Raw genomic sequence first — 57,671 nt, forward strand, 5'->3', positions numbered from 1 at the left:
ACCACTATTCGAACATAATTTACTGAAGGGTTGTACAAACCGCTAAAGTCCCATTCCAACTCTTCCCATTCGTCTAATGTAGTTGTTGATGCATCTAATTCAATTCCTGCAGTATTGTTTTGATCTTCCAACCGAACACGAATTGGAATACCACTTTTTGGTGACAATACTTTCATTCTAAACTTTTGTGACGTTGTAAAGTCTATAGGTGAGTCTAAATTCAAAAACGTACCAGCAAAAAATTGAGCTCCGGCTGTTTTTATGGATCTCATTGCTAACGATGTTGGATTAATTCCATTTGTCATTGGGTTGGCTTCTATTGATGAATCTGCTCCTTCAAACCCGACAAAATCATAAACCAAACTGGTAGACTGGAAACCAACTGGTAAAGCCACTTCAGTTGCCATTGAATCATCAACAGGTGGTGTTGGATCAACTACTTCTTTATAATAATAAATGTTGTCAACATAAATGTTTGATATGGTAGGTACATTAGCACTATTATTAGATATAAAGAAAATCAATCCCAACTCTGCCCTGCTGGCCAAGCCTGTGAACTCCCCTAATGGAATATCGTAACTTCCCCAACCATTAGAGACCAAATCAGAAGCTGGAATCACTACCGAGCCTGAAGTTTCATTTGCGGTTTGTACACCATTTATTAATTGAACTCGCAACTGGTCTCCTGGATCCAGAGCCTCGTTTACGTTAATATCAACATGCATATGGGTCATTTCTGTGGCATTAACTGGTGCAACATTTAAGAATGTTCCAATTCCTACAAAATTCAAATCGGTATAGTTAATTACCTCATCTCCATTAATATCTATTGGAGGCGCACCACCTTGAGTAGTTTGTCCATCACCGTTGAAAAATCCGTTGTAATAGTCTACTGGAACATTGTTATAGGCATCACTAAATATTGAAATTACATTTGCTGGATCTTCATCTGGAACAGGCGCAGAATCAAAATCTCCTAATGAAACAATCGTTAATGAACCTGTCGCATCTACACCATCAAGTGAAGCCGAAATAACTGCAGTTCCTGATCCAACTATTGAAACAAGCCCCATGTCGTCAACTGTTGCTACTCCAGGATTAGAAGAAACAAAATTGAAATAAGCTGGAGCTGATTCTACAGTTTGATCTTGTCCATTTCCTAAATTAAATGTTTGTGTCAAACCTGTTAGGGGTCTATTTGCCCCAATAAATGTTTCTGATACTATATCTTGACCGTCTAAAATTGCAGGTCTTGGTTGAGCTATATTGCCAAGTTTTTCAAATCGAATCTCATCAAACCAAATAGTATAACCTAGTCCACCCGTACCTTGTGTTCCAGCAGCATAACGCAGCATACCTCTTTCTTCAACCAATTTAGATGGATCTGGAATTGGAACAATATATTTATTCCAACCAGTACCAATACTAACATTAGTAATAGTTGCTTGATATTTATTTTCTATAAAGTCCTCACCAAATCCTATTCCATCTAGAATAACACCTTGTGAACCACGAGCCCAAAATGTTAAAGCATCGTATCCTGTTAAATCTCGTCCTGAACCATCAATTCTCAATATAGCACCTGCATAATTTCCTTCTGGATCATCTGCATTTGGCACACTCAAACGAATTGATGCATTACCTTTATAAGTTTCAACACCATCAAATGCCGCTGCATCTGGTTTTGAACCTAAATATGGGAAATAAAAATTACTTCCTAAACCTACAGGTGCATCAGTAAAAATATCTCCTTCTGTAGAGAATCCAGCTAAAACAGCATCATCGGATAAATCTCGTTCACAACCTGCTAAAACCAATAATACATAGGTTAAAAGCAGTGTGTTTTGAAAATAATTGTATTTTATATTTTTCATAATCTTATATTATTTGCCTACGTTAATGTGAATATAGGTTCTGATTTCCCATTCATTACCTTCAGGAAAACCAACTGGGCTTAAAACAGGTAAAGTTGAAAAGCCTTCAACAGCTGCAGGAGCATATCTATTTGAATATTGATCAAGAGTACGATACGTGCCTCTAATACCTATTTGGGTATTTGGTAAAATAAACCAATCCGGTTTACCTAAAGTTGTCGATAAGTCTAACATAACCTGAACAGGAAACGTTAAGTTGAAATCACGATGATAGTCATAAGGCCCCCAATCATTGAACTTTGATGAGTACACTAATTTCAATTTTTTATAGATTACCCTAATATCACCACCATAACGTTCAATCAATCGTGGGTCGCTACCATTCGCTTGAGCGTTTCCGAAATATAAATTAGCAATGATTCCAAAATCTGAATGAATTTTGGATACGATTCTAGTATTAGACTCCCATAAATCCTCTGCAGGTGCGGCACCTGGAAAAGCGAATGTCGTTCTTCCATCAGGTAAAATACCTATCGCTGCATCTTGAGACGTAGGTAGATGACGGTAAACAAAACCTGTACTAAAGGCAAATTTGGCATCTTCTTGCCTGTCATTGTCCCATTGGTACATCCAAGTTCCAGGGGTTGGATCATAAGTCAACAATAGCTCACCACCAACAGTTTCTCTATTAGCTCTTACGGCAAATGGATCATCTTGAATATTTCTTAATCGTCCCGGTGCTCCAACATCACCTGGCATTGGATCAACTAAAGGTTTTTGCCAAAGAAAATTAGGGGCTACTTGTAAATCACCGAAAGCATAAGTAAATCCAGTTAAGAAGTTGGTTTGGTTGCCACTACCTGTGTCTTTAAGTCTCCAACCTGTAAATGTTTGGGTTGCATCTGCACCTCCATTAGCAACCAATCCCATAACAGCCCCTTGGGCATACCAATTAAATCGTCCTTTAGAAAAAGTAATTTTTGCTTTTCCTCCCCAATTATCACTTCCTTTTATCTCGTCTTCATAAACGGTATAATTTCCTGGTTCACCTTCTGCTATTTGAAACTTTCTACCATTTAATGGTTGTCCACCCCAAATACCACCTAATTCGATACCTACATCTCCAAATTCTCTCTTTATATAAAGCGTAGCAGTTCTTGTTTGTGGTAACGGAACTGCAATAGAAGACACAGCAGCATTAGCGTCATCAATATCGCTTCTGTATATTGCTGCTAAATCAAATTTACCTACAGTCCGCTCATATTTTAATAAGATTGCTGGGTTAGCACCCCACCATAATTGAGGGCCAAAAGCCGCCTTAAAACCTGAAAACGAACGCTTCCCATCAACTTCAAATCCTGAAATCTCTCCATTGTATATATCTAAATTGGGACCATAATTTGCCTCTGGATATAATCCAAAGAAATCCCCTTCATATTGCCAATGATAATGACCTGTTCTGTAGAAACCTCTTAAATCAAAATCTTTGGCATTCCATTCATATTCAGCGCTGTATATTTTGACTCTTTCGATATCTGAAAGTTGAAGTTCTCCTTCGGCTGTGTTAACAGCACGAGTTCTTGCTCTATTTTCATAAAAGATTTCATCGATGGGATTTTCAGCTACGTTTCCAACAATATTGACATTCACATTAGCCCTCATATTGGCAGTTGGATTGGCTTCCACCCCAACATAAAAAGACTGCATATGATCAAAACCTAATTCATCAGGGAAAACCAAGTCATCTTCATTTGGCTCATCGGGTGTGGTAATGAGACTTCCTCCAGTACTGAAAGTTGTGAATTCCGCTCTTAGTTGACTAATTCCTAATTTTTGTGAACTTTGTGATTCTAATGCTGCCTTATCACCTCTTGCTTTTAAAACAGCATCCATTATTTGAATGTTCTTAAAATAATCGTTCAAGAATTCTGATGTCATTCCTTCGTCATAAGGATTTAATCTATGCGCTTCCTTGAGTGTGTAATAGGCCGCTCGTGGATAAAGGTCGTAGAGACCTCTTTCATTAGTAGGTCCTTTAGCACAAACTCCAAACCACTCTTCATTCATATTATTTTCACCTGGTGCCAAATCGTGAGGGTACCCACCATTAGCCCAAGACGCGTTGCTATCATGAACATCGGCATTTACTCTGTCATCAAACCCATATTTCCACCATCCATCACTAAACTGAAAGGTAAAACCACCTATTGAAATACCCGACTTTCCCAGTCCTGCAGCATTTTCGTAAATCTCTTTCCAATTACCAAGCATATAATATGCTTGCATTTTTTGATCTTCTTTCTTTTCAATTTCATTGAAGGCATCGGCACCAAACTCCGTAAACAACAGAGGCATGTCTAATTTTTCTTTGACAACATCAAACATGTCTGTAAAAGAAACACCTCGATAGGTGTTCGTTCCATAAATATCTACATCTTTACACTCTTCGGCAACAATATCAATAAACAAAACATCTCCATTACAAATGGCAACGGGGTGTGATTCATCTACAGCTTTCATGCGTTTTGCCGCTTCATTCATCAATCGGTACATAGGTCTTCCCCTGGTTTCACCTATATACTCCTTTTCCTTTTCGTCATCAGGAAAATCTTCAGTTTCTGCACCCTGCCAAAAAAGACCATAGTTGTTTTCGTTTCCTAAAAGGTACATTAACAATCCTGGTGTGTTTTTGTATTCATTGACCAAGTCATCAACTTCAGTTAACAAATGTTCTTGTGTTTTCGGGTCGTCATATATAGTGACAGGAGTCCAAACACCATCAAGGGTTAAGCCATAACGACCAAAGGAATGGTTGAGCATGGTATAAATACCATATTTTTCATATATGTAAGAAATCCACCTTGCAGGTACTCCTGTATATTGTCTTATTACATTGACTCCCATATTTTTCAACAAGGACATTTCGGTGTCAAGGCCCTCTTTAATAATATCATCTGGATTTTCCCAAAATCTAGCATCTACCGTATTTTTTCCAATTGGAATATAATCCCAGTTCATGCCATTGACTATAAAGTCTTTACCGTTTACCATTAAACGCATACCGGAAGCATCTTTTTTTACGTTGACCATGTTTTGTTGCGAAAAGCTAAAACAGGTGAAAAAGAAAAGAATTATTCCTGCTAAATTGTTTTTCATAGTTTCAAATTTTAGTTAGGCTAGTGGTTTGGATCGAAGATGAACTGTTTTTTTCATTATTCATATGACCACAATGGTAAATGTAATGCTTGAAACTGTGAATTTGACAATTTTAACCCCAACAAAAAATATACATCGTAAAAAAAAGCTAGATATTTTGCGAAATCATCATTGTTTATGCCTAACCACCGCAAATAGCGCAGGAAAAACCTTATGTGATTTTTACGGTCTTATGGTTTTCTTTCACCAATGTTGTGGTAATGTATAGTATAAATAACGGCCTGTTGTGTGTTTTATAATTGTAAAATATAGTCTGTTAAGCTTGTTTCATGCTCTAATTCCATTTTTTTACGCAAACGATATCGTTTCACCTCGACACTTCTGGTAGATATATTTAGTAATGGAGCAATTTCTTTTGATGATAGATTCAGCCTTAAATAAGCACACAAACGCAAATCATTATGTGTTAATGCTGGGTGTTTAGATTTTACTTTTTTTAAGAAATCTTTATCGGCATTGTTAAAGGCTTCTTCGAATAATTCCCAATCGTTTGTATTGTTAAGGTTTTTATCAATTATTTTGATAATTGGATTTAGATTGTTGTTTTGATTTTTCTTATTTAGCTCTTCTTTGATATTATTTAAAAACTCGTTCTTTTTTATTAAACTCATAGTAGATATTGCTAATTCTCGATTTTTATTTTCAATATCCTGATTGAGCTTTTCATTTTTAAACGTCATGAGCTGTTGTTTGTTTTCGAGTTCCTTTAGCTCAATATCTTTTTGAGTTCGAATTAAGAGTTTTTTTCGTTGATTTCTGTAATAAGTTCTATAGATAAGATGAACTATTAATAGCAAAATTAAACCGCCAATAATGTAAATTGAAATAAACAAATCAGACAAATACCAGGGTTTAGCTATCGTGAATTTATAACTCGCTTCATTTTTAGTTTCTATTTGACCTATTTTACCCTTAACTCTAAACGTAAAATCTCCAGAAGGTAAATTTTCATAAAATTGTGAAGTGTTGGTTGTCCAATCACTCCAATCCGTATTGTATCCTTCTAATAAATATTGAAATCGCTTTTCTGAATATCTATAATATTCTGGGATACTAAACTTGAAAAAAATATTATTAGTCTTATTGTGAAATTCAGCTTGTTCATCCAGAATGATTTTTTTTAGTTCGGAGTCTAATTTTCCTGCCTGGACTTCATTTATGGATATCTGATAAGAATCATTGTTATCAATCTTTGAGAAATCAGCTATCATGTAGCCATTTGATGTTCCTATTAAGTATTCTTGGTTCAACAAATGGGTTATGTTCTCATACCCATTCATACTATTTGTTTGCTGTTTTGCTAGGGAAATTCTAAATAATTCCGGCTTATTACCGAATGTTTCAAAATCAAAATATGACAAATTATATTTTGAAAAATTCCATAGTTTTCCGGTATTATCTGGTATCAATTTACCTGAAACATAACTACCATCATTATAAAAGTCTGACAAAACGCTATCTTGAACAAACTCACTTTTATTAGCATTAAACCTAAACACTCCTTTTTGATTGGCATAATAAACCATGCCCTTATATTTTGTTAAACTTGAATTGAGCCCTTTCTCCAAATGCGACTCCTTTTCAACATTGATTGCTTTTGACCATGAGTTGTCCAATTTAATTTTGAATACACCTTTATATTCATGACTAACAAAAACGGTATTATCATTAATAAGCTCAAAATATCGTGATGAGATATCAAAACCAATAATTTTATTTCTCAAAACCCATTGAGATTCGTTTTTTTCTAAAACATTGAGCCCATCATAATTTCCCTGCAAAATCACATTTGCCTCATCATTTAATGGCTTAAAATCCCATGTTCCTTGAGTGCCTGGAATCATATAAGCCTCATTAATATTCCTAATTACAAAAGCTCCTGAATCGTGCCCACAAAACAATTCGTCATTGATTTCTGTTAAACTCCAAACCTGACCATTAGTGTTTGATATTAACTCATAATCATCATCACTGTCAAGTTTTTTGTAAAATAACCCTTGATTTGTTCCAATATATATATGGTTCTTAAAAACTATTGAAGCATAAACAGCACCCAATTTTCCTGAATAATCATAGTAAATTCTATAAGGTGAATTACTTTTAATGAAATTAAGACCATTATCTAGTCCTAACCATAAATTTTCATCCACATCCTCTTCTATCGTGAGCACAGTATTGTTTTGTAATCCTTTTGATTGATTGATGTGATACTTAAATTCACCTTTATAATTCAATGCAACCAACCCATTTGATATTGTCCCGAGTAAAATTGTTTGATCTTCTAGCATTTTAGCAGAATAAATTGTCATGTTCTTCAATTCATCATCATAGGCTATATTCCATTTTGCTATTCCGGCATTGCTATAATTATAGAATCCTTTTCGAGAAGTTAGAATTAAGTAATTATTTTCAAATCTGAACATATTGACAACTCTTGAATTAACAATTTCAGTATTGTCAATTACTAAATTGGCAACTCCATTTTCAATTTTAAAAATACCCTTATCAAAGACTTGAAAAAACACTTCGTTTTCAATGACGTACATTTTGACAATTGTAGATTCTGGTTCAATAATATTAAAGGTATCATTAATGGAGTCGTAAATATAAATTCTGTCGAGTGATTGAAAAATAACCCAATGTTTTATGCTAGCTATTTTCCAAAATTCTTCGTCTTCAATAATCTCATCAATCTTACTAGATAATGAGAAATAATTGAGCGTTCCAAAATTATCTTTTATCCAATAGCCAAACTCCATGTAGCAACCTGTGTAAATCCTTTCCCCAACCACATTAACCGATCTCATAAGTGTTTTGTTTGGAGTTGTATAAACGTTCCAATCAGAGCCATTATATTCTAGCAATCCCCTATTATTTGCTATATAGACATATTTATTGTCTGCCTGGGATATATCCCAATTTTGGTTATCTGCATCATAATTTTTGGGTCCGTAACTTTCAATTGGAGGTAATTCCTGACTAAAAATATGACCATACAATAAAAAACCAATTACAGATAATAACAAAGTATTTAATTTCATATAACCATCTTTTTGCTTAAGTAGTGTACAATATACGAAGAATGTATGGTTACAGACAAAACAAAAAAACACCTATACAATGAGATTTATAGTAGTAAGACACACTATTTCACCCTTGGAATTCGATTTAGAATGATTACGAGTAAAAGTTGAGATTCATTTTCTATTAAAAAAGCCAATACATTTCTGTAAAGGCTTTAAATATAAAGTGTCTTATATTAAAATAGAGCAAACTAGAAAAGTACTAACAATCTAATATTCTTCCCAATAATTGATTGTAATACTTTAGTGCCAAGGCATCGTAATTGCTATTTGATTGTTTTAGTTTATTAATTTCAACAAACAAATATGGCAGTTTATTCAACTCGTTAACCTGTTCAATTAAACAATTATTGGTTTTTGTAGATAAGATAATGGCTCCATCACTACTACCATCATTAATCATTTTAAAACAATGCTTTTCTGTTTTAGGGCAATCAAATGATTGTAAAATAAAAACTCTATAACCATTGTTGAATGAAATTTTTTGAAATTCTGAAAGTAGTTCACCAAAAAAAGTGTCAGTTATATCAGGTAGAATTATAGCAATGCTTTTTGTTTGCTGTTTACGTAAAGCAAGTGCATTAAAATTTTGGATATAGTTGTTTTCTTTAGCAATATCCTTAATTAATTTGCGAGTTGAAAGACTTATATCCGATCTATTATTTAAAGCTTTCGAGACCGTTGAAATTGAGTATCCCGAAAGCTTAGAAATCTTTTTTAATGTAACATCGGATTGATACATGATCTATTTTTTTAATGAAGCAATAATCTCTAAAGAGTCTCTAGTTAAAGATTCAATTTTGTCATAAGAATATTTACCTTCTTGATCTTTAAATATTAATTTTGATCCCATACCTACACATGTCACACCAGCATTAAACCAAGCTTCTAAATTCTCTTTGGTTGGTGAAACACCGCCAGTAGGCATGATACTAGTCCATGGTTGGGGTCCCTTGATTGCCTTAACAAAACCTGGCCCTAAAATACCGCCAGGGAATAGTTTTACAATTTCACATCCTAACTCTTCGGCTCTTGTGATTTCAGTTAATGATCCACAACCTGGTGACCATAATACTTTTCTTCTGTTACACACCATGGCAATATCTTCCCTAAAAACTGGTGTGACTATAAAATTTGCTCCTAATGCCATAAATCTTGAAGCAGCCGCGGCATCCGTTACCGATCCTACTCCCATTATCATGCCTGGTAAACTCTCAAGAGCATATTTATTTAATTCTCCAAAAACTTCATGAGCAAAATCACCTCGAGCAGTAAACTCCATGAGGCGAGCTCCGCCATCATAACAAGCTTTAAGTACTTTTTTTGCTACTTCTAAATTATCATTATAAAATAAGGGAACTAGTCCCGTATTTTTCATAACATCTGCTACTTCTAATCTTGAATACTTTGCCATAATCTAATTTATCTTGCTACTCTTCCCGAAGCATCTCCTCCCATTAATTTTTCAACTTCGGATACTGTTACTAAATTAGCATCACCTTTTATGGTATGCTTTAAACATGACGCTGCAACTGCAAAATCTAATGCATTTTGATCATCATCTGGATACTTTAATAATCCATAGATTAATCCGCCCATAAAAGAATCGCCACCACCAACTCTATCTACAATATCAGTAATTTGATATTGACGTGTTTCATACATTTTATTTCCATCATATAATACACCTGCCCACGTGTTATGAGATGCAGAAATTGAACCTCGTAAGGTTGTGATTACTTTTTTAGCTCTTGGGAATTTTTTCATCATTTGTTTACATACTGATAAAAAGGCTTCGGCTTTTACATCATGACCATGTTTATGAACATCAAGTCCTTCTGGATGAATACCAAAATGTTTTTCGGCATCTTCTTCATTTCCTAAAACAATATCGCAGTACGATGTTAATTCTGTCATTACTTTTTCTCTGTGAGCATCATCACAATATGTCCAAAGTTTTGCTCTATAATTTAAATCTGTAGAAATTGTAACTCCTTTTGTGCTGGCAACTTTTACGGCTTCTAAACAAACATCTGCCGCACCTTGAGAGATAGCAGGCGTAATTCCAGTCCAATGAAACCATTCTACTCCTTCAAAAACCTTATCCCAATCTATCATCCCTGATTTAATTTCAGCTATGGCTGAATGCGCTCTATCATAAACAACTTTACTACCTCGAGAAACGGCTCCTGTCTCTAAAAAGTAAATACCTAAACGGTCACCACCCCAAACAATTTTATCTACACCTACACCACGTTTACGCATTTCCATCATGGCACACTCTCCAATGTCGTTCTTTGGTAAGCGTGTTACAAAATCAACAGCCACGCCATAATTAGCCAATGAAACAGCAACGTTAGATTCTCCACCGCCATAAACAACATCAAAATTATTCGCTTGCGAAAACCTTAAAAAACCTTGTGGAGCTAATCTTAACATGATTTCTCCAAATGTTACTACTTTACTCATCTGTTTTAATTTTTATATTCCTAAAGCTTGTCCACCTCCAATTTGGATTGTTTCGGCAGTTATAAAAGATGCGTCGTCACTTGCCAAGAATGATATTACAGAGGCTACATCTTCTGGTTGTCCCAATCGTCCTAATAAAATATTATTTTTCCAAGATGCAAAAACTTCTGGTTTTGTAGACTTAATTTGGGCATGAAACGGTGTGTCGATCGTACCAGGAGATACTGCATTTACTCTAATCCCATATTCAGCAAGGTCCTTTGCCAATGCTCTCGTTATTGAATGAACACCAGCTTTAGAAGTTCCGTATATCCCAGCACCTGGTCCACCTGCAGTCCAAGCAGCATTAGATGTGAAATTAATTATCGATGCGTTTTCTCCTTTTTTAAGATAAGGTATAGCTGTACGTGAAGCAAAAAATACAGAGTCTAGATTTAAAGCCATAACAGATCTATAGAACTCTGTAGTCATTTCTTCAAAACGAGATCTACCTCCTAATCCGCCTGCATTATTTACAAGTACATCAATTCTCCCATATTTATCTCCAATTGCTTTAATGTTTGAAGTTACTTCTTCTTCATTAGTAACATCAAACCCATAATATTCTGCTGTAACACCGTTATTAGTTAATTCTTTGAGACGCTCAGCACCAGACTTATCATCTATACCATTAAGTATTACTGTGTAACCATCTTTCCCTAATCGTTTTGCCACTTCAAAACCAATGCCTCCCGTGGCTCCTGTTATTACTGCTACTTTTCCTTTGATATTGCTCATTATTAAATATTTATGTTTTTTAAATAGTTTTTGGTTTAATTGGTTCAACTTTTTTAATTAAAAGCCAAACACTTGCTAATACAATCATTGTTAGTACGGCACCTACTATAAAAGCAGGTGTGTAATTACCTCCTAATGTTAGTGTAGATACCAATGCTGTAAGACCCACACCAGCAAATTTCGCTGACATTCCGGCCAGACCTGATAATGTTCCTACTGTTTTTTTACCAAATAAATCACTTGGTAATGTTTGAATATTTCCTATAGCTGTTTGAAACCCAAACAAAATAATTGCCATAATTATAACAGCGTTTACAGGACTTCCAGGGTCGGTGAGTAAATAAAAACAGGGCAGCATGATCACACAACCCAATGTAATTACAAATTTTCTTGTTTTATTGGTATCCCAGCCAGCCTTCATTCGGTTTTGGGCAAGTAATCCACCAAACCATGCACCAATCATAGCGCCTACATAGGGTACCCAACCATAAATTCCTATGGCTTTTACATCCATGCCGTAAACTTCATTTAGGTAAATTGGAATCCAGAAAACAAATAACCACCATATTGGGTCTATTGCAGCAGAGGCTAAAATTACGCCCCAACTCTCTTTGTGAGTTAATACCTTTCCTGTTGTAGGGTTGTATTCTTCTTTTACAACTACTTCATTATCATCAGAATCCTTTTTTTGTGCAATACTTAAGATATGTAATCTTTCTTTTTCTGTAAGCCATGGATGTTTCCCAGGTGGTGCTTTTACTATAAGCATCCACGGAATTAACCATAGTAATCCAACTAATCCCACAAAAACGAATATCATCTGCCAGCTAAAATAAACCGAAAGATATGCGATTAATGGAATAGAAATAATCCCTCCTATTGCTGCACCAGAATTAAACAACCCTTGTGCAAAGGCTCTTTCTTTTGGCGGAAACCATTCTGCATTTCCTTTTGCTGCTCCAGGCCAATTGCCCGCTTCTGCTACTCCCAAAATTGACCTAAAAATGGCAAAGCTAAAAAACCCTTTAGCCAAAGCATGCAATGCTGTTGCCAAAGACCAAAACCCTATGGACAAAATAAAGCCTAATCTTGTACCGACTTTATCGAATATTTTTCCAAAAATCGCTTGACCAAATGCGTAAGAAAATAAAAATATTGAGGATATCCATCCAAAGATTTCTTTACGTTCATCCATGTTTTTATCTGGATATAATTCTTCGGATATTTGAGGCCAAAGCACATTTAACGACTGCCTATCAATATAATTAATTACAGTTGCTAAAGCAATCAGCCCGATAACCCACCATCTTAATCCTTTAATTTTCATAAGTCTAATTAAATATTTATAAATAAACTCTAATGTAACTTGTTATTACAGTAAAGTATTTAATAATAACTTTGGTAAAATCTAATTATGAAACCTTGATGGGTATATCAAGAAATAGAATTTACTTTCCCTCCTTTATTATATAAGTTTACAAACCGTGCAATTCATAAACTTTTTTATTTAAGCCACATTATAACAATACTCATATAGTACCTTGAAATGGTCTTTCATTTTTTGTTTGGCCTCTTGAGGATTTTGATTTTTTATAGCTTCAAAAATCTCTTCATGCTCTTTGATTCCAATTTTTGGTTGATTTTTATCACAAACGTGATACTTTTCAAAATTGGTGATAATCTCCGGCGTAATCATCAACATGAAAGTATTCATCGTTGCATTTTTACTTGCCCTAGCAATTGCCAAATGAAACAATAAGTCTTCTTGAACAGCATCTTCCCCGTTTAGAACCTTTTCAGTGTATGATTCCAAAGCTTCCATCATATATTTTAAATCCTCATCTGTTCGTCTTAATGCAGCAAGTCTGGCCGTTTTGAGCTCTAATAAAATTCGCGTTTCAACCAGTGATTTAAAATCAGGATCTTCTAACCTTAAGATGTCATCGATCATTCCGTTCATTGCTACAACCCCAATATTGGCCACAAATGTGCCACTTTGAGGAATAGATTTTAGCAATCCATAAAACTCTAATTTTTGAATAGCTTCACGTACATTACCTCGAGATACTCCAAACTTATCAGATAACATTCTTTCAGAAGGCAATTTATCACCTGGCTCCAAATTTTTGTGATTTATGAGCTCCTTTATTTCAGAAATGATTTGTTTCTGAACAAAATAACTTTCATGTTTTGTAAGTGTATCTAACTTCATATTCAAAATTTATATATTCTGGTTAACCAGATAATTATGGTTAAATTTAAAAAAATCTAAATACAAACCCTCAACGTCCTTCATGTAATTTTGAGATATCGCCGAATTTAACTGACCTTCTTCTAGGTCAGTAAAATTCAACAATGGTAAACAGACTAATTAAATATAATACTAATGTGAAACTTCTAGATCATAATATTTTACTTTAGCAAATGCACCTTCATCACGCGTTTGGAAATAATTTCCTGCTTTAAAATAATTTTCAAATACACCCCATCTACTAATATTTACATCTTCATAAACAGCATATTCATTATTATTTAAACAAACTACCATTTTCCCATCAGAAACAGTAACTTCTATTGTAAACCTGCCAAAGCCAACTTCTTCTTTAAACGTATAACCATCATCATCTGTCCATGCATCTTCATGTAAGACTTCAACATTATTAACGCTTAAACTTTTTAACACTTTTGTTTTTACGCGTACTTTACCATCTTTCCAGTAAATTTTCAACATAGGTGGTGCATTGTTATCATCTTGACCAATTAAATCACGTTGCTCATTTGTTAACCTACCATGAATTTGCATTACAATGATCTTATGGTATTTACCATCTGCATCTTTAGAAACTTCTTCAATTTCTAATTTTCCTTTCATTCTGCCACCTTGAGCAAAAGTCCAATTAACATTGTTATTTCGTGGTTCCATTTGCTCTCTTAATTCACTTCTAGAATATTTAGTGTTTTGAGTTGTTGCCTTACTTGGATAAGCATAAAAAACCAAAGCTCCTTTTGTTGAATCGTTATACATATATGGCTTTAAATCCTCATTTGTAGCATAATTCAATATTTCAGGTGGTTCTACTTCCAAAGGGTTTGTTCCATCACCCGCAGGTGTAGTAACCTTCCAATGAGATAAATCTATTTCTGGCAGTTTATATTTTTTACGTTTTTTCTTCTTTTTTTCTTTTTTGACATTCAATTCTGAACTATTGCTGATATTTTGACAAATAGCATCAATAGACATGCATCCCATTATTAAAAAAGATAATATAATGTTTTTTCGAATGTTCATATTAATGTTTAATCATTTGCTGTAATAATCACAGAATCAGCTCGTATCTCTTCATCACCACTACTATATCCATAACTATTTGTGCTACCATCACCTCCTATACCTCTAATGAATAGCGCCACACTATCATTAGCTCCAGCATTGAATGTATATATGTATGTTAGATAATCATCATCACTAGGGTTATTTTGAACCTCAACTAATAGATTATTAGCTGGATCTAAAACCTGATCAATTGATGTGTAACCATAACCAGAATTAGGGAATTCAGTAGCAGTTGCATAATATGTTGGTGTATAGCCATCTTCATAACCTGTTCCTGCCAAAATCCTTACTTCAAGCATACTTGGCACTGGCGGCGTATTATTCTCTAAAGGCTTAAAAGATGTTACTAATTCAATCGTATAATCAGCATTTGGAACAACTTCAAATTCCTGATATATATGGTCAGGTTCGTTATTGTCAAACTTTACAACATTATCAGACCCTCCATTTCCAGAGCTAGATTCGCCTTGTTCACCAATATCATCATTATCCCATCCTGAACAAGTGCAGTCACTTGAATTACCATTATTTTTAGGTAATTTATCAAAATCAGCATTAACTAAAGTAGGGTCAGGAACTGCTGGTTCTTCTGGTTCAACAACGGTTATTTCTTCCGAGTAAGTACTTACAACACCTAGAGCATCTGAAGCTGTTAAAGTTACTGTCCATGTACCCTCTCCTGGGTAGGTGTTTTCAGCATCAACATCTGTTGAAGTATTTCCATCTCCAAAATCCCAGGAATACTCAATTGCGCTGGTGGATAAATTAGCAAATGAATAGTTTTTCCAAGCATCATCTAAGCCTTCACCTTGCGCATACGTAAAAAGTGCTTGTGGCGGTGTTTCATCTGGAATTGAACCTGCTTCAGGCAATTCATACTTTTCAAAATCACTACATGATTGTGCTATTACAAATAACACAGAAACTGTAATGTAACTGAATATGGTTTTTATTTGTTTTTTCATTTTAAATGTTTTTTAGTATCCTGGATTTTGAGACATTAGTCCATTACTTAAATTAATCTCTCTTTGTGGAATTGGTAATAATAAATCTGTTGCTGTAAACCTATAGTCATTTGCATCTGAAAAATCAGAAAGCACATCTTGAGCAACTCCAAATCGAATTAAATCGAATAAACGGTGGTTCTCAAATGCAAGTTCTACACGTCTTTCATCTAACAAATCTTGTTTGGTTATTTCAGTAACTTGATCTGTAATTCCAGCTCTTGTTCTAACCTCCATAAATGAGTCTATAGCACTTGATACACTTGTACTTTGGCCTCCAGCCATTATGGCTTCTACGTGCATTAGCAAAACGTCTGCATATCGTAAAACTATCCAATCGTTACCAGCAGCAGTTGGGTCATTAGATGTTGGCTCTATTTCTAAATCCTCATCACCATTTGGCAAGTATTTAACCACTTGATATTGTGTTAACTGTGCCGCGTCTTGTCTGTAAGAATAAGGTTGTCTATTGCCGCCCTTTTCATCCAAAATAGCTCTTGCCTCATCAGTAACATAATTCATTCCTGCAGTTCTTCCCACAGAATTCAACCATTCAGCGGAAAAATATTGACTATCATTAGTATTGTCTGGAATAAACCCAATGGCAAAAATGACTTCATTATTCCCTTCATTGTAGAAAACATCTTTAAAGTTTGGCTCTAATGAAAACCCACTATTCATGACTTCTTCGCAAAGTATTTGTGCTTCCGTGTAATTAGTCCCCATAGTTAAATAGACTTTAGCTAATAAGGCTTGTGCTGCTGCTTTTGAAGCTCGATTTTTTGAATTATTATCTAAATTTTCAATAGCTGTTTGAAGGTCAGAAATAATCACAGCATAAACTGCAGATTCAGGGTCTCTAGTAAACTGTTCCTCTGTATCTGTAATTCCTATAACTCTTGTAATTAACGGAATATCTCCAAATAATCTTACCAAATTAAAGTGTGCATAAGCACGTACAAATTTTGCTTCCCCCTCAATTCTTGGCGCATTGGCTTCTGATGCAACTCCTAAATTTTCAAGAACCGTGTTTGCTCTAAAAATAATGTTATAAAAACTTCTGTAGTAATCTGCTACAATACCGTTTGTAGCTGCTACTGTAAAGTTATCAAACTGTGCTGCTTCTCCTTCACCACTTTTTGTTCTGGTATTATCACTCCTCATTTCAGTTAAATAATACTCTATTTGTATAGAATGGTTTAATCCTGAAGTTGTTATTGCCAGAGCATTTACTCCTTGAATACCATCATACATATTGACTACAGCTGTCTCTAATTGCTGTTCATCCTCATAATAAGCAGTAGCGCTGACCGCAGATGTAGGTTCTGGCTCCAGAAATTCTTTACTACAAGAAGAGATAATTACTAATAAAATTAGTATCCCAATGTTTTTTATATTTTTCATAATTAAATCTTTTTATTATTAAAAATCAATGCTTAAACCTAACGAAATTGTACTAGCAATTGGTGCTCCTCCCCTTTGATATCCATAGGTTGTAGGACTTGTATCATCTATTGATTCTGGATTCCAGCCTGTGTATCCATCGGCGGTGAAGTACATCAAATTTTGTCCTGCTACGTAAACCCTTGCTTTAGATATTACTTTTGTTTTTGCTAGCATATCGCTTGGTAATGTATAACCCAAATTAATATTACGCATAGCAACATATGATGCGTCTTGAATTATGTCATCAGTAAATATTTTTTCTTTAATAAATTCCTGATTAGGTGTACTTGAAATAAAATCTTGAGAACTATTAAAATGGTTAAATAAATATTGATCTCCCATATTCCTTACTTCGGCTCCGTGGCTTCCTTGAAACATAAAACTGAAATCAAAACTTCCAATATTAAATTGGTTAGAAACACTCCATACAAAATCTGGGTATGGATTTCCGAGTATGGTTTTATCATCATCATCAATGACACCATCTCCATTTAAATCTTTTACGTATACATCCTGCGCCTCTCCTCCAACTGGGTGGTAAGGGTTGGCTATATATTCTAACGGGATATCTCTATCTACAACCCATCCATAGTAAGAAGAAATAGGGTTCCCAACTAAATTAATCCATTCAGCTGCTCTCTTGTCGTCTACATTTTGTATTTGACCATCAGAATCAGCAAAATTAACAAGTTCATTTTTGTTTTTAGATGCAATAATGGTTGTTGTCCATCTAAAGTTTTCTTTAGAAATGTTTCGTGTGTTTATTTGTAATTCAAATCCTGAATTTTCAACTTCACCTAAATTAACTAAAGCATTTGTAAAACCAGTTGTTGAAGAAACTGGGTTGTATAACAGTAATTGATCACTTGTTCTTTTATAGTATTCAAATGAACCTGATATAGCATTGTTAAAAAATCCGAAATCAACACCTGGATTAATTTCAACAGATCGTTCCCACTGAAGATCTGGATTGGCAATATTTATTGGATTAAATCCAGTTTCCTGGCTATTTCCAAATACTGCAGTCGATGAACTTAACAATGCCAATGATGGATATCTGTCTATTAATGGGTCGTTAGTATCTAAATAGGTGTTTCCTGTTACACCATAACTGACTCTTAATTTTAAATTACTTAAGAAATTGCTATCCTCTAAAAACGATTCTTTAGACACTACCCAACCAACTGAAGCTGCTGGGAAGTTACCATATTTGCTTTCTGGCCCAAAAACAGATGAACCATCTCGTCTAAAACTTAAAGACACTAAATATTTATCATCATAGGCATAATTTAACCTAGCAAAATATGATGCTAATGATTGTTCGTACTCTATAGATTGAGCCAATGCAATAGTAGTGGCTGCTGTTATTGTTTGAACCAAATCATTTTCATAACCTGTACCTCTTGAAGAATGGCCTTCTGATTCCCATTTTTCAGCTGAAAACCCTAAAATTGCATTAATATCATGCTTATTTATTTCCTTATCATAGGTAAAGTAGTTATCTGTTACCATATGTATGGTATTAAGTGTTGATACATCAAGCTGTGCTGCTGCTGAACCATTTCTACTTGACAATACACCTTGCCATCTTCTTTGTTCAGTGTTTTGGAAATCACCAGATAATGCTGCTCTAAAACTTAAATCATCTGTAATATTATATTTCCCGTAAAAACTACCATAGATTTTAAATTTTTTATCAGTTCTGTTACGTTCCAATACTTTAGCTCCAGGATTAGTGTTTGAAGTATTACTAATATCTACTAATGTGCTACCGTCACCATAAAGATCATAGTTGTCAAAATGGCGTTGCACTGCATAATCACCAATCTGTACATCTGGATATACATTTCGGTCTACATACTGAATTGTATTGGCATCATGATATAAAGGTAACCATGGTGGTTGACGTAAAATATCATGTGTTGACCCATCAAATCGTCTTCTGTTTGTATAAGAAGGTGATAAGTTAACTCCAAAAGATACTTTATCACTTACCTCTGTATCTATTCGTACTTTTAAATTGTATTTTTTATAATCATCGGTTAGAAGAACTCCTTCATCGTGCAAGTACCCGAAATTTGTCGCAAACTTGGTTTTATTAGTACCTCCACGAGCACTAAATGCATGATTTTGAATTATTCCTCCATTAAAAATAATATTCTGCCAATCATTATCAACTCCTATTAGTTGCTTATATCTTGTTCTATCTGAAAGCGTTCCTGTTGCTGCTAACTCTGCTTCAGCAGTTTCTGCTACCGAAAAATAGTAGGCATCACTTTGACGTGCTTCTTTAAAACCAGTGAAAGTGTTATACGTAAATTTTGTTCGGCCTTCCTTTCCTGTTTTGGTAGTGATTTGAATAACACCATTACCTCCACGAGAACCAAATATAGCTGCGGATGCAGCATCTTTTAGTACTTCAAATGACTCCACATCATTCATATCCAGTGAGCCTAAATAATCATTGTCAACAACAATTCCATCAACAACAATCAACGGATCAGAACTACCAGCTAATGAACCTGTACCACGAATACGAATTGTTGGTGCAGAACCTGCTTGGCCTTCAGTTGCTGCGACTGTAACGCCTGAAGCTTGACCAACAAGTGCATCATCAACTCTTGATACCGCCATTTGTTCAAGATCTTTGTTTACAATTTTTGATACAGCACCTGTTAAATGACTCTTTTTTTGTGTTCCATACCCAATAAGAACAACCTCTTCAAGCTGGCTTGCATCTTCCTCCATTGTAACATTCAATGTGGTTTGATTCTCTATAGGTATTAGTTTCGTTACATAACCTACATAAGAGAATTGAAGTACATCTCCATTTTTTACATTAATCTGGTAATTACCATCAAAATCAGTAGATGTTCCGATGGTAGTACCTAGAATTATTACGTTTACTGCAGGAATAGGCATGCTGTCAGTTGCTCCGACAATAGTTCCTTTAACCGTAAAATTTTCTTGGGCAAAAATTGACATGCTAAAAAGAAGCATCCCAATTATGACTAGATTGGTTTTTAAGTTCATAAAATTAAAAGTTAGTTTTATTAGTTAATGACTAAATAGAACTATAAAAACAAAATTTTTGTGCAGTTACTAAATTGTTTAGTATTTTTACAAAGTCATGTTTACATAGTTCTACATGATTTCTATTTACTTCCCTCCAAAGAAGTAATCAACTCTAAAAGGATAGGCGTGCACCTGTCCTTTTTTTTTGACCAAATTGTCAATATTCAAATTGGTTGACCAGATTGGTTGACCAAATATATATAAAATTTTGTTAAATACAACTTTATCGTAATTTTTTGTGTGTTAAAATTTGAATTTGACAAAATATTAGGTGAATTATTATGAATTAATACATAAAATCTTTTCGTAATTGAATTAAATCTTTTTTACTTATTACTCTTTATCTCCGAAATAAGATACACCATTACCACTTAAAAAATCTTCTCTTACAGGGCTAAAAGTGTCAATTAACATACCTTCTTCTAAACAAACTGCACTATGTAATAAATTAGGTTCAATATAAACGCCATCTCCTGCTTCTATAATTTTCTTTTCTCCATCAATTTCAAATTCAAATTTACCTGAAACACAATAGGTCGCTTGTGTATGAAAGTGTTGATGCGAAGAGCCTAAAGCACCTTTTTCAAATTTCACCTGCACCATCATAATTTGATTATCATAACCTAAAAATTTTCGTGATACGCCTCCTCCAAGGTCTTCCCATTCTATGTCTTTTGTAATAATGTACTTTTCACTGAATCGCTTCATAATAATATTTATCTAATTTGATTTTTGACTTCTTGACTTATACTTATTCTTGTGGCACACCTGGCCCAACACTTGCTTCTCTAAACCACACCTCTGTATAACAACCGTTTTCATATTGTTTTGCTATATCACCTCCATAAACTTCGGCACCAGTACACCAAACCATATTTTTTTCAGGATCTTTCCCATTAGTTTGGTTATAGGCACCTTGCTTAAAGTAGTTTAACTCACCACTGTAAGCTATTGCTCTTTCAGTTCCGTCTTGTCCTATAGGCACAAACAGGTTCTTGACTTGATCAGGAAAATCTGATTTATTTACATATTCAGATTTAATAAGATTTTTTGTAAACGTTTTTGTTTCATGTCCTTCACTTTTGAAGGTTAAGTACATAATACCTTTATAAACATTTACCTCATAACTAAACTCTTCTCCTAATTCAATGCCTTCTTTTGGTTCAACTGGATAACTATTTTTTGATGTTCCAACTACAGACATGTCATTACCCCAAACTGCGGTAGAATAATCCCAACGACCAGAATTATCATCTCCTTCTGTATTTATTTCATAATTCCAGAAAACAGATCCTTTTGTATGACCTGGGAACTTTTTATAAAATATTTTCAAGGGTTCGTTCTCGTGACCTTCACCACTGTGAATTTGTCCGACAACAGTAGAAAATGAAGCCGCAACTCTGGCATCACCAGAAGTTGAAACTTGCATAACTTTACAAGTCCCTGTTAGATTGCCGCCTTCTTCCGGTGTCCATTCTCTTTTTTCCTGCAATTCGGTTCTGGTATTACTGGAGTTTTTAGATGTTACACCAGAATTTGGTGTTTTGTAAACGACCCAGCGTCTTGTACCGTCAATAACCGTGTAAAAGAAATCTTTATGTTCAAAATTAACTAAATCATCAACGTTAGTGCCGTCACCCAATAGTATTTTAAACTTATCCATAAATGGAATGACTTCACTTGGGTATACTACTTTTTCACTCAATCCATCATTAGCTTCAAAATATCCAGCATTAGAAATAGCGTCATCACTTATGGTGATATCAGCAGATTTAAACCAAACTTCAGCATAGTTTCCATCGGCATATTGTTTTTGTAAATCTCCACCATGAGTTTCAGCTCCCGAACACCATACTTTATTAACCTTCGGGTCTTTGCCATTAGTCTGATTATAGCAACCTAACTTAAAAAAAAGTCCTTCACCTTCATAAGCGTTTTCGCGTTCTATACCATCTTGACCAATTGGCACAAACAAATTATTAACTTGTTGTGGAATGTCTTCACGTTTGGAATACTCTGATGCTATAACGTTTTTAGTAAAGGTTTTTGTTTCATGATTTTCACTTGTAAATTTTAAGTGCATCATACCATCTTTTATTTCTACTTCATAACTAAAGGCTTCACCAAGAGCAATGCCGTCTTCAGGTTCTGGTGGATACGTATTTACATCGGTTCCGACCATTGAAAAATCATATCCCCAAATAGGATATGAATAGTCCCATCTTTGGGAGTTATCGTCTCCTGCTGTATTTATTTCATAATTCCAAAACACAGAACCTTTTGTATGTCCAGGGAATTTTTTATAAAATATTTTTAATGGTTCGTTCTCATGACCATCAGCACTGTGAATTTGACCCACCACAACAGAAAATGTTGAAGCCACACGAGCATCGCCTGTTGTTGACACATTCATGACCTTTAAAGTAGCATTCATTTTAGCTTCGGTCTTAGCTGGCCATTTTTTTAATTGTGCTAATTCAGTTCTCGTATTATTAGATGTACCATGTGTATTTCCTGCATTAGGCGATTTGAAAACCACCCAATCACCTTGATCATCACTTGCAGCGTAAAGGAAATCCTTATCCTCGAAATTAGTTGCTTGACCAACATTAGAACCGTTACCCAATATTAAATTCCAATGTTGAAAAAATGGAATAATATCATTCGGATTTCCATTCATGGCTATAGCTTCATTTTCATTATCGTAGTTCTTTTTGTTTTCAGCACAGCCATTTAACAGTAAAACAGCACTAAAAATCATTATATAATAGAGAATATTGAATTTTGTTTTCATAAGGTTGCTTTATGTTTTTAATGTGTAACAGTTAAATTGTAATATTTTATCATTGAAAATGCGTTAGCATCTGTTGATGCCAAATAATTTCCAGCTTTGAAATAATTCTCAAAAGGCCATTTTTCTAAACTAATATCGTCAATTAATAACGGTGTTTCTTGGTTCAAGCGAATTTCTAGCTGGCCCTGCGTGGCTAAGATATTTAAATCAAAAGCATCAAATCCTACATAACCCATATTATACTTAATGTCATGCCATGTTTCTGACGAGGTATCCAACAAGTCATCACCTAAAGTATCTTCATCAACTAATGATTTTTTATGTGCCCATAAATAACCATCTTTCCAATACATCTTTAATAACGGTGGCCCATTATTAGATGAAAATCCATGGATGTCCATATCTTCTTCCGAAATAATACCATGAATTTGCATTACAATAACTCTATGATAATCATTAGACGATTCACTGTCTTGCGATATAGATTCAACTTTAAGTCTCCCCGTTAATTCACCTCCTTGATCAAGCGTCCAATTTTCTCGAGCATTATTAACGTTAATAAGCTCTCTTAATTCTGTTCTGGAATAAGAACTATTAGTTGTAGATACATCCGGATAGGTATAAAATACAATAGAAGAATCTTCAATATCGTCATACATAAAAGGGATTACCGGATCCAATGTTTGATAGCCAAAATTCACTAAATCTTCAGGTTGATATTCATCTGGACTACCATTATTGTTTTCATCTACAGGTAAAGTCACCTTCCAATTTGTAAAATCTATTGAAGCATAAATAGGCGTTTCTTCGTTCGAGTTTCCATTTGAATTTCCAGTATTTGGTGCTTGAATAGTATCATTAGAACTTGAGCAAGAACAAAAAATGATTGCTAATACACTTAAAACAAACACTCTAGAACAGCTATTAAATATCATTTTTACAAGAAAATTTAAATTGGTTGACCAGATTGGTTGACCAAATATATGTATATTTGTTTCATAATCAAATAATTTCGCTATTATTTCTAATTAATGAACCATGAACACCAACCATGAAGCTATTCAAAACAAGCTAAAACGAGTAAGTACAGCTACTATTGCGACGGCACTATTTAAAAGGGGTTTAAGAAATCAGTTTATCCAAAATGTGAGTCCTATTCATGAAGTAAAAGTCACTATGGTAGGCAGAGCTTTTACATTAAGATATATACCTGCTCGAGAAGATTTAAACCCGATTAGTGTTTTTCAAGACCCGAAGCATCCTCAACGTGTAGCTTTTGAAACCTGTCCCGAAGAATTTGTTCTCGTCATTGACAGTCGAAAAAATGCTCGAGCCGCATCTGCAGGCTCAATACTAATCAAAAGATTAATGATTAGAGGCGCAAACGGAGTTGTTACTGATGGTGGTTTTAGAGACACACAAGACATTAAACAGTTAAACTTTCCTTCATATCATAAACAACCATCTGCACCTACCAACCTTACACTTCATCAAGCTATAGATATTAATGTCCCGATTGCCTGTGGTGATGTTGCCGTTTTTCCTGGTGACTATATTGTTGGAGACCATGATGGTGTTATGGTTATACCTGCAGATATTGTTGAAGATATTGCGGATGAATGTTTAAATATGACTCTATTTGAAAACTTTGTTATTGGGCAAGTCGAAAAGGGACAATCCATAATTGGTTTATACCCACCTACTAATCCAGAAACTCAAGACGCATTTAATATATGGCTTAAAGCCAACACGTAATTTGTAAATATTTTAAAGGGAAACACTATTGTGTTTATTAAAATAATAATCAGCCTTATAAAAACACGCCTCAATTTTTTTTTAGATACTATGTCTTTTTTTAACTATAGATCCATCATCATATATGCTTACTTTTTCATTCAATCATATTGCTCTTTCAGTAAAAGACGTCAATGAATCTGTTGATTTCTATCAAAAATTAATGCAGTTTGAAGAAATTAAAAATACAGCTTCTGACTCAAAAACAAGATGGTTATCACTTGGTGAAGGCAAGCAACTTCACTTGATTCCGCGACCAAATTTTGAAATAAAAATTAATAAGGCTGTCCATTTTGCATTAGCAACATCGGAGATAGAATCATTTATAAAGCGCTTAGAAAAATTAGGAGTTGATTACTCCGACTGGCTTGGCACAAAAAACAAAGATTATATTCGAAAAGATGGCATTAAACAAGTTTACTTTCAGGATCCAAATGGATATTGGATTGAAGTAAACAATGATATATAAAAAAGCTTCTACATTTCTCTAAAGGCTTTCTATTGTTTTGCTCCTTCTCCTGGGCTCGAACCAAGGAACCTTTTTGATTTAGAACTATGATTATTTACTAATAAAAAAAAGCTAGTTGCAGCAACAGCTATAGTTAATTGCTTCTGACTTTCCTTTCGGATAGTACTCGTAAATTTACTAACTTTGGTTTACGGCGGAAAGTCATAATTGATTTTCAAACAACGAAAATATGGCCTAGACTGTGAGCTGCAATTTATAAAGGAATAAAGGAAGTTTCAAACCCAATAAAAATAATAAATGTTGATACAAGATTGAACCAAAAAATAGATTTCCTCAATTCAATTGGATTATCGAATACAGTTAATCAATATGAAATGGAAATGAATATATAATATGTCAATGTTCGTATTCGCATCACACTTTATCCAATGCAGCCTTTAGCTGTAGTTCTAATTAGCAAATTGATGATTTTAATAACCATGAGACTCAATAATATCATTAAAGGTTTTTTTGTAGCTTTATTAACTTAATTAAATAGCTATTTAAAAAGAAGTCATTAAAATTGCTGTTTGCTTTTTCGACTCAAATTATCTTTCATGCCATTATCTATAAACCAGACTAAAACTAGTATAGCAGTATTACCGTTTGTCAACATGAGTAATAGTGAAAACAATGAATACTTTTGTGACGGTCTGACTGAAGAGGTCATTAATGCCTTGGCAAAAATTAAAGATTTATCAGTTACCTCAAGAACATCTTCATTTTATTTCAAAAATAAACCAGTAACAACGCAAGGGGTCAAGGAAAAACTTGATGTTGCGACTTTTATTGAAGGTAGTGTAAGACTATCAGGGTCTAAAATGCGAATAACGGTCCAGATGATAGATACAGAGGAAGATTTCCATTTTTGGTCTGAAACATTTGATAGAAACCTAAATGATATTTTTGCCGTTCAAGATGAAATAAGTATGTTCATTGCTGAACGCTTACGCGAACATATTGGCCATATTGAGATTCAAGATAAACTAGTAGAGCCTATTGATGTTCCTGTAGATATTTATAGAGAATACCTAAAAGGGAGATATTACATCATGAAGTTGGATTATAAAAACTCTATAAAAGGTATTAATATCTTAAAAGAAGTAATACATAAATCACCCAATTTTTCAAATCCCTATCTAGATATCAATTTAGCCTATGTTAACATGGGAACTATGGGGCTTTTACCTGCATTTGAAGCATACGAGAAGGCTCAACCTTATTTGTTAAAGGCTTTAGAGCTAGACCCAAACTCATCAAGATCACAATTGAATTTGGCTTGGATAGAATGCTGGCAAAACTGGAATCTTAAAAAGGCTTACGAACATGCCAATAAAGCTTTGGAGATTCAACAGGCAGACGATATTTACTTAACCATTTCTAATTTTTTAACAGTGGAAGGAAAATTAGATGCAGCACGCAATTATCTTGACAAAGCCTTACAATTAGACCCTTTTGCCGCTATCAACCATCATTATAAGGGGTTTTTGTATTATTTACAAGAAGATTACACTACGGCCATACCTTTCTTAAAAAAGGCATTGGAGCTAGATCCCACGTTACCCTTTCCACCAATTTATATAGGGATTTGTTTATTGATGTCAGGCAAACCAAATGAAGCTTTGACGTATTTCGGTTCACTTGAAGGCGTTTCTGTGAATGACCTCACTAAATTAGGAGGTGAAACCATGTGTTATGCAAAGCTCAATGAAATGGAAAAATGCAATGATGGATTAAAAGAATTAGAAACTTATTTAACAACAGCACTAGTAGATAAGGCTTTTACATTTTTGATATTAGTTAATGCCTTGTTAGGTAATTATGAAAAAGTAGTTGATTTAATTACTCAAGCATACCATAAACGGTTGCCGTTAATTTTATTATTAAATCCTTCACCAATTCTTAAGCCTTTAAAAAATCATAAAGGGTTTAAAGACATCATGCTGAAAGCCATTCCAGATAATGTCAACTACAAACAAAATAAAAAGTACAAGCAGGCATTACTGGATACCAACGAAATTGAAAAGTATAGTAAAGAATTAGAACAAATTATGGTAGATTACAAACTGTACCTAAATCCTGATTTGGCATTAAAGGATTTGGCATCGTATCTGGAACTTCCGGCAAATTATGTGTCTCAATTGTTAAATTTGGGCTTTCAGAAAAACTTTTCAGAATATGTGAATTCTTATAGGGTAAAAGAGTTTAAAGAGCGTATTCTTTTAGAAGAAAACAAAGGCTTGACCATTATGGCTGTAGCCTATGATAGTGGCTTTAATTCTAAAACCGTGTTCAATACATTCTTTAAAAAAATTGAGGGTATGACACCCAATGCGTATCTAAAAAGTACACAAAAAGATTAGTTCTGATTTTTAAAGTAGAACCTTTCATATTTGAAGCTGTTGTAATTTTACCATAATTTAAGAACACCAACAATGGAAAAAATGAAAACTAAAAAAAGTAAGAAAGGCGTTAAATTAGGACTTGGGATTATACTAGGCACTATAATAGGCTATGCAACCTCAAATATGCAATTATGGTTTGTACTGGGCATAGCAATTGGTGCGGCAATAGAATATGGTTCAAATAACAAGCAATCATCAAAATGAAATCATCTATTAAAATAGTAATTTTTGCATTTATCACGCTTTCAACGTTAAGCTCTCATTCTCAAACCACCAATAAAGAGCTCTTTAACAGAGTTGACTCGTATTTGGAGTCAAGCGCAAACAATGGCTTTTCCGGAGTTGTCTTGGTAGCTAAAAAAGGTGAAGTTATTTTATCTAAAGGCTATGGATGGGCAGACAGGGAAAATAAAATTCCCAACTCACCAGCAACCGTTTTTAATATTGGCTCTGTAACCAAACAATTTACAGCATCCGCTATTTTAAAATTGGTAGAGCAAGGAAAAATAAAAACATCAGATGAAATAAGTTCTTATTTTGTTCAGACACCAAGTGATAAAAAGGATATAACAATTTATCAATTACTAACACATACATCTGGAATTTCTAATAGAACAGGTGGTTTTAGATATCATGAAGCAAGCAAAGAACAGTTTTTAAAAGAGTTTTTTGAGTCAGAATTACAATCCCAACCTGGCACAACCTACCAATATGCTAATGCCAACTATATTATGCTAACTGCTATATTAGAGCTAGTTTCAGGGCAAACCTATAATGCTTTTCTACAGGAAAACTTATTTAGCCCTGCCCAAATGACAAGTACTGGATATAAACGCATTAATTTTAGTACAGAACGACTGGCACATGGCTATTACTATAATAGAGATGATGAAAAATGGACAGATTGGGGAACAACCCAACAGCACTTACCTTATAATAACAATCATTGGTATAGTATAGGTAAAGGCGACATTCACTCTACTATTGAAGATTTATACAAATGGCATGTTGCTTTAAAAAACAACGTTGTTTTAGAACCTAAAACAAGAAAAACTCAAGAAACTGCATATGTAGCTGAAAATGATAACATGACATCGTATTATGGATATGGTTGGGCTATATCTAAAAGTGATAGAGACACCAAAATCGTTGCTCATAATGGTAGTAATGGTTTGTACTTCGCAGACTTCGTTCGATTTATAGACGACGATGTTGTGGTCATATACATAACAAATGCGTTTTTAGGACCTGAATCAGAAAACGTGGCTAGAGAAATTGGTAAGATGGTTTTTAATAGCAATTATACACCAGCACCAATTCCCAGAAATATTTATGAATTGATTCATGAATTTATGAGAACCAATTCATCATCTGATGCCGAAAAATTACCTGATTTTTTAAAGGAAGAACTTAAAGATGAATTTAACGACCATGCGGTTTTAAATAGGTTAGGGTACAGCAGGTTGAAAAAAGAAGACCAGCCTGATTGGGCATTAGCATTGTTTAAACTCAATGTGAAATTATTTCCTGAAGATGGTAATTTATGGGATTCATTAGGTGAAGCTTACTTAAAATATAACCAAAAAGAACAAGCCATTGCCAGTTATACAAAAGCCGTTGAATTAGGTAGTGAAGGCTCAAAGGAAACATTACAAGAATTATTGAAAGAAGACGAATAATACATTTGACATGGTAAACGTAAAGGATTAAATTAAAGAATTACAATCCTGTTATTCACCAAAAATAATACACAAAAGAAAATTCAGAATTTAGCCTAAATAGTAAGTTTCACCTATTTAGAAACAACATTGATTGATTTTATAACAGAAATAATATAAGACGTTATTGATAATCAACAATTCATCATCCAAAATCAACAGTTGGGTTATTTCACTTCATAATCGTCCAGCTTTTGCAGGAAATTTGCACCTCAATAAAAAAAATCATTAATCAAAAATCAAACAATTATGACATCAATTAAAATGAAAACAATCAAAAAACAAATGGTACTAAAAATGGCTTGTGTAGCCTTGGCATTATCATCTAGTATATCATACGCACAAAACACAAATTCAGAAACAACAACACAAAGAAATGGTTTTATTGTAGAATTTGTAGTAGGTGGAGGTATTATCAGTGTAGAAGATAGTGCAGGTATTCAAACGTTCGACACATCTCAAGGAACGTTCGTTTTTCCAGATTTAAAGTTTGGCTATATGTTAAACGAAAACCTTGCTATTACAGCCTCTTTACCAGGAAATATATACGAATTTCAAGATAATGACAGGAACTTTGGTGGTTTTATACCATCTGTGCAATATTGGGTAAAAGATCGCTGGTGGATTCATGGAGGAATTGGTTTAGCCATAGATTCGCCAGCACTATACGATATAAAAGACGATGTAAATGACGATTGGAACTTCGGTTGCGCTGTTATGGCAAGTACCGGTTATGAAATTTACAAAAAGAAAAATTTCGCGCTTAACTTTCAATCTAAAGTAGTTCTTGGTCGTGCGTCTTTGGATGGAGATATGCATAGAGATGCATTACTATTTAATATTGGATTAGGATTTAGCTGGTTATAAGTTGTCATGTAAACATCATAGATCGCCATGCAATTCAGAATCTGTTATTGGACTACCTATGAATTCTATATATTTTAGGTGAGCATAATAGAAGATTAAAAAAAATTTAAAAATGAAGTATATTTTATTATTCTGTTTAGTGTTGCTGTTCAATTGCTCAAATAAGACCAATTCAAAAGATATATCGACAACTATTGAAATTAATGAAAGTCTTATTCAAATACTTGATACAATTTGGACAACTGAACAAACCCCAATTAGATTAAGAGACTCATTAATGGCTATATACGGTGTAGATTCAGAGTTGGTTAAAGAGCAACAAGCTATTATTGAAAGAAACCACACCATTAATGAGAAAAAAGTGAAAGAAATTCTAGATAATTATGGATGGCCAACTAAAGAAATTGCAGGAGAGCAAGGGAATTGGACCATATGTAATGTCATTCAACATGCAGATAATGACGTTAGAATACAATACCTTCCCATGATGAGGCAAGCTGTAAAGGATAAAAAACTAGAGCCTCGATTTTTGGTAAGAGCTGAAGATAGAATTGCTACAGAAAGAGGAGATTTACAAATCTATGGTGGACAGATGAAATACTACCCAGAAACCAAAAGTTTTAATCTTTGGCCAGTTTACGATCCAGTTAATATTGATAAAAGAAGGGCTGAAATTGGGCTCGATTCAATCGCTGTATTCCTTAAGAATAGATTTGATTTTGAATGGAATCTTGAAGAACAAATTAAGCGAACCGAAGAATTTAAATTGAAAAAGCAGGTAGAGCCTAACAATCAGTCAACCAATTAAGTTCCAATTTCCAAATACGAACTGCTATCTCCCAAACAAGTTGCAACTTTGTTGTAAATAATTACAAGTATGAAAGCAGCAATTTATACAAAATACGGTTCGCCAGAAGTTATTCAGATAATTGATGTCGAAATTCCATTGCCAAAACCAAATGAGGTTTTAGTAAAAATTAAGGCATCATCAGCAACAAGAGCAGATACCATGATGCGCCAAGGCATACCTAAATTTGGCAGATTGTTTTTAGGTTTATTTAAACCAAAAAATACGGCTTTAGGAACTGGCTTTTCAGGAGTTGTGGAGGCTATAGGTTCTCAAATCACAAAATTTAAAGTAAGTGATGAAGTTTTTGGAGAAAAACTATTTAGCAATGGTTGTAATGCAGACTATTTGTGTATTTCAGAAGATATGATTATTGAGCTAAAACCAGATACGATATCTCATTATCAAGCAGCACCAATCTGTGATGGTTTTTTAACCTCTTATAACTTCTTAAAAGACATAGCTAATTTAAAACAAGGTCAACATATTTTAATAAATGGTGCATCTGGAAGCCTAGGTTCGGCAGCAGTTCAATTAGCTAGAGTAATGGGCGCAAAAGTTACAGCAGTTTGTAGCACAAGAAATATTGATTTTGTAAAATCTATAGGAGCCGATGAAGTGATAGACTACACAAAAACATCTATAACCAATATAAACGAAAAATATAATGTAATTTATGATTCGGTTGGAGCTCTATCGTATAAAGTCTCTAAAAAACTATTAAGTTCAAATGGTATTTTTATGACACCAGTATTAAGTGGTCAAATACTTTGTCAAACGTTATTAAATCCAAAGAAAGTAAAATTTGCAGCTACTGGGATTAAAAAGACTGAAGAATTAAAACGATTATTTTTAGACTTGGAGGGCTTTTTTAAACAAGGTAAACTACATACAAATATTGATAAAAGCTACAAGCTTCCAGATATCGCGGAAGCTCATCACTATCTTGAAACTGGTCGTAAAGTAGGTAATATAGTAATTGTCAATCAATAAATCATCAATCAAAAAACAAACTGTATATGTTTTTTAAAACACAAGAAGGAAAAGAAACTATTCTAAAGCTGTACAATCAAAAATTAGAACAACTTCAGTTAGCCTATTCAGAGCAACAAATAGACACACGCTTTGGTAAAACCAATATCATAGTGTCTGGTGATAAACAAAACCCACCGTTGCTGCTCATTCATGGTACAGGAGGTTGTGCACCGCTCATATTGGAATCACTTTCCAACCTTACTACAAAATACTGCGTGTACGCTATAGATGTATTAGCACAGCCCAATAAAAGTGCAGAAACCCGATTAGATATGAAGTCATTAGATTATGGTAAATGGCTCACTGAAATCATCATAAAGTTACGGCTCAAAGCTGTTACATTGGTTGGTTTTTCATTTGGCGGACTCATTAGCCTAAAGACACTGGAGTTTAACCAAACACCCATCAAGCAGGTGTTTTTAATTGCACCTGTTTATATCGTTAATGGCAATCCACTGCTGGGCTTGCTAAAAATGTTCATCCCATTAAAAAAGTTTATAAAAACCAACAACCCAAAGTATATTAAACGGGTTATGGATGCCTTGTTTTCGGAGTATGATACTTTTGCACTTCAGTTTATGTCGGCTACGTTTCAGCACTGCAACATGGATTTTTCGCCTTTGCCATTACTATCAAAAAAAGCAGCTCAAAATATCCAGACACCTATTACCATTTTTGCTGCTGAAAAGGACTTGATGTTTCCAGGTAAAAAAATGATTAAACGTTCCAAACACCTGTTTTCGTCTTTAAAAGAAACCAAACTCTTAAAGAGCTCAAAACATGTTCCTAGTTACAAGGATTTTGAAATAATTGAAAAAAGTATTCTAGATAATTCTAATTAATACTTTTAACTCTTACATAAGAAATAAAACTTGCCATTTGTTTAAAAAACTATGTTCGACCTGCGAAAAAACAAAAGCCTCTACATTTCTGTAAAGGCTTTCTGTTGTTAAGCTCCCCCTCTTGGGCTCGAACCAAGGACCCTTTGATTAACAGTCAAATGCTCTAACCAACTGAGCTAAGGAGGAGTGTTATTCGCTTTTGCGAGCGCAAATATAAATTATTTATTATTTACTACAAATATATTAATTAAAAAATCTACTTAAAATTTTAATCAAAAATAGCTTTGTAAATATCGTTACCGTTGGCAAACAAAACTAAAGCGATTAGTAATATAAATCCAATGAGCTGTGCATATTCCAAAAACTTGTCGCCTGGTTTTCTACCAGAAATCATTTCATATAGTAAAAACATAACATGACCACCATCCAATGCTGGTATAGGTAAAAGGTTTAAAACACCTAGCATAATGGATAAAAAGGCAGTAATAGCCCAAAATGCTTTCCAGTTCCAAGACGGTGGAAACATATTTCCAATAGCGGCAAATCCACCCACTTGAGAGGCTCCCTTTTTGGTGAAAATGTATTTAAATTGAGCTAAATAATCTTTTATAGTCCAGTAACCTAAAGAAGTCCCTTTTACAATTGCTTCGCTAAAAGAATAATCTTTGTGATTGGATACAATTTTCTCTGTTTCGATAGTTACTATACCAATTGTAGCATCTTCACTTGGTTTTACATTTAAACTTACAATCTCATTATTTCTTTCAACACCAATATTAAGCGTTTTATTTCCGTTTCGTTTTATACCATATTTAAAATCAGAAAAATAGTTTACAGCCTCTCCATTTAAACTGACTATTTTATCAGTTGGTAATAAACCGGCTTTATCTGCAGGAGAATCAGGGACTATTGAATCTAATTTAAAGGGCATTCTTGGAGACATAGCTGGCAAATCACCTGCTTCAAATAATTGTGTTCCAATATCTTCTGGAACTGTCAATTCAGCTATTTCACCTGATGCTCTCTCAACTTTAATGGTATTAATATCTCTAAACAGTAAATATGAATTGATATCAGTTACCTCGCTAAATGGTTTTCCATCTACAGATACAATTTTATCCCCTTGTTCAAAACCGTATTCCTCCATTGTAGGGGCTACACCAAATCCATAGGTGATATCATCTTTTTTAGAGTAATCTGTTCCCCAAACAAACAATATCATCATGTATATTAAAAACCCAAGAATGAAATTTACGATAACACCACCTAACATAATAATTAAACGTTGCCAAGCAGGTTTTGTTCTAAACTCCCATGGCTGTGGTGGTTGTGCCATTTGCTCTTTATCCATACTTTCATCAATCATTCCGGCTATTTTTACATAACCTCCTAATGGTAACCAACCAATACCATAAACAGTTTCACCAATTTTCTTTTTAAACAATGAAAATTTAATATCAAAGAATAGGTAGAACTTCTCTACACGTGTTTTAAATAGCTTTGCAGGAATGAAATGTCCTAATTCATGAAGGACTATGAGGATAGACAAGCTTAAAAATAATTGCGCTGCCTTAATCAATATAACGGTCATAAAATCTGTTTTCTTTTAAATAACGCACAAAAGTAGTGTTTTTTACTTCAACATTAAAAATTGAATCATTCCACATTTGTATTTAACAAATAATTATAATCTCAAATTGTTTAATTGCATATGAAATCCATGTATTTTTGCAAAAGCAATGCCGAAATTACCACATTATGCTTTCGTTTTTTAAAGACTATAAATATTTTGGAATCGTATTCATGATTTTATCAGTGATTATAGTTGCTATTATTTTCAATATTCTTAATGTTGAAAAACCATTACCTATTTATCAACCTACTATGGTTAATTCAGAATTGGTTGATTCTTCTTTGGTTGATGTCAGAAAATATCATAAAATAGCCGATTTCAGTCTAACAAATCAAAATGGAGAAATTATAACCCAAAACAATTATAAGAATAAGATTTATGTAGCCGATTTCTTTTTTACTACCTGCCAAACCATTTGTCCTATTATGACAGATCACATGTATGTCATTCAAAAAGAATTGAAAAACGATCAGGATGTCATGCTACTTTCTCATACGGTAACACCAGAAATAGATTCGGTTACACAATTAAAAAAATATGCATTAAAAAAAGGGGTCAATGATTCAAAATGGAATTTAGTCACTGGTGACAAAAAACAAATTTACGATTTAGCACGTAAAAGTTATTTGGCAGTAAAAGATCAAGGTAATGGTGATGCCTATGATATGATTCATACCGAAAACTTTATGCTCATTGATAAAAAACGTCAAATAAGAGGATTTTATGATGGTACAAATCCTGACGAAATTACCCGATTAATTGAGGATATTAAAACACTCAAAAAAGAATATCAATAGTTTTCTAGCTTCAATTTTTTTACCCTAATATTTTGCTTTATTTTTGCTTCTTTAAAATCAATCTAAATAAGCGTGAGTATTACGTTAGCAGAAATAAAACGAGGTGAAAAAGGCATTATTGCTGATGTTTCATCAATTCACATCCCACTTAAACTGCTGGAAATGGGATGCTTACCTGGAAATTCTGTTGAACTTGTCCAGGTTGCTCCTTTTGCTGATCCTATGTATCTGAATATTAATGGTAGCCATCTAGCCATTAGAAAAGAAACAGCTATTCACATTTTAATTGAAATTTCCAATGAGTAAACAAATAAATGTTGCACTTATTGGTAATCCAAATACTGGAAAAACTTCAGTATTTAATGCCTTAACAGGTTTGAATCAAAAGGTTGGTAATTATCCTGGTATTACTGTAGAAAAGAAGGAAGGGATTTGTAAACTACCACGTGGCGTAAAAGCGCATATAATTGATTTACCTGGCACCTATAGTTTAAACGCCTCATCACTTGATGAAAATGTAGTTATTGAGTTACTTCTCAACAAAAATGATAAGGACTTTCCTGATGTTGCAGTTGTAGTGAGTGATGTTGAAAACCTTAAACGCAATCTCCTTTTATTTACTCAAATTAAAGACCTTCAAATTCCTACAATTTTAGTCATTAACATGGCTGATAGGATGACTTATAAAGGAATTTCATTGAATATTCCCTATTTAGAAGAACAGCTTGAGACAAAGATAGCCTTAATAAGTACCAGAAAAAATCAGGGAATATCAGCTCTCAAAGATTTAATTACCAATTACAAAGAGCTTTCAACAAAACCGTGTTTAAATGCTTCTGAAATTGATATGGATTACTTTGATAATCTACGCAAAGCTTTTCCTAATCAGCTTTTATATAAGCTTTGGTTAGTTATCACTCAAGATGTAAATTTTGGAAAAACGGATAGAAATGAAATTGATGCTGTTGCTGATTTCAAAACAAAATCTAAAGCCGATTTAAAACGCCTTCAGCAAAAGGAGACTATTAAACGTTATCAGTTTATTAATGACACCCTTAAAAAAGGCCAAAAAATCGATTTAAGTACGGCAAAAGACTTACGCATCAAATTCGATAGAGTTTTGACTCATAAAGTTTGGGGATACCTCATTTTTGGAATTATTTTATTAACCATTTTTCAAGCCATTTATGATTGGTCTAGTGTTCCAATGGATTTTATTGACAGCTTATTTGCTTCATTTAGCGAATGGACTAAAAATAAAATGCCTGAAGGTGCTTTTACCAATTTAATTGCAGAAGGCATTATTCCGGGATTGGGTGGTATTGTTATATTCATTCCTCAAATAGCCTTTTTATTCCTCTTTATTTCAGTTTTAGAAGAAAGTGGCTATATGAGTCGTGTGGTATTTTTAATGGATCGCATCATGCGTCGTTTCGGTTTAAGTGGGAAAAGCGTTGTACCCCTAATTTCTGGTACTGCTTGCGCCATACCTGCAATTATGGCAACACGTAATATTGAAAGTTGGAAAGAGCGCTTAATAACTATTCTTGTAACTCCTTTTACAACGTGCTCTGCTAGACTACCCGTTTACCTAATTATTATAGCATTGGTAATTCCGGAAGGACGTATTCTTGGATTAAGTTATCAAGCATTAACACTTATGCTTTTATACTTAATAGGTTTTGGTGCTGCTGTAGGCTCAGCGTATATATTAAATAAAATACTTAAGATAAAAAGTAAGACATTTTTCGTGGTTGAAATGCCCAACTACAAATTACCATTATTTAAAAATGTTGCTTTAACTGTTCTTGAAAAAACCAAATCGTTTGTTTTTGGTGCTGGAAAAATTATTTTGGCTATATCTATTATATTATGGTTTTTGGCATCTTATGGTCCTGGTAATGATTTTAATAATGCTGACGCTATAGTGACTGAACAATATGCCTCACAAAACATACCAGATGAAGATTTACAACAACATATCGCATCATATAAATTGGAGCATTCCTTTATCGGCATTACAGGTCGAGCAATTGAACCCGTAATTAGACCTTTGGGTTACGACTGGAAAATTGGTATTGCTATTGTAAGTTCATTTGCAGCTCGTGAAGTTTTTGTCGGCACACTAGCCACAATTTATAGTGTAGGAAGTGATGAAGAGGAGACCATAAAAAATAGAATGGCTGGTGAAGTGAATCCTATTCTTGGAGGACCACTATTCAATTTCGCCTCTGGAATTTCATTGTTGTTATTTTATGCATTTGCAATGCAATGCATGAGTACACTTGCAATCGTCAAACGTGAAACAAATAGTTGGAAATGGCCTATGTTGCAATTAATAATCATGAGTAGTTTTGCTTATCTTGTTGCTTTTATAGCCTATCAACTATTAAAATAGTTTTATTTATGAACACCGTTATTCAGAATATACTTGCTTTTACTACACTCATAATTGCTTTGACTTTTCTGATCTCTCGATTTATTTGGAAGCCTAAAAAAAAGGCTGGGAAGAATTGCTCTGATAACAATTGCGGTTGTCACTAAACAGCATTTAACTTGTTTTATCATAAATATTTAAGACACTCTACAGAAACAATAAGTTTAAATATTTAGCTTAAAAAGCTGAAAATCATAGCTCATTTTAACTAAACAGCAATAAATTTGTTTTATTTTTATTATTTAAAACCCTACATATCAGTTTTTTAAATTCTAATAATAAACTATAACTTGAAGTTGACAAAACTAGTCTTCAACAACAATTTGCAAAATATAATTCGCTTTTTTAATCTCTTTTCCAAATTCAGGATATGGAGTTAAATTAAAACCTTTTATTATTGTTTCACCAGAAATTATTAATTGTGGTAAGTTTCCAATTAAGTAAGTAGTTGGTGTAATTTCGATAATTTTCTCCTCAATAAATTGAGCATTTTTATAAATAGCCACTAATACTTTAGCCTCTCCTGCTCTAACACAAGTAACATTTTTAGGGCACCTAGAATCATTTAAAACATCAACAAATTTGACAATAAGGTTGTTATGCTCATATTGATTGCCCAACAATAGTTTAGTCACAATAATAGGCGGTTCAGCTTTGGTGCTATCTTGGCCATGAACTGAAAATATACTACAAAAAATAACTAAATAAACAAATTGTTTCATATCACATAGTTTGTTAGTCTTCATCTGAAATTATGCCAAATTAAGAATTCTTTTGCTCAATAAACTAATTTAACTATATTTGAATAATTTTTTAAGCTAACTTAAATATTATTTAAAGCAAACGTTAATGTCAGTAGCAGTCGAGAATTTCATTAAAGCCATATATAAAAATGATAAGCAGGAGAATGATACATCAACTGGTAATATCGCAAAAAAATTAGGTATATCCAATGCAGCTGTAACAGATATGGCTAAAAAATTAGCCAGTAGAGACCTTCTTTTTTACGAAAAGTATCAATCGCTAGAGCTCACAGAGAAAGGCTCTAAAATGGCTTTAAATGTAGTTAGGAAACATCGTTTGTGGGAGGCTTTGCTTTACAAGTTGTTTGATATGTCTTTACATGAAATTCATAGGGAAGCAGAATTACTAGAGCATCAAACGTCAGATTTCTTGGCAAATAAAATCAGTTCTTATCTAGGAAATCCGAAATTCGATCCACATGGCGATCCTATCCCAAATGAACATGGCGATATAACAACAGATGATAATTCAATACCTCTTTCTAAAACCCAAGCAGGGAAATCATATATTATTTCGAGATTAATGAGTGACGATAAAGAGTTTTTTGATTTCTGCGCTCTACATGGCTTAAAATATGGAAATCGCATTATGGTCACTAATCAATTTCAAAACAACAAAATGACTCAAATTTCAATAAATTATAATACCATTCTATTAAATGAAGACTTTACCAACATTATCTACGTCAATGAAATCAACTAACACAAAAATTTATATTTTCATTGGTCTGTTGTTATGTTCCTTTTCGGCTTCATTGGCTCAAGAAAAGGAGTCAATCGGCGCTTTGGAAACAGATAGACCAGATGCTACTGAAGCGTCAAGCACAGTACCACAAGGCTATCTGCAAGTTGAAACAGGTGGTTTTTATCAAACTTTTGAAAAAAATCAAATTAAAACTGAAAACTTCACCTACAATACAACGCTGGTTAGATATGGGTTATCTGATAATTTTGAATTGCGTTTAGGATGGAATTTACAAGAAGATGTCACACACATAAACGGTCAGAAATTAGACAATGTTTTAAGTGGCTTTAGTCCATTGTTGCTAGGAATGAAAGTTTATATAACGGAAGAAAAAGGTTGGATCCCAGAAATTAGTTTAATAGGACATGTTTTTTTACCATTAACCGCAAGTACTGATTATAGACCAGAAACAACTGGTGTAGATTTTCGATTTTCACTAGCACATACCTTAAGTGAAAAATCTAGTTTAGGCTATAATCTTGGTATGGCTTGGGGAAATGATTCACCTGAAGCAAGTTATATCTATACTATTGCCTATGGATATAGCATTTCCGAAAAGTTTGGTGCTTATGTAGAATTATATGGTGATTTACCTGAAGATAGTCAAGCTAACCATTTATGGGATGCTGGATTAACATATTTAGTTTCTAACGATTTGCAATTAGATATGTCTTTTGGAACAAGTATTACAGAAGGTCAAGATTTATTATTAAGTGCAGGTTTGAGTTTTAGATTACCAATAAACAACAATCAATAATGAAAAGAATTACAATCATAACCATTCTATTTTTTGGAATCTTTAGCTGTAAAACGGATTCTAAAAAAACCGACAAACTCAATGTTGTTACCACAACTACAATGATAACTGATTTAGTTAAAAATATTGGAGGCGACCTTATTAATATTGAAGGGTTAATGGGAAGTGGCGTTGACCCTCATTTATACAAAGCTAGCGAAGGTGATGTAACTAAATTAGCCAATGCTGATATTATTTTCTACAACGGATTACACCTTGAAGGAAAACTAGTAGAAGTATTCGAGAAAATGGGAACTCAAAATATAAAAACTGTTGCTGTTTCTGATGCCATTGATAAAAACACTTTGATTGGTTCCGAATATTTTGCTTCTAATTACGATCCGCATATTTGGTTTGACATCACTTATTGGGAACAAGTCACACAATTTGTAGTCAACAAATTATCGGAAGCTGTGCCTTCAGAGAAAGATACTTTTAAAGCTAATGGTGACAACTATTTGAGTCAATTAAATAATTTAAAAACTGAAATTAATGCAACCATTAACGCTTTACCAAAAGAGAAACGCATATTGGTTACAGCTCATGATGCTTTTAACTATTTCGGAAAAGCCTTTGAATTTGAAGTTGTTGGGTTACAAGGTCTTTCAACAGCAACCGAAGCTGGAGTTCAAGACGTACAAAAATTAGCAGCTTTTATTATCGACAAAAAAGTGAACGCTATATTTGTGGAAAGTTCGGTGCCTAAACGCACTATAAAAGCCTTGCAAGCAGCAGTAAAATCGAAAGGACATGATGTTACCATTGGTGGTACATTATATTCTGATGCTTTGGGTAATGCTGGAACAGTTGAAGGTACTTATATTGGGATGTTTAAATATAATGTGAATACAATTGTTAATGCTTTGAAATAATGAGTAATAAAATAGCAGTACAAGTAGATGATTTAACAGTAGCCTATAATTACAAACCGGTACTTTGGGATATTGATTTAGAAATACCCGAAGGCGTTTTAATGGCTATTGTTGGTCCAAATGGCGCAGGAAAATCAACACTTATAAAGTCTATTTTAGGCATTCTAAAACCAATTGCTGGAAGTGTAAGCATTTATGGTAAATCGTATGACAAACAACGCTCTCTTGTTGCTTATGTTCCACAAAAAGGTAGTGTGGATTGGGATTTTCCTACAACTGCTCTAGATGTGGTTATGATGGGAACATACGGAAGTTTAGGTTGGATAAAACGCCCTGGCCAAAAGCAAAAAAAAGCGGCACTCGAAGCTTTAGAACAAGTTGGAATGCTACCTTTTAAAAACAGACAAATCAGTCAACTTTCTGGCGGACAACAGCAACGTATTTTTTTAGCACGTGCTTTGGTTCAAGATGCATCCATTTATTTTATGGATGAACCATTTCAAGGTGTTGATGCTACTACCGAAATAGCTATCATTAATATTCTTAAAGCATTAAGAAAGGCGAATAAAACCGTAATTGTGGTGCATCATGATTTGCAAACGGTTCCTGAATACTTTGATTGGGTAACTTTTTTAAATGTAAAAAAGATTGCAACAGGTCCGGTTAAGGATATTTTTAATGATGATAACCTTACTAAAACCTATGGCATCAATTATAAAGTAAGTATTCAGAAATAAAATTCCTGCGAAGGCAGGAATCTCAAAGCTATAAACCAAAACTAAGCATAATAGATTCCGCATCTAGTGCGGAATAACAAAATGGACTTACTAGAATACATAGAACTCGTAATTAACGATTACACACTGCGCACCATTACACTTGGCACAGCTATTCTTGGTGCTGTTACTGGCATGCTTGGTAGTTTTGCCGTGTTACGCAAGCAAAGTTTATTGGGCGATGCTATTTCGCATGCAGCATTACCAGGCATTGCTATTGCGTTTTTACTTACTGGTGCCAAAGAAAGTAATACACTGCTTTTAGGTGCTTTGGTCAGTGGTTTGATAGGTACATTTTGGATTCGAGGTATTATAACAAAAACACATTTAAAATCAGATACCGCTTTAGGATTGATTCTATCATTATTCTTTGGTTTTGGAATGTTACTGTTAACTTTTATCCAAAAACAACCAAATGCCAATCAAGCTGGTTTAGATAAATACTTATTTGGTCAAGCTGCTACTTTAGTTGAAAGTGATGTTTGGCTTATGGCAATTGTAACCGGATTGTGTTTATTCGTTCTACTCTTGTTTTGGAAAGAATTTAAAATATTACTCTTTGATAAAGATTATGCTAAAACGCTAGGTTTTAATACCAAAACTATTGACATACTAATAACTTCATTCATTGTACTAGCTATTGTTTTAGGCTTGCAAACCGTTGGTGTTGTTTTAATGAGCGCTATGCTTTTGGCTCCTGCTGCTGCTGCAAGACAGTGGACAAACAATTTAAGTGTCATGGTGTTTTTAGCAGCCTTTTTTGGGGCGTTTTCAGGTGTTTTTGGAACAGCAATAAGCGCCACTCAAAACAATCTATCCACTGGTCCTGTAATTGTAATTGTAGCTTCAGTTTTTGTCATGTTTTCGTTTATTTTTTCGCCCAATCGTGGTTTGTTGTTCAGACAAATTCGATTTATAAAAAATCGTCGTGATTTAGAATTACATAAAACCCTATCCTTTATGTTTAATATTGCTAAAACGCACGAGAATATTTCGCATCCACATACGATTAAGATTTTGAATAACTTTCAAGGCTACACAAAAGGAACACTAAAAAAATTAGTAGATAAAAACTATGTAACACTTAACGGAAATATGTGGAGTTTAACTCAAGAAGGGTTTGAAACAGCATCTAACTTATATAACCAACAATTTAAAAAAGATGAGTAGCGCACAACTTGAAATACAGCTTATTGCTAGTTTGGTTGCCATTGCGTGTGCTATACCTGGAACGTTTTTGGTGTTGCGTAAAATGGCCATGATTAGTGATGCTATTAGTCATTCTATATTACCTGGAATTGTTATTGGATTCTTCATTACACAAGACCTCAACTCGCCACTATTAATTGTTTTAGCAGCTTTGACAGGTGTAATTACTGTGGTATTAGTTGAGCAAATTCAAAAAACAGGATTGGTAAAAGAAGATACAGCTATAGGATTAGTCTTTCCTGCTTTATTCAGTATAGGTGTAATTATGATTGCTAAAAACGCCAACGATGTTCATTTAGATGTTGATGCTGTTCTTTTAGGTGAATTGGCTTTTGCGCCTTTTGACCGATTGCTAATTTCAGGTGTAGATGTTGGTCCAAAATCATTATGGATTATTGGTACAATACTAATTATTACAGTTGGGTTATTATTCGCCTTTTTTAAAGAACTGAAATTAAGCACCTTTGATGCTGGATTGGCAGCTTCACTAGGATTCTCACCTGTGGCTATTCATTATGGTTTAATGACGGTTTCATCTATTACAACTGTTGGTGCTTTTGATGCTGTTGGTGCCATTTTAGTGGTCGCGCTTATGATTGCTCCTGCGGCTAGCGCTTATTTATTGACAACAGATTTGAAAAAAATGCTCTTTTTGTCAATTCTTTTTGGTGTTTTTAGTGCTATTTCTGGATATTGGGTTGCACATTGGTTGGACGCCTCAATAGCAGGATCTATAACAACCATGTTAGGACTATTGTTTTTAGTTGTTTATCTATTTGCTCCAAGTAAAGGGCTAATTGCAGTTATGTACCGCGAAAAACAACAAAAAATTGAAGTGTCGCTGCTTACCTTCTTGCTTCATTTAAAAAATCATAATGAAGAAAACGAACGACATGTCAATCATTTGAGAGAACATATTAATTGGCAAAAAATCCGTGCTAAAACTGTTGTTGATTTAGCATTAAAAAACAATATGATTACCATTGACAACCAAATTGTTTCCTTAACTGATAAAGGGGATGATTTTACATCTCAAGCCATTGATTATATTATTACCAATGAAGATGCCCAAATTGAAGATATGAAAGACGACTTCTTTTTGTTTAGGGGTTAATTTATTCCTTTATCAATTTCCGTTTCACTATCCAAAAAATATCAGATTTGTAAAACTGTATTGAAGTTGGTATCACTTTATTAGATTTATCTCTAGGTGATTTGATTATAAATCGCGCTTCAGAATTATTAAAATTTAAGGTGTGAGTTTTAGTAATATCAGATTCGTTGGCATAGAAATAAACAATATTATTTTCAAACTTCCATTTTCCTTTACCATATTTGTCCCTTTCTGGAGGAATACCTCCATCATGTCTATCATATTCATGAAAGGTAAACGTTTCATCAGCATGTAAAGTTAATGTATCAACAATTACCGCATTACTAGATTCGAGTTTCAAAATGTATGTTCCCGCAATAGTTGTGGTTTGAGTAAAAGCAAAAAAACTAGATAAAAAGATTATTAAAGAAAATAGAAATTTCATAATAGTTGGTTTTTGTTTTCACCTTTTAATCAACAATTATACCGTTTATCTCGCACAATTCACACACAAAAAACTTTCTGGGCGAATAAGAATTCTGCCTAGTGGAATTGGGTTTTGACATTTTAAACACATGCCAAAATCGTCATCCTCAACTTTTGATAGGGCGCGTTTTAAATTAGTGAGTTTAGTTTCGGCTTGACGCAATGAAGCTTCATTGACACTACGATTATTAATAGCATCCATTCTACTCACGCGACCAATGGCATTGTTAGGGGAAATGGGTTTGGTTAACGCTTTATAATCCGAGATTGCCTTTTCAGTTTTCGCTATTTCTTGAATAATAGTTTCTTTTATGACGCTCTTATCCATATTAAAACCTTTTTTCTTTTTGCAATTGTTCGTAAGCCTGCTGCACCTGTCTAAACTTTTCTTCAGCGCCTTCATGATGTTCTTTACCTAAATGAATAACTCTATCCGGATGATACTTTTTTGCCATTTTCCGATAAGCTGCTTTTATTTCTGATACCGTAGCGTCTTTTGAAATTTCCAATATTTTATAGGCATTGTCACTACTATTATAGAACATCGCTTTAATACTTTCGTAATCGCGTGAGCTAATACCTAAATAATTTGATATGGTATAAATTTGTTTAACCTCTTCTTCCGTGACATGACCATCTGCTTTAGCTATTCCAAACAAAAAATGAAGCAATTGTAATCGTGATGGATGATCCATCATTTGCCTGATTTGCAAACAAACCTGTCGTACAGGAATTTGCTGTTTATTGACATTTTTAAACAACTTAAAAGCATGGTTTGCTCGTTCCTTGCCATACATATGCAAGAATTGCTGCCTGACAAAATCAAGCTCACGTTGATCTTGTTTACCATCTGCTTTAATAACAATAGAGGACAAAATCAACAAGCTCACTTCAAAATCACCTGACCGTGTTTGTGGACGAGACATACGTGACCTATATGTTCTACCTTGTTGACCTTGCTTAAAAAATGGTTCGGCATCTTTATCTGAAAACGCATCCATAATACCACCTAAAGCCATACCAATTATCGCACCAATTGGTCCACCAAACGACCATCCTAAAGCTGCTCCAATCCACTTTGAAAAACTCATGTACCTATCAATTTTATTTATGAGTAAATATACTATTTGTTAGTAGATGACGCATGACATTTGTTACACAATTGGTATATTTGCATCATTGAAATATTAATCTTAAATAATTAAAATATATGTATCCAGCGGAATTAGTAAAACCAATGCGTGAAGATTTAACTAATGTTGGTTTTCAAGAATTACAAACAGTAGAAGCTGTTGAATCTGCATTGGCTAAAGAAGGAACTACGCTTATAGTTGTAAACTCTGTTTGTGGTTGTGCTGCAGCCAACGCAAGACCAGGAGCTAGAATGAGCTTACAAAACAGTAAAAAGCCAGACCATATAGTTACCGTTTTTGCTGGTGTTGACAAAGAAGCTGTAGATAAAGCACGTGAACACATGGTACCATTTCCACCAAGTTCGCCTTGTATGGCATTGTTTAAAGATGGTGAGTTAGTTCATATGTTAGAACGTCATCATATTGAAGGTCGTCCTGCTGAATTAATTGCTGAAAATTTAGTAGATGCTTATAATGAACATTGTTAAAACATTTCAACTTTAAAAATAAAACCACGATTTTATCGTGGTTTTTTTGTGCTTTAATCTTATTAGTTAATTTTGTTTTTCAAACCCTAATACATGCGAAAACTACTTGCATATCCACTCACTGCTCTCTATGCATTTTTTTTTCTACTAACCCTTGTAGTGTTTCACCCAATTCAATGGTTTTGCTTTAACGTGTTGGGTTATAAAGCCCACAAAATAACTGTCGATTGGTTACAATTTTTCTTAATGCGCTGTCTAAATTTATTAGGAACTCGGATTACATTTAAAAACAAATTTGATATTCCAATCAATCAGCCTGTAATCATTGTTGCCAATCATCAAAGCATGTATGATATCTCACCTATAATGTGGTATATGCGTAAGTATCATCCTAAATTTATTAGTAAAAAAGAACTAGGAAGAGGCATACCAAGTGTATCTTACAATTTAAGGCATGGCGGCTCTGTTCTCATTGACAGAAAAAACCCTAGACAGTCCTTACCTGCGATTATGAAATTTGGGGAATACATTGAAAAAAACAAAAGAGCTGCTGTTATTTTTCCAGAAGGCACACGAAGTAAAACAGGTAAACCCAAACCATTTCAAACTAAAGGGTTAGAAATACTTTTTAAAAAAATACCATCCGCTATTATAGTACCAATAACTGTAAATAATTCTTGGAAAATGTTACGCTATGGAAAATTCCCAATGGGAATTGGAAATCATTTAAAATTTCAAGTCCATGAGCCTATTAAATTGGCTACCTTTGTAGATAAGCAAGAATTAATCAAACAGATTGAAACTACGATTACTTCGAGTATTAATTATTAAAATTATCAATTATGTCTTTAAAAAATGTCCGATTGGAAGTTATGCAGTTTCTGGAAAAAGACGTTGACTCCTTAATAGAAAAATATTTAATTCCTGTTGAAAGTATTTGGCAACCTACAGACTTTTTACCAAACTCTGAAAAAGATGGATTTTTAGATGACGTAAAAGAAATACGTGAACTCTCTAAAGAACTTCCTTACGATTTCTGGGTAGTTTTAGTTGGTGATATGATTACTGAAGAAGCTTTACCCACTTATGAATCTTGGCTTATGGATGTGGAAGGTGTTGACCAAGTTGGTAGAAACTCTTGGGGAAAATGGGTTCGTCATTGGACAGCAGAAGAAAACCGACATGGTGATGTGCTCAATAAATACTTGTACTTATCTGGTCGTGTAAATATGAAAGAAATTGAAAAAACCACCCAATATCTTATTGCAGATGGTTTTGATATTGGTACCGACCGTGATCCGTACAAAAACTTTTTGTACACAAGTTTTCAGGAATTGGCTACTTATATTTCTCATAACCGCGTTGCTAAATTAGCTAAAGATAAAGGAAACAAGCAACTGGCAAAAATGTGTAAAATCATTTCTGGGGACGAAATGCGACACCATCATGCTTATTGTGAATTTGTTGAGCGTATTTTTAAAGTAGATCCAAGCCAGATGATGTTGGCATTTCAACATATGATGAAATTAAAAATCACCATGCCAGCACATTTTTTAAGAGAATCTGGTGAAAGAATAAGTACAGCATTTGAAGAGTTTTCTCACACCGCACAACGTATTGGTGTTTATACATCACATGATTATGTAGATATTTTGCAGAAATTGATTCAACGTTGGGAAATAGATAAAATTACCAACCTAACTGATGATGCCGAGAAAGCTAGAGATTACCTAATGAAGTTACCTTCTAGATTAACACGACTTTCTGAACGCATGAAGATCCCTGAAAACTCATACCAGTTTAAATGGGTAGAACCTGCAATTTAAAATGAAATATTAATTTTTTAAATAAAATTCCTTTCAAAAGCATGAAGGGAATTTTTAATTTTATAGCATGAGTAACTCACTTATTATTTTAAATACAATTGATTTTGTAAAAAAAGAACTAAAAGATGCCGAAGGCGGACACGATTGGTTTCATATTGAACGTGTTTATAAAAATGCGCTAAACATTGGCAGACATGAATCTGTTGATTTGGAAGTTGTCCAATTGGGTGCTTTGTTGCATGATATTGCCGATAGTAAATTTCATGATGGTGATGAAACGATTGGTCCCAAAAAAGCACGAGAATTTTTGTTTCAACAAAATGTATCATCAGAAGTTATTGAACATGTTGTAAAAATCATTGCTAATATGTCTTTTAGTAAATCTCTAGACAAAAATATTATCTTTGCTTCTCCTGAATTAGAAGTTGTTCAAGATGCAGATCGCCTAGATGCAATTGGAGCTATTGGGATTGCGAGAGCATTTAATTATGGTGGATTTAAAGATCGAGCAATTTACGATCCAGAAATAACACCTAACCTTAACTTAAGTAAAGCAGAATATAAAAACTCTACTGCGCCAACCATTAATCACTTTTATGAAAAGTTACTCCTTTTAAGAGATAAAATGAATACCAAAACAGGAAAGCGTTTAGCAGAAAATCGACACAAATTCATGATGCATTATCTCGAGCAATTTTATTCAGAATGGGAAGGTAGAAATTAAAATTATACAATTATTTGCTTCATATCTTTTCTATAACTTGAAGCACTCTTCCCTATTACTTGTTTAAATATCTTGTTGAAATGTGAAAAATTATTGAAACCACTTTCAAAACAAACATCAGTTATACTTAATTGACTTTCATTTAAAAGTTTAGTTGCATGCACTATACGATACTCATTTACTAATTGTGTAAATGTTTTTCCTGTAACTCTTTTAAAATACCTACAAAATGCAGGAACTGTCATACTAACTTCGCTGGCAATATTATCTAGACTTATATGATCTTTAAAATGGGCATTGACATATTTATAAATTCTATCAATTTTGGCAGTGTCTTGAGGTTCTGTTTCAAAATCGAATCCTTCTGAATTCAATATTCTATATTCTTCGGTCAAAGCTAATTCTTGCAAAACCTCCAAAAGCTTTATGATACGTTCAAAACCATTATAGTTAATTAAATCTTCTATTTTTGGTCCAACCGTTTTTTTTGTTTCAATATTAAATAAAATCCCTTTTTGAGCGCGTTCAAAAAGCTTATTAATGGCTTTCATTTCTGGCACTTCAAAAAAGTTTGAGCCTAAAAAATCTGGTCTAAACTGAACTAATGTTTCTTTGCCGTGTCTTGTCATTCCATCTGTAAATCCATTGTGTGGCAGATTAGAACCAATGAGCAATAACTGACTATTATTAAAATAGGACACATGATTGCCTATATGTCTTTTTCCAAAGCCTTTGTTTACATAAAGCAATTCAATTTCAGGATGAAAATGCCAAAAGGCCAGTTTATCTTCAGTTCTTCCAGTATGTTGCTTAACAAGTAGCGAATGACCGAAATCTGTACTTAACTTTTTTAATGCTGGTTTTTTTGTATTCATAGATGTATGCTATACAAATTCTGTACAAAGTTAGTTTCTAATATCAAGATACTTATGTGCAAATTTAACTTATATGTGTTCTATATTAACATTTTAGATACATAAAGATTATTATAGCGTTAATTTAGCATACATATTTGATAAAATAGCTGTTTTTACAACTATATATCCACCATATCTTTGAATTATAAAAAATAAAACAATCCCAAAAAATTCAATGTCATGAAAAACGTATTAAAAAGCTACCTGTTCATCGCAACAGTATTTACCGTATTATTCGGTTTTAGTGCCGAAAAAAATGGATTAGAAAATGGCTTAAGAGTTAAAGAATCTTATGTTACATTTAACGATGTTAAAAAAGGATCGCTCTTACAGCTAAAAGATGTTAATGATCAAATAATTTACAAAGAAGAAATTAACAAATCTGGTTATTATTCTCGAAAATTTGATTTTACCTTTCTACCTCAAGGAAAATATTTTTTCGAACTCGTAAAGGATTTAGAAATTAGTACCAAACCATTTAGCGTTAATGCTAATTCAGTTATATTCCATAATCATGTTACAAACTTCTTTAAACCTTATGTAAGTTTAAAAGGATCTAAAATTTTAATTTCCCAATTATCCTTAAATAAGCAACCTTTAAAAATCAAACTTTTCTATGAAAATGAACTAGGTGAATCTGATTTAATTTACACTGAAACATTAAGTGGTGAAGTTGCTTTAAAAACGGTACTTAAACTTTCTGAAAAGAAAAAGGGCACGTATACAATTATTATGTTTAGTGAAAATTACATGTTTGAGGAAACCCTAAATTTATTTTGAATTATTAATTAGCTTTAAGTTAGTTTGTATTAGGCTAAAACCTCTTCCTGTATGGAAGGGGTTTTGTTTTTAAAACATTTTTAATTGCCCAAATTTATATTGTTCGTGCAATGATGTGTTAAGCTTTGGTATAGCTTTATCTTTTAAGTATTTATGTCTAGCTAATTTTATCAAATCGTTAATCTGTTTTGCTATGTGTCCCTCACCTCGCATACGTTTACCATATCGCGAATCGTTAAGTGTGCCACCATGGCAATTTTCTATTTGATGCAATACTTTGTCTGCTCTATCAGGCAATGCTTTTTTTACCCATTCGGTGAAAATTTCGCCAATGGCGCCATTCAATCGTACAATAGTATGCGCAATGGATAATGCTCCAGCTTCAGAAACTGCTTTAGCTAAAGGCAAAACTTCATGACTATTAATTGATGGTATTATAGGTGCCAACATAACGTTTACTGGAATACCATTTTCTGATAAGGTTTTCACCGTTTCTAGTCGTTTTTTTATAGTTGTTGTTCGTGGTTCTAAAATGCGCCTAGTATCTTCAGACAAGGAAGTAATGGATATATTAACTCCGACTAAATTATCTTTTGCTAGAGCTTTTAAAATATCTAAATCGCGAAGTATGAGTGCGTTTTTAGTGATAATGCCAACTGGGTGTTTATACTTTAAAAACACTTCTAAACATTGTCTTGTGATTTGAAACTGCTTTTCAGCAGGTTGATAACAATCGGTATTACCAGACATAACAATTGGATAAGCCTGCCATGATTTCTTTCTAAGTAAGGCTTCCAATAATTTTGGAGCATCTTTTTTTACCAAAATCCGGCGTTCAAAATCTAATCCTGCACTATAGCCCCAATATTCGTGGCTGTTTCTAGCATAACAATATACACAGCCATGTTCGCAACCTTGATACATATTCATAGAGTAGCCCATACCTACATCTGGACTGGTAACTTTATTGACTATGGTTTTTGGAAAAACGGGCAAATAAAGCGTTTTGTTTTTATCAGTTTCCTCTCCTTCTTTAGCACAATATTCCAGGAAGTCATCTCGCTGTTCGTGACTTAATTCAAAAAAACGGTTGGATACATTGTGCTGGGCACCACGCCCTTTTATAATAGACTTGGGATTCATTATAGTAAAATATTAAAGCGATTGTAAGAAACCTGACTCTTTAAAGTTAACTAATATTTTAGTCTAAAAGTGTTAAAGGCTTTTTGGGTTATTAACAAACTTGACTTTATGAATTAAAAAGACGAACTTCGTTAACTCTTGATATAAAAGAACCTGTATTGAGCTTGTCGAAATGTTAAAACGAATTCATATCATTAAGTTGTGCATAATGCCAGAAAAACTACTTGAAAATTAATGTTTAAGAAATTAAGAGACTACTACGACTATATTGAAAATGACCATAATTTGTCTTTTGATTATAATTTAAACAAATACTTAATTACACTTCGAGACAACTACAAACAGAATAAGTCGAAAAAGAAATGCTCTTTTGAAATCTATTACAATGATTTTCGATTCGAAAAAGGTACGCTTAAACCTGAATTGACTTATGCGAATGGAAAACAATATCCAGATATAGATTTATTCGACGATGACTTAAAATACATTGTTGACAGAGCTGAAAATACAAATAACCCAAAACACAAAGCTAAATACAACCATTTACTTTGGGAAAGTCACTTAAAAAACAATAAGTACTGTAAAGAAGCCATAATCAACTATTTAACTTTTCTGAAATTGGTAATTTCTAAAGAGAAAAATAATATTGAGAATAGAACAGTTCAATCAATCTATGAAAACTTATTTGTTTTATCCCAAAGAATAAATTACAAAAAGAAAGAAACGATTTCATTTTTACTTTCCAATTTAAATCTGAATAATATCAATGGGTACAATAAATTTCATCTAATGAAATTTATATGTGAGCAAGGCAAAAAAAATGATAAGAATATTCTATTGAAATTTTACAGTTATTCTAATAAGGTCATTAAAAACGACAGCTATCCTGAATTAAAAAAGGAGTATTTGTCTTTATTAATTCTTTTATCTAAAAAGACTGGTAATGACGTAAAACCTTATCATAGTTTACTCGCCGAAACTCATTTAATGGAATCGGAAAAACACAAAGAGAGTTTCATCGTTCATGACTATTACATAAAAGCATTAAAGCAATATCAGTTAGCTGGAAACACAAAAAAAGTCGAAGAAGTTACTGTACTAATTGAAAAAGAAAAAGACAATCTAAATTTTAAAGAAGTAAAAGTTGAACATACCAGTGATGAATTACAGCAATGGTATGAGACGTTAGATAATTTCACAACGGAACTTGTTGAAAAGCATTTAAGCAAAGACATTTACGAATATTTAATGTTATCGGAGTATATTTTTCCAAAAGCAAAAGTACTTGATGAAAAATTTAGTTCACCTTTAATGGACTTGGTGAGTACAATGAATTTTGATTTTAATAGAAATGTCAGTGAATCAAGCATTGGTGGATTGAATCCATATTACATTCATATAAAGAATTTTTCATTGAGGCATTTATTACTTGTCTTTTCAAAAGGAACTAAAATCGGTAAAATTAGTTTTGAATCATTAAAAGAATTTTTAGCCAATTATACTTGGTATGGTAATGATTTTACAATTGTAAATCCCGATGGCAAAAAAGTGGTTTTTAAATATCTTGATTTGATATTGCCATCACTAGATAGTTATTTCAAACAGTCAGAAATCGACCTTAAGTTACATAAAAATAATCCCATAGGTTATATATTGAGCATCGATTCATTGACATTAAAGTTCGAGGGAGTTTTAAGAGCTTTTTCTAGACAAATTGGAGCGCAGACTATTGAAGTAAAAGAAAACGGAACACAAGAACGAATATCGTTTGACAAGTTATTAGAAAATGAAAAACTAACGAATTTAATTCCACCAGACGATATTGCTCTTTTTAAATTTTTGTTTTCTAAAGACAAATTGAACTTAAGGAATAATATTGCACATTGTTTTTACAAACCGAATGACTATTCAGCTTCGATAGTTTGGCTATTGATTTGTGCGTTTTTAAAGCTTGGTAATTATAAATTCAAAAATTAAATGAAGAGGGAAGAATATTTAGATATGGTTAGCGCTGAATTTATGTCAATTATTCATAAATATATTCCAAATCGCATGATAGTGGGAAATGGTTACAGCGAAATGTCATTTAATGCACGACTGTCGAAAAAAAACCAAGCATTTTCTGAAAGTCAATACTATTTCAATGGAAGTAAAAAATTCATTCATTGGACTTCTGTACAGTACTTAATGTCAATAATAAATTATCGAGAATTAAGGCTTTATAACCTACACAACTCGTCAGATTCTGAAGAGTTTGCATACGCAGCAGAAAAGCTAAACATAGAAAATAACCAAATAGATTATTCAAAGAACTATCTATACACTTTATCGTTTTGTAAAGCATCAGAATTAGCAAATGAAGACCTTTGGAAAGAGTATGGAAATAATTACCAAGGTGTAGCACTAGAATTTGAAATAATAAATAACCCTAACAAATGGAATAATTTTATGCTTTCGGAAGTGTTCTATGAAATCCCTCAAAATTTTATAGAAATGGAAAAAGACCTAAAAATATTTCACAAAAAATATCCGCATGCAGAGACTTTTATAGATTTGGGGAAATTAATTGCATTTCATAAAAAACCTGATTTTTCTAAAGAGTTAGAAATTAGGTTATCTACTTATTTTCCATTCAACCATACTGAAGCCTATGAAAAATTCTGTAACACAGAATTTCGGTTAGATAAAGGTAGACCAAGAGAAACAAATTATTTTGGACTTAAACTTTGGGTTGACAATGAATCACCATTCGTAAAAAGTGATAATCCTCAATTTGACAGGAGATTGAATGTTGAAACTTCCTATTTTGTAGAAAATCCTCAAATTAAAATTACCAACATATACTTTGGCAAAAATTGTGGTATTTCAAATGAGGAATTCACGCCTTTTTGGAGAAAACTAAACCAGATAACGCACTATAAATTAGGTTATGAAATTGAAAATTTAGAACTTAATTTATATGGATAAAAGCACAATGCACAACAACGTGTATAGTTCATTGCGTCTGATTTTCCTATTCGGAAAATCCTCGCTGCTGAACATTGGGTTCTTGCTTTTTTGCTGTTTTAGTCTATACGCAACGAGACCATACACAAACACGTTAACGAAACCTAAATTTATTCCCCAGGAAAATCGGCTTTACGTTTTTCTAAAAATGCCGTAGTTCCTTCTTTAAAATCAGCCGTACCAAAGCAATTACCAAACTCTGAAATTTCAACGTCAAAACCATTAATACCATCTTGATAATTAGCATTAACCGCTTTAATGGCACCTTTAATAGCAACAGAAGAATTTCGCATAATTTTGCCTGCAATTTTTTCGGCAAGAGGTATCAATTCTTCTTGTGAGGTTACATGATTGACTAATCCGTATTCCAAAGCCTGATTGGCTTCAATCATACCAGCAGTCATAACCATTTCCATAGCACGACCTTTACCCACCAATTGCGGCAAGCGCTGGGTGCCGCCATAACCTGGAATAACACCCAGTGATACTTCAGGTAAACCCATTTTAGCATTCAAACTAGCCAACCTGAAATGGCAAGCCAGCGCTAATTCTAGTCCGCCACCTAGTGCAAATCCGTTAACAGCCGCAATTACTGGCGTGCCTAAATTCTCAACAAAATCAAATAATAATTCTTGTCCTTTTGCCGCTAGTTTGCCACCATTTTCAACATCGAAATCGGCAAATTCAGAAATATCTGCACCGGCAACAAAAGCTTTTTCACCACTTCCCGTTACTATAATAACTTTAGTTTCTTTGTCAGCATCAGCTTCCTCAAAAGCATCATGCAACTCTTGAATGGTTGCTTTGTTTAGTGCATTAAGTTTACTCGGTCTATTGATGGTTATGTAAGTAATTCCGTTTTCTGTTTTTGATAAGATGTTTTCGTTTGCCATTTTGGTATGATTATTTAATATAGACTTCAACAAGTTCAAATTAACAGTAATAACTTGTTATTCTTTAGGAAATGTGACCTTGAAAATGGTACCCATTCCTTCTTGTGATGTAAAGGTAATATTTCCATTATAAGTTTCCACAATATTTTTTACCATAGCTAAACCTAATCCCATTCCGCTGGATTTGGTTGTGAATTTAGGTTCAAACACTTTGGGTTTGTTTTCTTCAATAATACCTTTACCATTGTCTGATACTATAATATTAACTACTTTGTCGCTACTGGTTACCTCAACAATAATTTCAGGTGTTCTTGTGCTATTTTCGGGTATAGCTTGAATACCATTTTTTACTAAATTGGTTACAACACGAATAAGTTGTGTACGATCAAATTTAGCAACGATTTCATCTTCACTAGCTTTAAAAACAATGTAATCTTCATTAAAAATATCTAAAGCCAACTTGACAATTTTTACCACATTTAAAGTTTCATTTTGTTGAGCTGGCATTTTAGCGAAATTTGAAAAAGCCGAAGCAATAGAGCTCATGGTGTCTATTTGCTGGATAAGGGTTTTACTGAACTCATCTACTTTGTGATTGATTTCAGGGTCTTCAGGATTGAACTTACGTTGAAAACTTTGAACACTTAAGCGCATAGGCGTTAACGGATTTTTAATTTCGTGAGCTACCTGTTTTGCCATTTCTCGCCAAGCTTGCTCACGCTCGCTAGTTGCTAATTTTACCGCACTTTCTTCAAGCTCATCTATCATGCTATTGTATGATTGAACTAGTGTAGCAATCTCTTCACTGGTTTTATCTATATCAATTTTTTTATTCCGTTTTTCCAATCGTGTTTCATTCATTTTATCACTAATGGTTTTTAGTGATTTTGTAATGTATTTAGACAAGAAATAAGCCAAGACAATAGCAATCAGTAGCATGATGATATAGGCGTAACCTAATCGTTCTAAAAATTCATTTAGTTCTTTATTGAGAAAATCATCATTTTCCAAATAGTGTAAATGAAGTATGGCTAACGGTTTAAATTTTTGATCCGTTATTACTGAATAAGACGATAAATAGCCTTCTCCGTTTTCAATGGTGTTGTTTATATACCGTTTTTCTAATGTGTTTGATAAGGTGTTTAATATATCAGCATCTAAACACTTCGGAATAGAATCGGCCGCAAAACTGGCTTTGGACGATTTAAGTAAACTACCTTCTAGATCATAAAGATTGATTTCCATATTATGGATGGTAGCAATTTCATAAATTTCATCTTTAAAGATTAGTGGTACGTTCTCTTTGATTACTGGATAGGTTGTTTCCTTTATCGTGTACTCAACACTAGCTTTTATATTTTCTTCCTTACGATTTAAGCGGTCTTGATGGTAATCATGAGCTTCTTCGTTGTATTGATAAATGGTAACTCCAGCAATTAATATGGACGCCAATAGAACCAGGAGTATCATGGCTAGGAATATGCGAAGTCTTAAAGAAAGTTTAGCTAATTTCATTTATTATGTAAAGTCCACTAAATATAACAATAATCAAGCCAAATGGTTTAGGCATTAGTGTTTTTACTGCGAATGTTTTTATAGATTTTGAACCCTAGCATAATTAGCAAGCCCAAAACAAAAATTCCTATAACTCCAAAAATCCAGTTGAAAGCACTTTTTAAAATAACCAAAAATACAACTGCAAACAGAATAAAGGTGGCGCCTTCATTCCAAAGCCTCATGAAGTTAGATGTTTTGCGAACATCATCGCGTTGTAATTGTTTGTAAAACAGATGTGTTTTTAAATGGTAAATAATCAATAAAACCACAAATCCCAACTTAACATGCATCCAAGGCTGTTGCAACCATGACGGCATTAAAACCAATAACCAAATAGCAAATATGGTTGCTAATATTGCCGATGGCCATGTGATAATATTCCATAAACGCTTGGCCATAAGCTTTAATTGATTCCCTAAAATTTCTTTGTCAGGCGATGATTTATGAAAGGCTTCTATTTGATATACAA

51 protein-coding genes and 1 tRNA gene (2 of these 52 only partly in view) are annotated in these 57,671 nt (G+C 33.4%); 25 read left to right on the forward strand and 27 right to left on the reverse strand.

The annotated features are described in order from the left end of the window. From C1S72_RS07330 to C1S72_RS07405, 16 genes are all read right to left on the reverse strand, one after another. Positions 1 to 1,874, reverse strand: partial view of an Ig-like domain-containing protein gene (locus C1S72_RS07330; RefSeq protein ID WP_205527086.1) — the 5' portion only. 76 nt of this gene lie to the left of the window's left edge; the window shows 1,874 of its 1,950 coding nt (coding positions 1-1,874); the start codon lies at positions 1,872 to 1,874; its stop codon lies beyond the left edge, outside the window. A 9-nt stretch (positions 1,875 to 1,883) separates the two neighbouring features. Continuing rightward, positions 1,884 to 5,030, reverse strand: a complete 3,147-nt coding sequence (locus tag C1S72_RS07335) for a glycoside hydrolase family 2 TIM barrel-domain containing protein (protein ID WP_104734969.1) — start codon at positions 5,028 to 5,030, stop codon at positions 1,884 to 1,886. A 293-nt stretch (positions 5,031 to 5,323) separates the two neighbouring features. Further along, positions 5,324 to 8,131, reverse strand: coding sequence for a helix-turn-helix and ligand-binding sensor domain-containing protein (locus C1S72_RS07340; RefSeq protein ID WP_104734970.1), 2,808 nt, complete (start codon positions 8,129 to 8,131; stop codon positions 5,324 to 5,326). A 244-nt stretch (positions 8,132 to 8,375) separates the two neighbouring features. Beyond that, positions 8,376 to 8,915, reverse strand: coding sequence for a LacI family DNA-binding transcriptional regulator (locus C1S72_RS07345; protein WP_104734971.1), 540 nt, complete (start codon positions 8,913 to 8,915; stop codon positions 8,376 to 8,378). A 3-nt stretch (positions 8,916 to 8,918) separates the two neighbouring features. Beyond that, positions 8,919 to 9,587: a bifunctional 4-hydroxy-2-oxoglutarate aldolase/2-dehydro-3-deoxy-phosphogluconate aldolase gene (locus C1S72_RS07350; protein WP_104734972.1), complete on the reverse strand. Its 669-nt coding sequence runs from the start codon at positions 9,585 to 9,587 to the stop codon at positions 8,919 to 8,921. Between the two features lie 8 nt (positions 9,588 to 9,595). Then, a complete protein-coding gene (locus C1S72_RS07355; RefSeq protein WP_104734973.1) occupies positions 9,596 to 10,642 on the reverse strand; it encodes a sugar kinase in 1,047 nt (348 codons plus the stop codon). A gap of 12 nt (positions 10,643 to 10,654) precedes the next feature. Continuing rightward, complete coding sequence (locus C1S72_RS07360) at positions 10,655 to 11,419, reverse strand: SDR family NAD(P)-dependent oxidoreductase (protein WP_104735826.1); 765 nt, start codon at positions 11,417 to 11,419, stop codon at positions 10,655 to 10,657. Positions 11,420 to 11,438: 19 nt separating this feature from the next. Continuing rightward, positions 11,439 to 12,746: an MFS transporter gene (locus C1S72_RS07365; protein ID WP_104734974.1), complete on the reverse strand. Its 1,308-nt coding sequence runs from the start codon at positions 12,744 to 12,746 to the stop codon at positions 11,439 to 11,441. A gap of 180 nt (positions 12,747 to 12,926) precedes the next feature. Continuing rightward, positions 12,927 to 13,631: a FadR/GntR family transcriptional regulator gene (locus C1S72_RS07370; RefSeq protein ID WP_104734975.1), complete on the reverse strand. Its 705-nt coding sequence runs from the start codon at positions 13,629 to 13,631 to the stop codon at positions 12,927 to 12,929. A 171-nt stretch (positions 13,632 to 13,802) separates the two neighbouring features. Then, positions 13,803 to 14,708, reverse strand: a complete 906-nt coding sequence (locus C1S72_RS07375) for a polysaccharide lyase family 7 protein (protein ID WP_104734976.1) — start codon at positions 14,706 to 14,708, stop codon at positions 13,803 to 13,805. Positions 14,709 to 14,716: 8 nt separating this feature from the next. Then, positions 14,717 to 15,718: a PKD domain-containing protein gene (locus tag C1S72_RS07380; RefSeq protein WP_104734977.1), complete on the reverse strand. Its 1,002-nt coding sequence runs from the start codon at positions 15,716 to 15,718 to the stop codon at positions 14,717 to 14,719. 12 nt (positions 15,719 to 15,730) lie between these two features. Next, complete coding sequence (locus C1S72_RS07385; protein ID WP_104734978.1) at positions 15,731 to 17,161, reverse strand: RagB/SusD family nutrient uptake outer membrane protein; 1,431 nt, start codon at positions 17,159 to 17,161, stop codon at positions 15,731 to 15,733. A gap of 18 nt (positions 17,162 to 17,179) precedes the next feature. Then, a complete protein-coding gene (locus C1S72_RS07390; RefSeq protein WP_104734979.1) occupies positions 17,180 to 20,236 on the reverse strand; it encodes a SusC/RagA family TonB-linked outer membrane protein in 3,057 nt (1,018 codons plus the stop codon). A gap of 375 nt (positions 20,237 to 20,611) precedes the next feature. Continuing rightward, positions 20,612 to 20,986 (reverse strand): cupin domain-containing protein, encoded by a 375-nt coding sequence (locus C1S72_RS07395; protein WP_104734980.1) that lies wholly within the window; start codon positions 20,984 to 20,986, stop codon positions 20,612 to 20,614. A 43-nt stretch (positions 20,987 to 21,029) separates the two neighbouring features. Beyond that, positions 21,030 to 23,072 carry a polysaccharide lyase family 7 protein gene (locus C1S72_RS14575; RefSeq protein ID WP_104734981.1) on the reverse strand — a complete coding sequence of 681 codons (2,043 nt, stop codon included), beginning with the start codon at positions 23,070 to 23,072 and terminating at the stop codon, positions 21,030 to 21,032. 17 nt (positions 23,073 to 23,089) lie between these two features. Then, entirely contained in the window at positions 23,090 to 24,007 is a 918-nt protein-coding gene (locus tag C1S72_RS07405; RefSeq protein WP_104734982.1) for a polysaccharide lyase family 7 protein, read from the reverse strand. A gap of 103 nt (positions 24,008 to 24,110) precedes the next feature. Here C1S72_RS07405 and C1S72_RS07410 point away from each other — a divergent pair, with 103 nt between their 5' ends. From C1S72_RS07410 to C1S72_RS07450, 9 genes are all read left to right on the forward strand, one after another. Then, a complete protein-coding gene (locus C1S72_RS07410) occupies positions 24,111 to 24,827 on the forward strand; it encodes a ribonuclease activity regulator RraA (RefSeq protein WP_104734983.1) in 717 nt (238 codons plus the stop codon). 124 nt (positions 24,828 to 24,951) lie between these two features. Further along, entirely contained in the window at positions 24,952 to 25,335 is a 384-nt protein-coding gene (locus C1S72_RS07415; protein WP_104734984.1) for a VOC family protein, read from the forward strand. A 596-nt stretch (positions 25,336 to 25,931) separates the two neighbouring features. Then, a complete protein-coding gene (locus C1S72_RS07425) occupies positions 25,932 to 27,737 on the forward strand; it encodes a helix-turn-helix domain-containing protein (protein WP_104734985.1) in 1,806 nt (601 codons plus the stop codon). Positions 27,738 to 27,818: 81 nt separating this feature from the next. Beyond that, positions 27,819 to 27,983: a hypothetical protein gene (locus C1S72_RS14435; protein WP_162919883.1), complete on the forward strand. Its 165-nt coding sequence runs from the start codon at positions 27,819 to 27,821 to the stop codon at positions 27,981 to 27,983. Then, on the forward strand, positions 27,980 to 29,458 hold the full coding sequence (locus tag C1S72_RS07430) for a serine hydrolase domain-containing protein (RefSeq protein ID WP_104734986.1): 1,479 nt from the start codon (positions 27,980 to 27,982) through the stop codon (positions 29,456 to 29,458). The genes C1S72_RS14435 and C1S72_RS07430 overlap by 4 nt, the downstream gene beginning before the upstream one ends. Before the next feature lie 288 nt (positions 29,459 to 29,746). After that, positions 29,747 to 30,364, forward strand: a complete 618-nt coding sequence (locus C1S72_RS07435) for a hypothetical protein (RefSeq protein WP_230401596.1) — start codon at positions 29,747 to 29,749, stop codon at positions 30,362 to 30,364. Between the two features lie 112 nt (positions 30,365 to 30,476). After that, positions 30,477 to 31,172 carry a DUF6624 domain-containing protein gene (locus C1S72_RS07440; protein WP_104734987.1) on the forward strand — a complete coding sequence of 232 codons (696 nt, stop codon included), beginning with the start codon at positions 30,477 to 30,479 and terminating at the stop codon, positions 31,170 to 31,172. Between the two features lie 69 nt (positions 31,173 to 31,241). Beyond that, a complete protein-coding gene (locus C1S72_RS07445; protein WP_104734988.1) occupies positions 31,242 to 32,204 on the forward strand; it encodes an NAD(P)-dependent alcohol dehydrogenase in 963 nt (320 codons plus the stop codon). A 26-nt stretch (positions 32,205 to 32,230) separates the two neighbouring features. After that, positions 32,231 to 33,088 carry an alpha/beta fold hydrolase gene (locus C1S72_RS07450; RefSeq protein WP_104734989.1) on the forward strand — a complete coding sequence of 286 codons (858 nt, stop codon included), beginning with the start codon at positions 32,231 to 32,233 and terminating at the stop codon, positions 33,086 to 33,088. Positions 33,089 to 33,200: 112 nt separating this feature from the next. Here the strand turns inward: C1S72_RS07450 and C1S72_RS07455 are convergent. Together C1S72_RS07455 and rseP are read right to left on the reverse strand one after the other, a co-directional pair. Beyond that, positions 33,201 to 33,274 (reverse strand) — tRNA-Asn (locus C1S72_RS07455). Between the two features lie 82 nt (positions 33,275 to 33,356). Then, positions 33,357 to 34,679, reverse strand: coding sequence for an RIP metalloprotease RseP (gene rseP, locus C1S72_RS07460; RefSeq protein WP_104734990.1), 1,323 nt, complete (start codon positions 34,677 to 34,679; stop codon positions 33,357 to 33,359). A 167-nt stretch (positions 34,680 to 34,846) separates the two neighbouring features. On the opposite strand from rseP, the gene C1S72_RS07465 reads away from it, so the two are divergent. From C1S72_RS07465 to feoB, 3 genes are all read left to right on the forward strand, one after another. Next, positions 34,847 to 35,518 (forward strand): SCO family protein, encoded by a 672-nt coding sequence (locus C1S72_RS07465; RefSeq protein WP_104734991.1) that lies wholly within the window; start codon positions 34,847 to 34,849, stop codon positions 35,516 to 35,518. A gap of 78 nt (positions 35,519 to 35,596) precedes the next feature. After that, on the forward strand, positions 35,597 to 35,824 hold the full coding sequence (locus C1S72_RS07470) for a FeoA family protein (RefSeq protein WP_394338526.1): 228 nt from the start codon (positions 35,597 to 35,599) through the stop codon (positions 35,822 to 35,824). Next, positions 35,817 to 37,916, forward strand: coding sequence for a ferrous iron transport protein B (gene feoB, locus C1S72_RS07475; RefSeq protein WP_104734993.1), 2,100 nt, complete (start codon positions 35,817 to 35,819; stop codon positions 37,914 to 37,916). The genes C1S72_RS07470 and feoB overlap by 8 nt, the downstream gene beginning before the upstream one ends. A gap of 344 nt (positions 37,917 to 38,260) precedes the next feature. Here the strand turns inward: feoB and C1S72_RS07485 are convergent, their stop codons facing one another. Next, positions 38,261 to 38,677 (reverse strand): hypothetical protein, encoded by a 417-nt coding sequence (locus C1S72_RS07485; RefSeq protein ID WP_162919943.1) that lies wholly within the window; start codon positions 38,675 to 38,677, stop codon positions 38,261 to 38,263. 127 nt (positions 38,678 to 38,804) lie between these two features. Between C1S72_RS07485 and C1S72_RS07490 the strand changes: the two genes are divergently transcribed. From C1S72_RS07490 to C1S72_RS07515, 6 genes are all read left to right on the forward strand, one after another. After that, on the forward strand, positions 38,805 to 39,461 hold the full coding sequence (locus tag C1S72_RS07490) for a metal-dependent transcriptional regulator (RefSeq protein ID WP_104734996.1): 657 nt from the start codon (positions 38,805 to 38,807) through the stop codon (positions 39,459 to 39,461). After that, a complete protein-coding gene (locus tag C1S72_RS07495; protein ID WP_230401597.1) occupies positions 39,448 to 40,260 on the forward strand; it encodes a transporter in 813 nt (270 codons plus the stop codon). Before C1S72_RS07490 ends, C1S72_RS07495 begins: the two co-directional genes overlap by 14 nt. Next, on the forward strand, positions 40,260 to 41,171 hold the full coding sequence (locus C1S72_RS07500; RefSeq protein ID WP_104734998.1) for a metal ABC transporter solute-binding protein, Zn/Mn family: 912 nt from the start codon (positions 40,260 to 40,262) through the stop codon (positions 41,169 to 41,171). Before C1S72_RS07495 ends, C1S72_RS07500 begins: the two co-directional genes overlap by 1 nt. Further along, the gene (locus C1S72_RS07505; RefSeq protein WP_104734999.1) at positions 41,171 to 41,908 is read left to right on the forward strand and encodes a metal ABC transporter ATP-binding protein; all 738 of its coding nucleotides are present in this window, start codon (positions 41,171 to 41,173) and stop codon (positions 41,906 to 41,908) included. Before C1S72_RS07500 ends, C1S72_RS07505 begins: the two co-directional genes overlap by 1 nt. 81 nt (positions 41,909 to 41,989) lie before the next feature. Then, positions 41,990 to 43,117 (forward strand): metal ABC transporter permease, encoded by a 1,128-nt coding sequence (locus C1S72_RS07510; protein WP_104735000.1) that lies wholly within the window; start codon positions 41,990 to 41,992, stop codon positions 43,115 to 43,117. Then, positions 43,110 to 44,270 (forward strand): metal ABC transporter permease, encoded by a 1,161-nt coding sequence (locus tag C1S72_RS07515; protein ID WP_104735001.1) that lies wholly within the window; start codon positions 43,110 to 43,112, stop codon positions 44,268 to 44,270. Before C1S72_RS07510 ends, C1S72_RS07515 begins: the two co-directional genes overlap by 8 nt. A 1-nt stretch (position 44,271) precedes the next feature. Here the strand turns inward: C1S72_RS07515 and C1S72_RS07520 are convergent, their stop codons facing one another. Genes C1S72_RS07520 through C1S72_RS07530 form a run of 3 tightly spaced genes read right to left on the reverse strand, consistent with a single transcriptional unit; the run spans position 44,272 to position 45,826 of the window. Then, entirely contained in the window at positions 44,272 to 44,694 is a 423-nt protein-coding gene (locus C1S72_RS07520) for a hypothetical protein (RefSeq protein ID WP_104735002.1), read from the reverse strand. A gap of 45 nt (positions 44,695 to 44,739) precedes the next feature. Further along, positions 44,740 to 45,063 (reverse strand): TraR/DksA family transcriptional regulator, encoded by a 324-nt coding sequence (locus C1S72_RS07525; RefSeq protein WP_104735003.1) that lies wholly within the window; start codon positions 45,061 to 45,063, stop codon positions 44,740 to 44,742. Between the two features lies 1 nt (position 45,064). After that, positions 45,065 to 45,826 (reverse strand): TerB family tellurite resistance protein, encoded by a 762-nt coding sequence (locus tag C1S72_RS07530; protein WP_104735004.1) that lies wholly within the window; start codon positions 45,824 to 45,826, stop codon positions 45,065 to 45,067. 119 nt (positions 45,827 to 45,945) lie between these two features. On the opposite strand from C1S72_RS07530, the gene C1S72_RS07535 reads away from it, so the two are divergent. The 4 genes from C1S72_RS07535 to C1S72_RS07550 all read left to right on the forward strand — a co-directional run bounded on the left by C1S72_RS07535 (position 45,946) and on the right by C1S72_RS07550 (position 48,906). Then, positions 45,946 to 46,356, forward strand: coding sequence for a BrxA/BrxB family bacilliredoxin (locus tag C1S72_RS07535; RefSeq protein ID WP_104735005.1), 411 nt, complete (start codon positions 45,946 to 45,948; stop codon positions 46,354 to 46,356). A gap of 93 nt (positions 46,357 to 46,449) precedes the next feature. Then, positions 46,450 to 47,187, forward strand: coding sequence for a lysophospholipid acyltransferase family protein (locus C1S72_RS07540; protein WP_104735006.1), 738 nt, complete (start codon positions 46,450 to 46,452; stop codon positions 47,185 to 47,187). A gap of 11 nt (positions 47,188 to 47,198) precedes the next feature. Next, positions 47,199 to 48,182, forward strand: a complete 984-nt coding sequence (locus tag C1S72_RS07545; RefSeq protein ID WP_104735007.1) for an acyl-ACP desaturase — start codon at positions 47,199 to 47,201, stop codon at positions 48,180 to 48,182. Between the two features lie 67 nt (positions 48,183 to 48,249). Next, the gene (locus tag C1S72_RS07550; protein ID WP_104735008.1) at positions 48,250 to 48,906 is read left to right on the forward strand and encodes an HD domain-containing protein; all 657 of its coding nucleotides are present in this window, start codon (positions 48,250 to 48,252) and stop codon (positions 48,904 to 48,906) included. Between the two features lie 2 nt (positions 48,907 to 48,908). Here C1S72_RS07550 and C1S72_RS07555 read toward each other — a convergent pair whose 3' ends face one another. Beyond that, entirely contained in the window at positions 48,909 to 49,781 is an 873-nt protein-coding gene (locus tag C1S72_RS07555; RefSeq protein ID WP_104735009.1) for an AraC family transcriptional regulator, read from the reverse strand. A gap of 222 nt (positions 49,782 to 50,003) precedes the next feature. Here C1S72_RS07555 and C1S72_RS07560 point away from each other — a divergent pair, with 222 nt between their 5' ends. After that, positions 50,004 to 50,603 (forward strand): hypothetical protein, encoded by a 600-nt coding sequence (locus tag C1S72_RS07560; RefSeq protein WP_104735010.1) that lies wholly within the window; start codon positions 50,004 to 50,006, stop codon positions 50,601 to 50,603. 69 nt (positions 50,604 to 50,672) lie between these two features. On the opposite strand, the gene C1S72_RS07565 is transcribed toward C1S72_RS07560, so the two are convergent. Then, a complete protein-coding gene (locus C1S72_RS07565; RefSeq protein WP_104735011.1) occupies positions 50,673 to 51,746 on the reverse strand; it encodes a PA0069 family radical SAM protein in 1,074 nt (357 codons plus the stop codon). 234 nt (positions 51,747 to 51,980) lie between these two features. Between C1S72_RS07565 and C1S72_RS07570 the strand changes: the two genes are divergently transcribed. Together C1S72_RS07570 and C1S72_RS07575 are read left to right on the forward strand one after the other, a co-directional pair. Further along, positions 51,981 to 53,723 (forward strand): DUF4209 domain-containing protein, encoded by a 1,743-nt coding sequence (locus tag C1S72_RS07570; protein WP_104735012.1) that lies wholly within the window; start codon positions 51,981 to 51,983, stop codon positions 53,721 to 53,723. Next, positions 53,724 to 54,713, forward strand: a complete 990-nt coding sequence (locus tag C1S72_RS07575; RefSeq protein ID WP_104735013.1) for a DUF2971 domain-containing protein — start codon at positions 53,724 to 53,726, stop codon at positions 54,711 to 54,713. A gap of 149 nt (positions 54,714 to 54,862) precedes the next feature. Here C1S72_RS07575 and C1S72_RS07580 read toward each other — a convergent pair whose 3' ends face one another. The 3 genes in view from C1S72_RS07580 to C1S72_RS07590 are tightly spaced (at most 57 nt apart) and all read right to left on the reverse strand, a layout consistent with a single transcriptional unit that may run on beyond the window. Continuing rightward, complete coding sequence (locus C1S72_RS07580) at positions 54,863 to 55,645, reverse strand: enoyl-CoA hydratase/isomerase family protein (protein ID WP_104735014.1); 783 nt, start codon at positions 55,643 to 55,645, stop codon at positions 54,863 to 54,865. Between the two features lie 57 nt (positions 55,646 to 55,702). Then, positions 55,703 to 57,160, reverse strand: coding sequence for a sensor histidine kinase (locus tag C1S72_RS07585; protein WP_104735015.1), 1,458 nt, complete (start codon positions 57,158 to 57,160; stop codon positions 55,703 to 55,705). 47 nt (positions 57,161 to 57,207) lie between these two features. Beyond that, a protein-coding gene (locus C1S72_RS07590; protein WP_104735016.1) for a CopD family protein crosses the window boundary here: on the reverse strand, positions 57,208 to 57,671 show its 3' portion. 85 nt of this gene lie beyond the right edge of the window; only the last 464 of its 549 coding nucleotides appear in the window; its start codon lies off the right edge, out of view — the gene reads right to left on this strand; it ends in the stop codon at positions 57,208 to 57,210.

Origin of the sequence: Hanstruepera ponticola, from assembly GCF_002940745.1 — a bacterium.
Taxonomy (GTDB): domain Bacteria; phylum Bacteroidota; class Bacteroidia; order Flavobacteriales; family Flavobacteriaceae; genus Hanstruepera; species Hanstruepera ponticola.

Coding starts and splice junctions, on each gene's coding strand:
- C1S72_RS07335 (WP_104734969.1), bottom strand. CDS start 5,030: ATGAAAAACAATTTAGCAGGAATAATTCTTTTCTTTTTCACCTGTTTT.
- C1S72_RS07340 (WP_104734970.1), bottom strand. CDS start 8,131: ATGAAATTAAATACTTTGTTATTATCTGTAATTGGTTTTTTATTGTAT.
- C1S72_RS07345 (WP_104734971.1), bottom strand. CDS start 8,915: ATGTATCAATCCGATGTTACATTAAAAAAGATTTCTAAGCTTTCGGGA.
- C1S72_RS07350 (WP_104734972.1), bottom strand. CDS start 9,587: ATGGCAAAGTATTCAAGATTAGAAGTAGCAGATGTTATGAAAAATACG.
- C1S72_RS07355 (WP_104734973.1), bottom strand. CDS start 10,642: ATGAGTAAAGTAGTAACATTTGGAGAAATCATGTTAAGATTAGCTCCA.
- C1S72_RS07360 (WP_104735826.1), bottom strand. CDS start 11,419: ATGAGCAATATCAAAGGAAAAGTAGCAGTAATAACAGGAGCCACGGGA.
- C1S72_RS07365 (WP_104734974.1), bottom strand. CDS start 12,746: ATGAAAATTAAAGGATTAAGATGGTGGGTTATCGGGCTGATTGCTTTA.
- C1S72_RS07370 (WP_104734975.1), bottom strand. CDS start 13,631: ATGAAGTTAGATACACTTACAAAACATGAAAGTTATTTTGTTCAGAAA.
- C1S72_RS07375 (WP_104734976.1), bottom strand. CDS start 14,708: ATGAACATTCGAAAAAACATTATATTATCTTTTTTAATAATGGGATGC.
- C1S72_RS07380 (WP_104734977.1), bottom strand. CDS start 15,718: ATGAAAAAACAAATAAAAACCATATTCAGTTACATTACAGTTTCTGTG.
- C1S72_RS07385 (WP_104734978.1), bottom strand. CDS start 17,161: ATGAAAAATATAAAAAACATTGGGATACTAATTTTATTAGTAATTATC.
- C1S72_RS07390 (WP_104734979.1), bottom strand. CDS start 20,236: ATGAACTTAAAAACCAATCTAGTCATAATTGGGATGCTTCTTTTTAGC.
- C1S72_RS07395 (WP_104734980.1), bottom strand. CDS start 20,986: ATGAAGCGATTCAGTGAAAAGTACATTATTACAAAAGACATAGAATGG.
- C1S72_RS14575 (WP_104734981.1), bottom strand. CDS start 23,072: ATGAAAACAAAATTCAATATTCTCTATTATATAATGATTTTTAGTGCT.
- C1S72_RS07405 (WP_104734982.1), bottom strand. CDS start 24,007: ATGATATTTAATAGCTGTTCTAGAGTGTTTGTTTTAAGTGTATTAGCA.
- C1S72_RS07410 (WP_104734983.1), top strand. CDS start 24,111: ATGAACACCAACCATGAAGCTATTCAAAACAAGCTAAAACGAGTAAGT.
- C1S72_RS07415 (WP_104734984.1), top strand. CDS start 24,952: ATGCTTACTTTTTCATTCAATCATATTGCTCTTTCAGTAAAAGACGTC.
- C1S72_RS07425 (WP_104734985.1), top strand. CDS start 25,932: ATGCCATTATCTATAAACCAGACTAAAACTAGTATAGCAGTATTACCG.
- C1S72_RS14435 (WP_162919883.1), top strand. CDS start 27,819: ATGAAAACTAAAAAAAGTAAGAAAGGCGTTAAATTAGGACTTGGGATT.
- C1S72_RS07430 (WP_104734986.1), top strand. CDS start 27,980: ATGAAATCATCTATTAAAATAGTAATTTTTGCATTTATCACGCTTTCA.
- C1S72_RS07435 (WP_230401596.1), top strand. CDS start 29,747: ATGACATCAATTAAAATGAAAACAATCAAAAAACAAATGGTACTAAAA.
- C1S72_RS07440 (WP_104734987.1), top strand. CDS start 30,477: ATGAAGTATATTTTATTATTCTGTTTAGTGTTGCTGTTCAATTGCTCA.
- C1S72_RS07445 (WP_104734988.1), top strand. CDS start 31,242: ATGAAAGCAGCAATTTATACAAAATACGGTTCGCCAGAAGTTATTCAG.
- C1S72_RS07450 (WP_104734989.1), top strand. CDS start 32,231: ATGTTTTTTAAAACACAAGAAGGAAAAGAAACTATTCTAAAGCTGTAC.
- rseP (WP_104734990.1), bottom strand. CDS start 34,679: ATGACCGTTATATTGATTAAGGCAGCGCAATTATTTTTAAGCTTGTCT.
- C1S72_RS07465 (WP_104734991.1), top strand. CDS start 34,847: ATGCTTTCGTTTTTTAAAGACTATAAATATTTTGGAATCGTATTCATG.
- feoB (WP_104734993.1), top strand. CDS start 35,817: ATGAGTAAACAAATAAATGTTGCACTTATTGGTAATCCAAATACTGGA.
- C1S72_RS07485 (WP_162919943.1), bottom strand. CDS start 38,677: ATGAAACAATTTGTTTATTTAGTTATTTTTTGTAGTATATTTTCAGTT.
- C1S72_RS07490 (WP_104734996.1), top strand. CDS start 38,805: ATGTCAGTAGCAGTCGAGAATTTCATTAAAGCCATATATAAAAATGAT.
- C1S72_RS07495 (WP_230401597.1), top strand. CDS start 39,448: ATGAAATCAACTAACACAAAAATTTATATTTTCATTGGTCTGTTGTTA.
- C1S72_RS07500 (WP_104734998.1), top strand. CDS start 40,260: ATGAAAAGAATTACAATCATAACCATTCTATTTTTTGGAATCTTTAGC.
- C1S72_RS07505 (WP_104734999.1), top strand. CDS start 41,171: ATGAGTAATAAAATAGCAGTACAAGTAGATGATTTAACAGTAGCCTAT.
- C1S72_RS07510 (WP_104735000.1), top strand. CDS start 41,990: ATGGACTTACTAGAATACATAGAACTCGTAATTAACGATTACACACTG.
- C1S72_RS07515 (WP_104735001.1), top strand. CDS start 43,110: ATGAGTAGCGCACAACTTGAAATACAGCTTATTGCTAGTTTGGTTGCC.
- C1S72_RS07520 (WP_104735002.1), bottom strand. CDS start 44,694: ATGAAATTTCTATTTTCTTTAATAATCTTTTTATCTAGTTTTTTTGCT.
- C1S72_RS07525 (WP_104735003.1), bottom strand. CDS start 45,063: ATGGATAAGAGCGTCATAAAAGAAACTATTATTCAAGAAATAGCGAAA.
- C1S72_RS07530 (WP_104735004.1), bottom strand. CDS start 45,826: ATGAGTTTTTCAAAGTGGATTGGAGCAGCTTTAGGATGGTCGTTTGGT.
- C1S72_RS07535 (WP_104735005.1), top strand. CDS start 45,946: ATGTATCCAGCGGAATTAGTAAAACCAATGCGTGAAGATTTAACTAAT.
- C1S72_RS07540 (WP_104735006.1), top strand. CDS start 46,450: ATGCGAAAACTACTTGCATATCCACTCACTGCTCTCTATGCATTTTTT.
- C1S72_RS07545 (WP_104735007.1), top strand. CDS start 47,199: ATGTCTTTAAAAAATGTCCGATTGGAAGTTATGCAGTTTCTGGAAAAA.
- C1S72_RS07550 (WP_104735008.1), top strand. CDS start 48,250: ATGAGTAACTCACTTATTATTTTAAATACAATTGATTTTGTAAAAAAA.
- C1S72_RS07555 (WP_104735009.1), bottom strand. CDS start 49,781: ATGAATACAAAAAAACCAGCATTAAAAAAGTTAAGTACAGATTTCGGT.
- C1S72_RS07560 (WP_104735010.1), top strand. CDS start 50,004: ATGAAAAACGTATTAAAAAGCTACCTGTTCATCGCAACAGTATTTACC.
- C1S72_RS07565 (WP_104735011.1), bottom strand. CDS start 51,746: ATGAATCCCAAGTCTATTATAAAAGGGCGTGGTGCCCAGCACAATGTA.
- C1S72_RS07570 (WP_104735012.1), top strand. CDS start 51,981: ATGTTTAAGAAATTAAGAGACTACTACGACTATATTGAAAATGACCAT.
- C1S72_RS07575 (WP_104735013.1), top strand. CDS start 53,724: ATGAAGAGGGAAGAATATTTAGATATGGTTAGCGCTGAATTTATGTCA.
- C1S72_RS07580 (WP_104735014.1), bottom strand. CDS start 55,645: ATGGCAAACGAAAACATCTTATCAAAAACAGAAAACGGAATTACTTAC.
- C1S72_RS07585 (WP_104735015.1), bottom strand. CDS start 57,160: ATGAAATTAGCTAAACTTTCTTTAAGACTTCGCATATTCCTAGCCATG.